The sequence below is a fragment of the Streptomyces sp. NPDC046727 genome, from assembly GCF_040645635.1.
Lineage (GTDB): Bacteria > Actinomycetota > Actinomycetes > Streptomycetales > Streptomycetaceae > Streptomyces.
Genome location: NZ_JBEYYR010000014.1, coordinates 56,734 through 114,404 on the forward strand (window position 1 = coordinate 56,734; position 57,671 = coordinate 114,404).

Genomic DNA, 57,671 nt, shown 5'->3' on the forward strand with positions numbered 1-57,671 from the left:
CGGGCCGCCGCGCTCGAAGTCGAAGACCTCGCCCTTGCCGTGCATGCCGTCCTTGTACGTGGCGACGACCTCGCGGCCCCAGCTGTTCGCCTGGTTGTAGTAGTACGCCAGGAAGTTGAGACGCTGTTGCTCGTCGACGGCGTTCAGGTTGAAGTCCTGCCACAGGATGTCGGGCTGGGCGCGGTCGACGACCTCCTTCAGCTTGTCGAACCAGAGCTGGTTCTCCGCGGCCGACCCCAGCTGCCCGTAGAGTTTCTTGAGGCTGGGGTCCGTCTGGGCCGGGGCGTACTGGTAGAAGCCGGTGAAGTTGTACGCGTGGTGCATGGCCACCAGCACCTTGAGGCCCTTGGCGCGGATGGCCGTGGAGAAGAGCCGCAGCAGGTCCAGGCCCGGTCCCTTGTTCACCGAGTTCCACTCGTTGACCTGGCTGTCCCACATGGAGAAGCCGTCATGGTGCTCGGCGACCGGCCCGGCGAACTTGGCGCCCGCGTCGACGAACAACTGCACCCACTCGTCAGGGTCGAACCTCCCACCGGCCGACTTCAGCTTCGGCGCGAACTTCACGGTGTTGCCCGCCTGGTCCTGAGCGCCGTTGATGAAGTTGTGGTACGGCCACGCCGAAGGCCGGCCGTAGGTCGTGATGTGGTGCTGGTTGGCCGCGCTGCCGGCTAAGTACATGTTGCGCGGGTACCACTCGTTGTCGTAGGCGGGAACGCTGAAGACGCCCCAGTGGAAGTAGATTCCGAACTTCGCGTCCCGGAACCACTCCGGGGCCGGCGGGTGTTGGTCCACGGAGTTCCAGTCCGGTGTGTACGCGCTGGGCACCGCCTGGGCGAAGCCGGCGCCGAGCACATCTCCGGCGACGGCCGCAGCGGCCACGCACGTGGCGCCGGCCAGGAAGTGGCGTCTGCTGATCGAATGTGACATGGAGACATCCCTGTGCAGAAGGGGACGGATGTAGGGCGCCGCCTGTTACGGATGAAGGTCCGTCATGTCTCCCCGGGATGTCAACCAGCGTGCAGGGATGAAAAGCGTTGTGCAGGCAGTCGACTTGCCTGACTCGTGGGGATTTGATGCGAAGTGCGATCAATCAAACATCGCATGTCTGGCGATGCTTCTTGGGGTCCACTCGGGCCATCGCCCGGTGGTACGCACTCCAGCCCACCGATCCGAAGGAGGGAACACCCCGTACCTGGGCTTCCCGTACGCGCATCCCAGTATCATCAACGTCACCCTCGGCATGCGCACCCCGGAACAGGTCGGACGAAACGTGGAACTCCATGGTCAGCGCGTCCTCGACTGCCTCTGGGACGATCTCCGCACTCAGGGGCTGATCAGGTCGGACGTGCTCGCGGGGCACGCTGCGGGGAGGGATGCGCGGTGTCTCTGACGGACAAGGCCATCGAGCGGATCCGCGAGCTGATCCGGACCGGTGCGCTGCCCCCCGGCTCGAAGCTCCCACCGGAGCCGGACCTGGCCGCCCAGCTGGGGCTGTCCCGCAACCTCGCCCGTGAAGCGGTCAAGGCGCTGGCCGTCGCACGGGTCCTGGAGGTCCGGCGCGGCGACGGCACGTATGTGACCAGCCTGCAGCCGAGCCTGCTCCTGGAAGGGCTCGGTGGTGCGGTGGAGCTGCTGCAGGGCGACTCGATCGCCCTGCGGGACCTCATGGAAGTACGGCGGCTCCTCGAACCGATGGCCATGGCACTGGCCGCCACGCGGATCTCCGATGAGCAGCTGGCCGAGGTGAAGCGGCACCTGGACGCCATGCGCGAGGCCCGCGACGACGTCGAACGGCTCAACGCCCACGACGCCGCCTTCCACCGCGCCGTCGTCTCGGCCACGGGCAACGAGACCCTCCTCACCCTCCTGGAAGGGATCTCCGGCCGCACCCTGCGCGCCCGCATCTGGCGCGGTCTGGTCGACGACAGGGCCGCGGGCCGCACCCTCGCCGAGCACGAGGCGATCTTCAACGCGCTGTCCACCCGCGACGCCGCCCTCAGCCACGCCGCGGCACTGCTGCACGTGAGCAACACCGAGCAGTGGCTGAGAGAACATCTGCGCTCAGGCGACCCCCTCCCCTTCGGGACGACAGGGGAGGAGTGACGGGCGGACCCCGCCCGCCGTGCTTCCATCGAAGCCACTCGCACCTGCCGCACCGGCGGCCCTCCGGCTGCCCCGGCTCATTGCGGTGGTCCGTCCCGGCCCGGGGCAAGCGGTGCTCCGGACTCCTCCCGCTGAGCGTCTCCGGCCGCCCGGACGGCTCCCTCGTCCTCGCCTGTGACCTGCCCCGCGAGATGACGTGAAAAAAGGTTCTGGCGCACGGCAACCTATGCGGTGCCTGTGACCACAAGGAGTCGGATCCGGTCACTGCGGTGCACGGATCCGTCGCCCTCTGGTGAACGGTACGCAAGGAGAACACCCCCCATGAACAACCCCACGAACGGCGGGCGCCGCGGACGTCACCGCCGTCGCTGGACCGCCACCGGTCTGCTGCTCGGTGGACCCGCCGCCGTCGTGCCGTATCTCCTGTTCGCCCAGGAGGACTCGCAGGCCGCGACGATCGACGGCCATGCCTACTACCGGCTGGTCTCCGTGCGCAGTGGCAAGGTGATGGACGTCAACGGCTTCTCCACCGTCGACGGCACCCGTATCCAGCAGTGGACCGACCAGAACACCGCCAACCAGCAGTGGAGGCTGAAGCCCACCGGGGACGGCTACTACGAGCTGGTGAACCGCAACAGCGGCAAAGTGCTGGGCACAGCAGGCAATTCGACCGCGAAGGGGGCCGGAGTCGAGCAGCAGACCGACAGCTCCTCCACTTCCCAGGAGTGGCGGATCGAGGAGGCGAGCGGTTCCGGCGCCGTCACCTTCACCTCCCGCAGGAGCAGCCAGCTGCTGGACGTCTCTGGGGGCTCCACGGCCGATGGCGCGGCAGTCGTCCAGTATCCGAGCAGCGGCAGCGCCAGTCAGCAGTGGAAGCTGGTGAAAACGGCCGAGACACAGGCGTCCGGGGCCGGCGGTGCGCCGACCACGGCGGCGGCCGGACCGTATGCGTGGAAGAACGCGCAGGTGGTGGGCGGCGGTTACGTCACCGGACTGGTCTTCAACCCGCGGGAGAAGGGCCTGCTGTACGCGCGCACCGACATGGGCGGCGCCTACCGCTGGGACACCGGGGCCGAGCAGTGGATCCCGCTGACCGACTGGATCGGCGAGAAGGACTGGAACCTGCTGGGCATCGACGCGCTGGCCACCGATCCCGTCGCCCCCGAGCGGCTCTACCTCGCGGCGGGCACCTACACCAACAGCTGGGCGGGCAGCGGTGCGATCCTGCGCTCCACCGACCGGGGCCGCACCTTCAAGCGCACCGATCTGCCCTTCAAGGTGGGCGGCAACGAGGACGGCCGCGGGGCGGGCGAACGGCTGGTGATCGACCCCGCGCACCACGGCACCCTGCTGCTGGGCACCCGCAAGAACGGCCTGTGGCGCAGCACCGACTACGGCGTGACATGGAGGCAGGTCTCCTCGTTCCCCGTCAAGGACGGGGCGGGCAGCGGCGCCGGCATCTCCTTCGTGACGTACGGCCCGGCCGGCAGCAAGACGGTCTACGTCGGCGTCAACGACAAGTCCACCTCCCTGTACCGCTCGACCGACGGCGGCGACACCTGGCAGGCCGTCTCCGGGCAGCCCACCGGCCAGTTGCCGCAGCACGGCGTGGTCTCCGGTGACGGCTCGCTGTACCTGACGTACACCGACAACCTCGGACCCAACGGCGTGACGGCGGGCGCGGTGTGGAAGTACACGCCGACGAGGGGAGCGTGGAAGAACATCTCCCCGTCCCAGGGCTCCTACGGGTTCTCCGGTCTGGCCGTCGACCCGCGCAAGCCGTCCACGGTGATGGTCACCACCCTCGACCGCTGGTACCCCGAGGACGAGATCTACCGCAGCACCGACGGCGGCACGACCTGGAAGGCACTGGCCGACAAGTCGGTCCGCAGCGCCTCCGCCGCGCCTTACGTCGGCACCCACACCGGGCACTGGATGACCGCCCTGGCCATCGACCCCTTCAACTCCGGGCACGTGCTGTACGGCACCGGCAACGGCATCATGCGCAGCAAGGACGCCAATGCCTCCGACAGCGGCGGCACCAGCCACTGGAGCAGCGGGGCCCGCGGGCTGGAGGAGACCGCACTGATGGACGCGATCGCCCCGCCCGGCGGCGCCACCGTCATCACCGCCATGGGCGACCAGGGCGGTTTCCGGCACGACTCCCTGACCAAGGTGCCCTCCGGGCGGCTGACGAACCCGCTGATGAGCAACAGCACTGACATCGACTTCGCCCAGTCCCACCCCTCGATGATGGTCCGCGTCGGCCGGGGCGGCGCGCAGGACGGCGCCTACTCCACCGACGGCGGACGCACCTGGAAGGGCTTCCCGGCGGAGCCGGTGGCCGCCGCCCAGGACGGCCATGTCGCGCTCTCCGCGGACGGCTCCACCATCGTGTGGACCGAGGCCGGCCAGGCCCCGTACCGCTCGACCGACAAGGGGGCGACCTGGTCGAAGGCCGGCGGCCTGGGCACCGACGCCGTGGTCGTCGCCGACCGCTCCTCGGCCGGCACCTTCTACTCACTGTCCGGCGGCACCCTCTACGCCAGCACCGACGGCGGCGCGACCTTCACCGCCCGCGCCGGCAACCTGCCCTCCGGCCGGCTCACGGCCGTCCCCGGCGTCGCAGGGGACCTGTGGATCGCCGGCAGTGACAAGGGACTGCTGCACTCCACCGACGGCGGCCGCACCTTCACCACGCTCCGGTCCGTGCAGTCCGCCTCGGCCCTCGGCTTCGGCAAGGCCAAGCCGGGCACCGGCTACCAGGCCCTGTACCTGATCGGCACCGTCAAGAACGTCACCGGAGTCTTCCGCTCCACCGACAAGGGCGCCACCTGGCTCCGCGTCAACGACAATGCCCACCAATGGGGCGCCATCGGCAGCGTCGGCGTCATCACCGGCGACCCCGACACCTACGGGCGCGTCTACGTCGGCACCAACGGACGCGGCCTCCAGTACGGCGACCCGTCCTGACCCCGACGCCGTAGCGGGGCCGCGGGCACGACGGCCTGCGGCCCCGCCATGACCGAGAGGCCTCACGAAGGCATGGGCCCGCGCTCTCCACCCGCCCCTGTTCTACCCGCCCATTCGATTCCGATGTGTTTCCGAGGGTGAGCGAGAGGTATTGACACCCGGACGGATCAGCTCCTAACTTCCCATCGAAGCGAACCGGTTCGACACCGGGTCGACGCGCTACTCCCATCCTCTGCATGCGACAGGCTTCTTCCCCTTCCGGAGGCAGCGAATCGGTTCGATGAAGGAGTCGCTGTGAACATCGGTGAGATCGCCAAGCGGGCTGGTGTCTCGCGGAGCACCGTGTCGTACGCCCTGAGCGGCAAGCGTCCGGTGTCGGAGGACACCCGCCGGAAGATCCGGCGCGTCATCGACGAGCTGGGTTACCGGCCCAACGCAAGTGCGCGGGCCCTGGCCAACGGCCGGACCAACACGATCGGTCTGGTCTTTCCGCCGGCCGGGAACCACTACACCAGCATGCAGCTGGACTTCATCGGCAGTGTGGTGGAGGCCGCCGCGGTGTACGACTACGACGTGCTGCTGTCCCCGAGCGGTGTGGACAGCGACCGCTCCTTCCAGCGATTGCTGGGGGAGCGGCGGGTCGACGGGGCGATCCTGATGGAGATCAGGCTGCGGGACGACCGGGTCGACCATCTGGCCGAACTGGGCTTCCCGGCCGTGGCCATAGGCCGTACCGCGCGTCCGGAGGGCGGCTGGTGGGTCGGCCTGGACCACACCGCGCTCGCGGCGGCCTGCGTGCACCATCTCGCGGATCTCGGTCACCGCCGGGTCGCGTTCGTCAACCGGCCCGAGCAGCTGCTGCGGGCCGGCTATGAGTCCGCGCACCGAGGGCTGGACGGGTTCGCGAAGGCCGCAGCCGAGCGCGGGCTGACGGTACGGACGTACTGCTGTGGGGACGATGCAGCCTCGGGCCAGGACTGCGTGGAGCGGATCCTGCACGACGACCCGGCCACCACGGCCCTGGTCACGCTGAACGAGGCCGCGCTCGGCGGCCTTTATCGGGGGCTCGCGCACGCGGGCCGTCATGTGCCGCGTGACTTCTCCGTCACCGGGGTCGTCGCGTCCCGGTGGGCAGAGACGGTGACCCCGCAGCTCACCGCGGCGGACGTACCTGCCGAGGAAATGGGCCGGCGGGCCGTGGACCTGCTCGTCGAGCGGATCGACCGTCCCGGTGCGCCGCCCCGGCACCACCTGCTCGTACCGCCGATCTCACTGCGGGTCAGCACCGGACCCGCCACCGGCCCATCATCCGACGAAGCCTGACTCCCTTACCCGTCCCCGCCCTTCTTCCGCACCTCCTCTCCTTCCCACTGTCACCCGGCACCCGATTGCTCACCGTCGCCGTTCGGCGTGCCGCTTTCGCCCGTCACCCTGCCACGGCACACGTGTGCCCAAAGCCAAGGACCCGCCATGCACAGCTTCTCCAGACGGCTGCTCGCCGCCGTGTCCCTGTCGACCGTCGTGGCCGTCGCCGGCACCGCTTGCTCCTCCGGCTCCGGCGGCACGGACACCAAGGGCGCCGGCAGCGGCACATACACCATCTGGGACCCGTACCCGCAGTTCGACAGGACCTCGGCCTGGGCGAAGCTGCTGGACGACTGCGGCACCAAGGCCGGCGTGAAGATCAAGCGGACCGCCTTCGACACCAGCGACCTGGCGAACAAGGTGCTGCTGGCGGCGCAGCAGGACAACTCCGCCGACGTCCTCATCGTCGACAACCCGGTGGTGTCGACGCTGGCTGAGGCGGGCGTGCTCACCACGACCGACGACACCGGGCTGGACACCTCGAAGGTGGACCCCAACCTGCTGGCCGCCGGTCAGTCGGGCGGCAAGACCTACGGCACGCCGATCGGCGCCAACACCCTGGCCCTCTACTACAACAAGGAGGTGCTGAAGGCGGCCGGGGTGGACATCGCCTCGGTCAGGGACTGGAAGTCGCTGACGGCGGCCCTCGCGAAGGTCAAGAAGGCAGGCAAGAAGGGCATCACCTTCTCGGCGATCGGCACGGAGGAAGGCAGCTTCCAGTTCCTGCCCTGGTTATGGGGTTCGGGCGCGAAGCTGACCGAACTCGACTCTCCCGAGGGTGCCTCGGCGTTGAAGCTGTGGACCGACTGGCTGAAGGAGGGGTACGCCCCGAACTCGGTGCTCAACAACACTCAGACGACCAGCTGGCAGGAGTTCGCCAGCGGCGACTACGCCTTCGCCGAGAACGGCACCTGGCAGCTCGCAGGCGCCAAGAAGGCCGGCTTCGACTACGGCGTCCTGCCCGTCCCCGGCGCCTCGGGCGGGAATGCCGCGGCCCCGACGGGTGGTGAGTTCGTCACCGTCCCGGTCCAGGGTGACACGGGCCGCTACGCCACCTCCCAGAAGCTGGTGTCCTGCCTGACCAGCGCCGATAACCTGTACGACACCGACACCACCCTGTCCTACGTGGCCCCCACTGGCGAGGTCCAGGACAAGCAGGCGGCGGCGAACGCCGAGCTGAAGCCCTGGATCGACGCGGTCAAGGCCGCCAAGGGGCGCACCAGTGACGACCTCGGTACCAAGTACCCGAAGATCTCCGAGCAGATGTGGAAGGCGGTCCAGGCCGCCCTCAGCGGCTCCAAGTCACCCAAGGACGCGCTCGCCGCGGCACAGGACGCCGTCAGGTGAACCGTCAGGCACCGCGACCCAGGGCTTTGCCGATGCATCGCATGACACACCCGCCGGACCGCCGGCCGGTGCGTGACCGAAACGAGGCGGCGGCCCCCGCCGCCCCGCCCCCGCCCACCGCCCACCGGCGCCCCGCCTCCCAGCAGTGGATCGCCTGGGCCTTCCTCGCGCCGGTCACCCTCTACCTCGCCCTCTTCTACGCCTATCCGCTCTACCGCAACCTCGACCTGAGCCTGCGCAACTACACCGTCCGCTCCTTCGTCCAGGGCAACGCGCCGTTCACCGGCCTCGCGAACTACCGGACGGTCTTCGACGACCCCACCTTCGGACCGGCCCTGACCCACACCGTCGTCTTCACCGCTGTGTGCCTGTTCTTCCAGTACGCCATCGGCCTGGCCCTCGCGGTCTTCTTCAACCAGCACTTCAAGCTCTCCGCGACCCTGCGGGCTCTGTTCCTGGTGCCGTGGCTGCTGCCGCTGATCGTGTCGGCCTCCACCTGGTCGTGGATGCTCAACAGCGACTCCGGTGTCGTCAACGCGGCTCTGCACGCCGTCGGCATCGGTCCGGTGAACTGGCTGACCTCCCCGGAGTGGTCACTGACGTCGGTGATCATCGCGAACGTCTGGATCGGCGTGCCGTTCAACCTGGTCGTGCTCTACAGCGGCCTCCAGTCCATCCCGCACAGCCTCTACGAAGCGGCTGCCCTGGACGGCGCGAGCGCCTGGCGACGCTTCTGGAGCATCACCTTCCCGCTGCTGCGCCCCGTGTCCGCGATCACCCTGCTGCTGGGGCTGGTCTACACGCTCAAGGTCTTCGACATCATCTGGATCATGACCAAGGGCGGCCCGGCGGACTCGGCCACGACCTTCGCCACCTGGTCCTACCAGCTCGGCTTCGGCAACCTCCTGCCCGCCTTCGGCCCTGGCGCGGCCGTCGGCAACCTCCTCGTCGTCGCCGCCGTCGTCTTCGGCCTGGTGTACCTGAGGGTCCAGAGGAAGCAGGCATTGGCATGAACCTGCCATACCGCCTCCGTGGTACGGGGTGGAAGACCGTCCTCGGCCTGACACTCACCGCCGTCATGCTCTTCCCGGTCTACTGGATGCTCAACGTGTCCTTCACCCGCGACCAGGACATGCGCAAGTCGCCGCCCGACCTGTTCCCCGTGCACGGCACGCTGGCCGGCTACCGCGCCGTGTTCGACCAGCAGTTGCCCTACCTGGGCACCAGCCTGGTCATCGGCCTGGGCACGGCCGTGCTGACCGTGGCGCTGGCAGCGCCCGCCGGGTACGCGCTGGCGAAACTCCGCCCGCGCGGCGGGGGAGCCCTCGGCTTCCTCTTCCTGGTGGCCCAGATGATCCCCGGCATCATCATGGCGATGGGCTTCTACGCCATCTACCTCCAGCTCGGCCTGCTCCGGTCCGTCCCCGGCCTGATCGTCGCCGACTCCACCCTCGCCGTCCCCTTCGCGGTACTCATCTTCACCGCGTTCATGTCCGGCATCCCCGGCGAACTGCTCCAGGCCGCGCAGATGGACGGAGCCGGGCCCTGGCGCGCCTTCCGGTCCGTGGTGCTGCCGATGAGCCGCAACTCGATCGTCACCGTGTCGCTGTTCGCGTTCCTGTGGTCGTGGTCCGACTTCGTCTTCGCCAGCACCCTGGCGGGCGGCGGCGCCCACGAGCCGATCACGCTCGGCATCTACCACTACATCGGCAACAACAACCAGGAGTGGAACGCCATCATGGCCACCGCCGTCGTGGCCTCGCTGCCCGCCACGCTCATCCTCGTCCTCGCCCAGCGTTACGTCGCCGCCGGTGTGACGGCCGGAGCCGTCAAGGACTGACCACCCCACGGCCACCGCCGGCCCCCCTGCGGAAGAAACGAGTCACGCCACATGACCGCCGCCCGATCCGGCCCCGCCTTCTCCATCCATGACATCCCGTTCAGTACGCACGGCTCCTGGTTCGGCATCTCTCCCGTGCTCGCGGAGAAGACCCGGGCCGAGGACCTCCACCTCGTCTCGCACCAGAACGGCATGCACGCGATCCTGCGCCTCACGACCATTGACGCGACGACGGGCGAGCGCGCGGAGACCCGGGTCGAGGCGACTCCGGGCCTGCTCAGCTGGACCGGTGAGCAAGGGCGCGTAGCCCTCGCCTACGCCACACCGGACAACCTCCGCCTGCGCGGCGAAGGACTCGGCCTGCGCATCACCGCGGCGGCGGACGCCCTGACCCCCTTCACGGGCACCTACTTCTACCGCGACCCGGTGGACGGGGCGTACGTGTTCACCTCGTACGAGACCGGGCGGCGTTACCGGATCACGGTGCTGTCGGGTTGTGTCACCGGGGTGTCCGGCAGCCAGGCCCTCGGTAGCGGCGAACGAGGCGTCACCGTCACCGCGGGCTCCGGCGGAGTCTGGGAGGCGACTGTCGAGGAACTGGACAGCGCACGCCTCCCCTGCACGCCCTCGGAGACGTTCGACGCCGTCGTGGCGACCGCGGAGAAGGCCTTCGCCGCGTTTGTCGACGCGGTGGCCCCCTGGCGTTCGTCCGCGACCCCGGCCGCCGAACTCGCCGCCTACGTGCTGTGGTCGGCGACGGTTCACCCGGTGTCCCTGGTCACCAGGCCCGCGGTGCTGATGTCCAAGCACTGGATGGACAAGGTCTGGAGCTGGGACCACTGCTTCAACGCCCTCGCCCTGGCACCCGGAGTCCCCGCCCTGGCCTGGGACCAGTTCTCCCTGCCCTTCGACCACCAGGACGAGACCGGTGCCCTGCCCGACTCGGTGACCCACTCCGAGGTCCTCTACAACTTCGTCAAACCGCCCATCCACGGCTGGACGCTGTCCCACCTGCGCAGACGGCTTCCCGAGCCCCTCAGCCGGGCGCAACTCGCCGAGATCTACGGCAGATTGGCACGGTGGACGGACTTCTGGCTCACCGTCCGCCGTGCCCCGGGCGCCGCCCTGCCCCACTACCAGCACGGCAATGACAGCGGCTGGGACAACGCCACCACTTTCGACCCCGAGCGCGTGGTCGTCACCGCCGACCTGGCCGCCTTCCTCGTACTCCAGCTCCGCGAACTCGCCCGACTGGCCACCGAACTGGACCGGCCCGACGAGGCCCAGCGCTGGTCCCGTACCGCCGAGGCGACCCAGGCCGCGATGCTCGACGAGCTGTGGACGGGAGAGCGGTTCGTGGCCCGTGGTGTCGACAGCGCCGCGACCTGGGACAGCTCCAGCCTGCTGGACCTGATGCCGATGGCACTGGGCGAGCACCTGCCCGAGCGCATCGGCAAGACCCTGGCCGCCCGGATCGAGGCCCACCTGACCTCCTACGGACTGGCCACCGAACTCCCCACCTCAGCCCACTACCTCTCCGACGGATACTGGCGCGGCCCGATCTGGGCCCCCGCCACCGTCCTCGTCGAGGACGGCCTGCGCCGCGCCGGTCACGATCGCCTCGCCGACGAGATCAGCGCTCGCTTCCGCGCCCTGTGCGAAACCCACGGCTTCGCCGAGAACTTCGACGCCCTCACCGGAACCGGCCTGCGCGACCGCGCCTACACCTGGACCGCCTCCGCCTACCTCCTCCTCGCCGAAGCCCACGCACACCGTGACGGCCGCTGATCGGCGGCCGCCTCGAAGCCCGGGACCCATCGGGCCCCGGTTCTCCTCCTCCCTCCACTCCAGGAGCCGCAGAATGAAGCCGCTCACCGCACCCTCAGGAGCCGCAACCCGCATCCGAAGCCGAGCTGTCGCGTCAGGGGCCGCCCTCCTGGCCACCCTGGCCGCGACGCTGGTGCCCGCCGGCTCGTCACAGGCCGCGGACACAACCGTCGCCGTCGACTTCTCCGCCGTCGGGGGCGCCCCCACGTACCACGCCTCGGGCACCCTCTACGGGCTGACCGAGGACGGCTCGCTGCCTCAGGACCACTTCTACAAGGACATCAAGTGGAAGCTGGAGCGGGCCGGCGGCGCCCAGCTGGACAGTCCGGGAGGCTGGGTCGCCGGCAAGTACGACCGCCGGTGGAACTCCACCCTCGCCCAGTACAAGCGCACCAAGGCGCTGGGCGGCACCTTCGTCATCCTGCCGCACGACCTGTGGGGCGCCGACGGCACCACCAGCCCCACCTTCCCCGGTGACAACGGCAACTGGTCCAGCTTCGACGCCTTCTACGACCGCCTTCTCAGCGACGTGAAGGCCGCGGGCATGACCGACATCGAGTGGGACATCTGGAACGAGCCCGACTGCCCCGGGTTCTGGAATTCCGGCATGCCCCAGTACCTGGAGATGTGGAAGCGCGCCTACCGGAAGATCCGGGCCGCCCTCCCCGGCGCCGTCGTCGTCGGCGCGAGCACCTGCGGCCACCCCGATGTGGACAACGGCTGGTGGACCACGTACCTCGACTACGTGAAGGCGAACAACGTCGAGCCGGACATCTACAGCTGGCACGACCTCCCCGGAGACCCGGTCGCCCACAGCAACTCCCTCAAGTCCCTGCTGTCGGCGCGGTCGATGACGACCGGCCGCCCCTTCCAGGTCAACGAGTACGCCGCCAACAACGAGCAGAACCCCGGCCGCGGCGGCTGGTACATCTCCCGTCTGGAGCGCGCCGGAGCGGACGGCCTGCGCGCCAACTGGGCGTGGGGCGCCAACCTGCACGACTTCGCGGCGAACCTGCTCACCAAGACCGGCGGTCAGTATCTGCCGCTGGGCGAGTGGTTCCTGTACCGGTACTACGGCTCCCAGACCGGCAACCTCGTGAAGCTCACGCCCGGTACGAACACCGACGGGGTGGCGACGAAGGACAACTCCGCGCGCAACGCGAAGATCCTGCTGGGCAACAACGGCAACACCGGGAACGTCACCGTCAGCCTCAACCGTCTCGACACCACGTCCGTGGTGGAGAACGGCCGGGTGCGCGCGCTGGTCCAGCGCATACCGAACAACGGCGGCGGCGCGGTGACGGGTCCGGTGACGGTCTCCGACCAGACCCTGACGGTGAGCAACAACGCGGCTTCGGTGAGCGTGCCGTGGACGGACGCCGCGGACGGCTACACCGTCACGCTGCTGCCGCCGTCCAACACGACCGTCTCCACGGTCGCGGTGGCCCAGCACAGCGGTCAGTGCCTGGACGACACCAACCTCTCCACCGCCGACGGAACGCAGTACCAGCAGTACCACTGCGAGGGCGGCTACCAGCAGATGCTGGACTTCAAGCCGGTGGCCGGCCGGGCGAACACGTACACCGTCGTGAACGAGCACAGCGGCAAGTGTCTGGACGTCTCGGGCGCTTCCACGGCCGACGGTGCCGCCGTCATCCAGTGGACCTGCAGCGGCACCACGAACCAGATGTTCACCCTCAACCCCGTCACCGCGCTCGGCAACAGCGAGGACCACCAACTGGTCGCGGTGCACAGCGGCAAGTGCGTGGACGTCAGCGGGGTCTCGACCGAACCCGGCGCGAAGATCCACCAGTGGACCTGCGACCCGGCGAGCGCCCTGAACAACAAGAGGAACCAGATCTGGCGCCTCCAGGGCATGGGCTGACCGGCGGTAGTTCCAGCGTTGCCGGCTTCCTCCCGTGAGGCCGAGGCCGAGGTCGGCCAGGTCTCCGGGCCCGGCCGCGCAGATCCGGACCAGGTTGCCCTTCTCGTCCGGTCGGCGCGAGAGACCGCTGCACTGCACACGACCAGTACAGGCCCGCACGAGAAAGGCAGGATCCTCCATGTCCCCTACGCCGCACCTCTCCCGCCGAGGACTGCTGGCCGCCGGCGTGGCCGCGGCCGCACTCCCTGTGCTCGCCCCCTCCGCTGCCTCCGCCACGTCCGCCCGTGCGGCCGGGAAGGTCCGACACGCGCCCTACACCTTCCGCAACGCCGAGATAGTCGGCGGTGGCTTCGTCACCGGCATCGTCTTCAACCAGAGCGAGCCCGGGCTGGTGTACGCCCGGACTGACATCGGTGGCGCCTACCGCCTCGACACGGCGTTCCGGCGGTGGATCCCCCTCACCGACTGGATCGGCTGGGACGAGTACGGACACACCGGCATCATCAGCATCGCCACCGACGAGGTCGACCCCGACCGCGTCTACCTGGCGGCGGGCACCTACACCCTCCCCGAATGGGACCCGAGCATGGCGGCGATCCTGCGCTCGACCGACCGCGGCCGCACCTGGAGGACCACCCCCCTGCCGTTCCGGCTGGGCGGCAACATGCCCGGCCGGGGCATCGGCGAGCGGCTGGTGATCGACCCCAACCGCAACAGGATCCTCTACCTGGGAGTGCGCGGGGGCCACGGGCTGTGGCGCAGCACCGACCACGGCAAGACCTTCGCGAAGGTGACCAGCTTCCCCAACGCGGGCAACTTCGTCATCGACCCCACCGACCCCGACGGCTACAACGGCGACAACCTGGGCGTCCTGCAAGTCGTCTTCGACAAGCGCACCGGCAGAGCGGGCAGTGCCACCCGGACCCTCTACGTCACCGTCGCCGACAAGGACAACATCCTCTACCGGTCGACCGACGCGGGAGCGACCTGGGAACGCGTACCCGGACAGCCCACCGGCTTCATCCCGCATCACGCGGTCTTCGACCACGTGGGCGGCCACCTGTACCTGGCGACCAGCGACACCGCCGGCCCCTACGACGGCTCCAAGGGCGACGTGTGGAAGCTGGACACCGCCACCGACACCTGGACCCGCATCAGCCCGGTCCCGTCCACCAGCGACGACAACCAGTACGGTTACAGCGGCCTGACCATCGACCGGCAGAACCCGGACACCCTGATGGTGTCCACCCAGGTCAAGTGGTCCCCCGACTGCATCCTCTTCCGCTCCACCGACGGCGGCGCGAGCTGGACCCGCGCATGGGACCAGGGCCCGAACTCCGAGCGCACCCTGCGCTACGACATCGACATCTCCGCCGCCCCCTGGCTGACCTGGAACGCCTCGCCGTCGCTGCCCGAGATCGCACCGAAGCTGGGCTGGATGATGGAGTCCGTCCAGATCGACCCCTTCGACTCCGACCACTTCATGTACGGGACCGGAGCGACGATCTACGGCGCCGACAACCTGACCGACTGGGACAGCGGCGGCACGGTACACCTGTCCGTGCGGGCCCAGGGCCTGGAGGAAACCTCTGTCCTCTGTGTGATCAGCCCGCCCGCCGGTGCAGCACACCTCTTCTCGGGCGTGGGCGATGTCGGCGGCTTCCGGCACACGGATTTCCACAAGGCACCGAAGATGTACGACAGCCCGACCTTCGGCGGCACCACGACCCTGGACTACGCGGAACTGGCACCCCACACCATCGTGCGGGTCGGCAACCCCACCAGCGGCTGGACCCAGCACTTCGCCGTCTCCACCGACAGCGGCGACACCTGGAAGCCGTCGGGCCGTGAGCCGTCCGGAGTCACCGGGCCCGGAGAAGCAGACCAGGCCGTCGCCATCAGCGCCGACGGCAGGCGGATCGTGTGGTCACCGGCCGGCGCGCCGGTCAGCTGGTCCGACGACCACGGAGCCACCTGGACGGCGTCGAAGGGGCTGCCGACCGGGGCCCTCGTGCGCTCCGACCGGGTCAACCCGGCGAAGTTCTACGCCTACAACTCCGGCGTCTTCTACCTCAGCACGGACGGCGGCAAGAGCTTCACGGCCACGGCGGCGACCGGTCTGCCCACGGCGGGCAACGTCCGGTTCAAGGCGGTGCCGGGCCACGCGGGCGACATCTGGCTGGCCGGCGGCACCACCAAGCCCACCACCCCCACACCGTACGGGCTGTGGCGGTCGACCGACTCCGGATCGTCCTTCACCAGGTTCGAGGCGGTGGACGAGGGTGACGTCGTCGGATTCGGCAAGGCCGCACCCGGCGCCACGTACCCCGCCGTCTACACCAGCTCCAAGATCCACGGCGTGCGCGGCATCTTCCGGTCCGACGACGCGGGCCGGACCTGGATCCGCATCAACGACGACCGCCACCAGTACGCCTGGACCGGGAACACCATCACCGGAGACCCACGGATCCACGGTCGCGTCTACTTCGGGACGAACGGACGAGGAGTCATCTACGGCGACCAGAAGTGAGGCCGGCGCCGGTCATCCGCCCGCCTTCCTCTCCGTCGCGGGTGTGTCCAGGTCCCGGGAGTGGGGGTCAACCGGCGGTGAGAGTGGTCCACTTCTGGTTGGCGCCGCCGGTGCAGTCCCACAGCTGGACCTGTGTGCCGTCGGCCGTGGAGTACCCCGGAACGTCGAGGCAGCGGCCGGAGGCGGGGTTGCGGTAGCCGCCGTTGTAAGGCTGCCAGACCTGGTTGGCGCCGCCGTGGCAGGACCAGAGCTGCACCTTGGTGCCGTTGGCCGTACCCCAGCCGGCGGCGTCGAGGCACTTGCCCATGGAGCGCAGGGTGCCGTCGGTGTAGGCGGACCAGAGCTGGTTGGTGCTGCCGCCGCAGCCCCAGATCTGGACGGCGGTCCCGTCGGCGGTGCCCGCGCCGTTGACGTCCAGGCACTTGCCGGCGATGCCGGACTGCACGCTCGCAGCGGCGGGCACGGGGTTCCTCAGCCAGCCGGCGCTGTCCGCGGCCTGGATGCCGCGGTGGAAGGCGTCGGCCATCTTCCGGTAGCCCGCGTCGTTGGGATGCAGGGGGTCGGCCAGGTCGGCCGTGGTCAGGCTGCTCATGTCGACGTATGCGACGTGCTTGCCCGCGGACTGCGCGTCGCTCACGATGCGGGGGATGGCCTGGTTGTACGCGCCCCGGAACCGCTCCTCCGAGGCGCTGGTGGACACGACCAGGGAGGCGACCAGGACGGTTGCGTCGGGGACGTCCGCGGTGACCTGGTTGACCAGCGACCTCAGCCGGGCGATGGCGGTGTCGACCTCGGAGGCCCCTTGGAGGTCGTTGGTGCCTATGTGCAGCGTCACGACGTTGGGGCGGTAGCGGGTCAGGGAGGCGTCGGCGAGTGCGGCGATCTGGTCGATGCGGTATCCGGAGTGGCCCTCGTTGTCGGGGTCGGACATCGAACCGCCCCGCAACGTGCCCACGAAGTCCAGCGGATGGCCGTCCGCCGCGAGCTTGTCCCACAACGGCCCCCGGTAGCCGTTGCCCGTGCTGCTTCCTACTCCCCAGGTTATGGAGTCACCCAACGGCATGACCCGTAAGGGCGTATTGGAGGCGGCCGAGGCGGGAGCTGCCCCGGTCGCCGTCAACCCGAGCGCGGCGGCGACGAGCATGGTCAGGGTTGAGATCCAGGACTTTCTCATACAGGTGTCCTCTTCTGTCAGGGATGTCTTTCGGTGTGATGCGGAGGCGAGGTCGTCCGCCCCCTCGGCCGGCTGGACGCCACGGTGGTGCTGCCGAGGCCGGCTCCTGGGCGGAGAAGTCCCGCGCAGGGCAGGGCGAACGACGAACGGCTTCTCACTCAACGGCTCCAACCCTGCTGGGCGTCGCTCGGCCCCGCGTTCCGTCGTCGTATGCGTCCTGGCGTTGTCGCGTGACGCCCGCGGGCTCGGCCTTCCGCCGAGCCCGCCATGCCGGCTCCACGCCGGAGCCGGAGGCCGTGTCACGCCGTCAGCGCTGCAGTGTCAGCAGGCCCGGACGGTAGGGGAGGAGGCCGTAGTCGCCGCCGGAGTCGGGGCTGCGTCCCTGGTAGAGCAACTGCAGATTGCAGGGATCGACGGTCATGGTCTGATCAGGGCTGGTGCGGATCAGTTCGCCGTGGCTGATGTCGTTGGTCCAGGTGGCGCCGCTGTTGGCCTTGCCGGCGAAGGGACTGCTCTCGGTCGCGGCCTGGGGTGTCCATGAGCCGTTCAGGCTGGTGGCTGTGAACGAGCGGAAGTAGCGGCCCTGCGAGCCGATCGCCTCGACGAGCATGAGGTAGCGGTTCTGGCCCTGGAGCTTGTAGACCTGCGGGGCTTCGAACAGGTTGTTCGTCGTGTCGCTCATGACCACTGCCGAGTTCGTGCCGAAGCTGCCGGGGAAGTTCCCGATCGGCATACTGGCCCGGTAGATCTTGCCGTTGTCGCCGGCGAAGAACAGGTACATGTTCGTCCCGTCAGCGATGAGCGTCTGGTCGATGGGGCCGGTTCCGGAGCCGGAGATGCTTCCGGAGAAGAGCACATGCTCGGATGACCAGCCATTCGGGTTGGTGGGGTCGCTCGACGTCCGGTAGGAGAACGCGGTCCCACCCCATTGGTAGGCGAGCACCCAGATGTTCTTCGGTGCGAAGTAGAAGAGCGTGGGCGCGACGGTGGAAGCAGACATCGTGTTCTGGCCGGCCGAGGCCATCTCCGACCAGTTGGTGAACAGGCCGAAGTTCATCGAACCCCAGCGCGTCCCTGTGTCGTGTGTCGTCGCATAGACGAGTTGCCTGCCGTTGTAGGGGACGACGGTGAAGTCCTTGAGCGAGGCCCACCCCGGCTTGGGCTGCGCCAGCGCGCCCGTTGATGTCCAGCGGTATGACGAAGGAAGATCGCACGGGCCGGGGTTGCCGCCGCCGACCTTGACGAGCTGCCACTGCTGGTTGGTGCCGCCCCAGTCGTCGTACTGGACGACGTTCGCGTTGTCCGCGGTGGAGGCACCTTGCACTTCGAGGGCCTTGTTGCTGTGGCGCGAGATGAACCGCACGTAGCCGTCCGAGCTGTCGGCCAGCCGCCATTGCTGGTTGGTGCCATTCAGGTCGGCCCACTGGACGATCGAACCGCCGTTCGCGGTGGACCAGTTGTGGACGTCCAGGACCTTGCCGGAGTGGCGGGACTTGATGCGGTAGTAGCCGCCTCCGGAGTCGACGAACTGCCACTGCTGCTGATTCTGATCGTTCCTGGTCCACTGGGTGACGCGGGCGCCGTCATCGGTCGCCAGGTTGTAGACGTCCAAGGCCTTGCCGCTGTTGCGGTTGACCAGCACATACCAGGCGTTGGAGTCGACGGTCGCCGCGCCGGCGGGCTGGGCACCGAGGAAGGCAGCCACGAGCAGCAAGGGCGCAAGGACGGCGAGTAGGCGTCTCAGGCGGAGCGGGGACGGACGGCGAGACCACATCAGAGGGGCCTCCTTTTCTGGGGACTGGAGAGGTGCGAAGGCGACCGCATATGCCGAAGAGTCGGTGCTCTGGGCGCTCAAGCCGGAGCGCTTCGCCCTGGCGCGAGAGGAGAGGGTCTCCGGCCGTCAGCCGTCCCAGCTGACGGCCGGGTCTCCCGGCTGCCTGTCAGTTCTGTGGGTCGGCGAAACTTGCGGAAACAACTCCGACTCTTCGGCGCCACAAGTTAGGAATGTGAGGGCCTCCCGGTCAAGGCCTGTCACCGATCTGTCCATAAACAGCGCTTCTTCTTGGCGCGGCAGGTCGAGCCGTTCGCTCCAGGGGGCCCGGTGCGCTTCGAAAGTTTCGGGGATGGATCGGAAACTTCTCCTGTGAGGAGTATTGACGATCCACCGTCAATCCCTCAATCATCCCTGTCTGAGACACCGGTCACGATTCGAGATTGCGAACAATGGCCACCTGAGTGATCCGTGTCGCACGACAGATCCGCGCACCGCAGCACCCGCACCACCCCGTTTTCGTTCCGGTGAGGTTCGCGCCAGCGCATCCTGGCTCTTCGCGCAGTGGGAGATGCGCGCGACGCCGCGTGGCGGTCCCCCGGCTGAGCCGCGATGGAGTACCCCCATGCCTGTGTCGCATCACGGCCGCCGCCCGAATGGGAGCGGACTACGCAATCCCCTGCGCTTCTGTCCTCCCGTTCAGTCCTGCCGTTCAGTCCTTCCGTGATTTCTACCCTGGAGGCACAGTCATGGGCTCGTATGCCCTCCCCCCACCCGCCGTCCGTCAAAAGCTCCGCGGTCTGCTGCTGGCGCTGTTCGTCGGCGTCCTCTGTGTGGTCGGTGCACTGGTCGCGCCGCCGAGGGCCCATGCCGCCGAGAGCACGCTCGGCGCCGCGGCGGCGCAGAGCGGTCGTTACTTCGGCACCGCCATCGCCTCGGGCAGGCTGGGCGACTCGGCGTACACGACGATCGCGAACCGTGAGTTCAACATGGTGACGGCCGAGAACGAGATGAAGATCGACGCCACCGAGCCGCAGCGGGGCCAGTTCAACTTCAGCGCCGGCGACCGTGTCTACAACTGGGCGGTGCAGAACGGCAAGCGGGTGCGCGGTCACACCCTGGCCTGGCACTCCCAGCAGCCCGGCTGGATGCAGAGCCTCAGCGGCAGCTCGCTGCGCCAGGCGATGATCGACCACATCAACGGCGTGATGGGCCACTACAAAGGCAAGATCGCCCAGTGGGACGTGGTGAACGAGGCCTTCGCCGACGGCAGTTCGGGAGCCCGGCGCGACTCCAACCTGCAGCGCACCGGCAACGACTGGATCGAGGTCGCCTTCCGCACCGCGCGCGCCGCCGACCCGGCCGCCAAGCTCTGCTACAACGACTACAACATCGAGAACTGGACCTGGGCCAAGACCCAGGCCGTGTACGCCATGGTCCGTGACTTCAAGCAGCGCGGCGTGCCGATCGACTGCGTCGGCTTCCAGTCGCACTTCAACAGCGGCAGCCCCTACGACAGCAACTTCCGTACCACTCTGCAGAGTTTCGCGGCCCTCGGCGTCGACGTGGCCATCACCGAACTGGACATCCAGGGCGCCTCGGCCTCGACCTACGCCAACGTGACCAACGACTGTCTGGCCGTCTCGCGCTGCCTTGGCATCACCGTCTGGGGTGTACGCGACACCGACTCCTGGCGATCGGGGGACACGCCGCTGCTGTTCAACGGCGACGGCAGCAAGAAGCCTGCCTACACCGCCGTCCTCAACGCACTCAACGGCGGCGGCTCCACGACGCCCCCTGCGGATGGCGGACAGATCAAGGGCGTCGGTTCGGGCCGCTGCCTGGACGTGCCCGGTGCCGGCACCGCCGACGGCACCCAGCTCCAGCTGTGGGACTGCAACAGCGGCACCAACCAGCAGTGGACGTACACCGCCGCCGGCGAGCTCAGGGTCTACGGCGACAAGTGCCTGGACGCCGCCGGCACCGGCAATGGCGCCAAGGCCCAGATCTACAGCTGCTGGGGCGGCGACAACCAGAAGTGGCGCCTGAACTCCGACGGTTCCATCGTCGGCGTCCAGTCCGGCCTCTGCCTCGACGCCGTCGGAGCCGGCACCGCCAACGGCACCCTGATCCAGCTCTACTCCTGCTCCGGCGGCAGCAACCAGCGCTGGAGCCGCGCCTGATGAGGCCTGCCACACATGAAAGGGTGAATCGATGACGGCCTACGGTGCCGCTTCCCTCGTCCTTCCAGGAAGGCATCGCTGGTGGTCCCGGGTCGCCGCCGTGGTGGCGGCGGCCCTCGCGATCGGCATGCTCGCCGCGGCGATGACCGGGCCCGCCCGGGCGACGACGGCGCCCGCCGAGGCCGCGACGGTGGACACCCATGCCTGGTACGTCCTGGTCAATCGCAACAGCGGCAAGGCGCTGGACGTCTCTGGCGCGTCCACCGCCGACGGCGCGCGGGTCGGCCAGTGGACGCGTAACGACGGACCCAACCAGCAGTGGCAGTTCGTGGACTCCGGCGGCGGCTTCTACCGCCTCAAGGCCCGGCATTCGGACAAGGTTCTCGACGTGGCCGGCGCCTCGACCGCAGACGGTGCCGCGATCCAGCAGTGGGCCGACCACAACGGGGCCAACCAGCAGTTCCGCCTGGCCGACTCCGACGCGGGCCACGTCCGGCTGATCAACCGCACCAGCGGCAAGGCGGTGGAGGTGCAGGGCGCCTCCACCGCCGACGGCGGCAGCGTCGTCCAGTACACCGACTGGGGCGGCGCCAACCAGCAGTGGCAGATGATCAAGCTGTCGTCCGGTGGCGGCGGATGCGGCAGCGCCCCGACTCTGGCGAGCGGTACGCACACGATCCAGAGCGGCGGCAAGAGCCGCAGCTTCATCCTCAGGGTTCCCGCCAACTACGACAACGGCCACCCCTACCGTCTGATCTTCGCATTCCACTGGCGGGGCGGAACCGCCGCCGACGTCGCCTCGGGCGGCACGAGCGGGACCGCCTGGTCCTACTACGGCCAGCAGGAACAGTCGAACAACAGCGCGATCCTCGTCGCCCCCCAGGGCCTCGGCAACGGCTGGGCCAATACGGACGGTGAGGACGTCACCTTCGTCGACGACATGATCCGGCGCATCGAGGGCGGCCTCTGTGTCAACCCGGCACAGCGTTTCGCCACGGGATTCAGCTGGGGCGGCGGCATGAGCTACGCACTCGCATGCTCCCGGGCCAACGTCTTCAGGGCCGTCGCGGTCATGTCCGGCGCCCAGATCAGCGGGTGCAGCGGCGGCGCCCAGCCCATCGCCTACTTCGGAATCCACGGCATCAGCGACTCCGTCCTCAACATCGCGCAAGGACGGTCCCTGCGCGACAAGTTCGTCAGCAACAACGGCTGCACCCCCCAGAGCCCGCGCGAGCCCACGCCGGGCAGCCGAACGCACATCACCACCACCTACGCGGGCTGCCGTGCCGGATACCCGGTCCAGTGGGCCGCGTTCGACGGAGACCACATACCCGGTCCGGTCGACGGCTCCCCCAACGAGAGCGGCGTCGCCACGTGGACCAAGGCAGAGATCTGGAGGTTCTTCGCACAGTTCCAGTGACACGCCCGCACCATGGAGTGGAGCCAGGACGATCCTGGCTCCACTCCGGCACGCCTGCGGCAGGCTGAAGGACGGAGCCGTCCAGGCGTGGGGCCTGCGCGGCAAGCAGGGTGCCCAGCTCGTCGCGCAGCGGCGGACGGTGGTCTCGGACACGTTGTCGCCGCCGGCCACGTCGGTCTGGCAGCGGTCTTCCCCGTCTCGACTGGCTCACACCCCTTCGGCGAGCTGGGTGAAGCTCGTCTCACCCACCACCGGAGCGCCTGGCCGGTGACTGCGGCGATGCGGATGCAGCTTGCGGAATTCACGGCACGCCGCGGCCGGCAAGCGGATCTCCGGTGGCGTCATAGCGCTTCGGTCCGGACCCCCGATGAAAGGCCACGAAGAGAGGAGCCCCAGCCGACGCGCGGCTGGGGTTCCTCAAGGTGGTGAGTGTCGGTCAGCAGATGGAGTCGCCCACGCCGTGAACCGCTCGTCTACGCGTCGGCGGACCGCGCCACGTCGCGATCACTGCCGACCGGGCGGGTCAGCGCTGCAGGGTCAGCACGCCCGGCCGCCAGGGCAACTCGTTGTAGGGCATGCCCGGGGTGACGGCGGCGGGGTTCAGGCCCTGGTAGAGGAACTGCAGGTTGCAGGGGTCGATGGTCTTGGTCTGGTCGGGGTTGTTGCGGACCAGGTCGCCGTGGCTGATGTCGTTGGTCCAGGTGGCGCCGCTGTTGGCCTTGCCCGCGAAGGGGTTGGACTCGGTGGCGGCCTGCGGGGTCCACGGACCGTTCAGGCTGGTGGCGGTGAAGGAGCGGAAGTAGCGCTGCTCGCTCGCACCGCGAGCCTCGACGATCATGAGGTACTGGTTCTGGCCCTGGACCTTGTAGACCTCCGGCGCCTCGAACAGGTTCTTCACCGTGTCACTCATGACCGTCGTGTACGACGAGCCGAAGCTGCCCGGGAAGTTCCCGATCGGCATGCTCGACATGTAGATGTTGCCGTTGTCGCCGGCGAAGAACATGTACATGTTCTTGTCGTCGGCGATCAGCGTCTGGTCGAGCGGGCCGTTGCCCGGGATGCTGCCGGTGAACAGCGTCTGCGGGGAGGACCAGCCGTTGGGGTTGGTGGGGTCACTGGAGGTGCGGTAGATGAAGGGCGAGGCACCCCACTGGGAGGCCAGCACCCAGATGTTCTTGGGCGCGAAGTAGATCAGCGTGGGCGCCACCGCGGACTGGCTCATGCCGGTCTGGCCGGCCGACGCCATGTCCGACCAGTTCGTGAAGGGACTGAACGCCATCGAGCCGTACGACGTCCCCCCGGACACGTTCGAGCCGTAGACCAGGTGCTTGCCGTTGTAGACCACGTTGGTGAAGTCCTTCAGCGAGTTCCACCCGTTGGCCGGCTGCGCCAGCGCACCCGTCGACGTCCACCGGTACGTCGACGGAAGGGAACACGTGCTGCCCCCTCCGGACAGGCCGGTCCACTTCTGGTTGCTGTTGCCGGTGCAGTTCCAGAGCTGCACCGCCGTGCCGTTGGCCGTGGCGCCGCCCGACACGTCCAGGCACAGCCCGGACTCCACGCCGACGACCGTGCCGTCGGAGTTCACCCGCCACTGCTGGTTCGCCCCGCCGTGGCAGGACCAGATCTCCACCTTGGTCCCGGCCGTGGTGGCGTGGCCCGGGACATCCAGGCACTTGTTGCCGTACACGGTCAGCTGGTTGCTGTCCGTCAACGTCCACTGCTGGTTGGTCCCGCCCGTGCAGTCCCAGATCTGCAGGAACGTGCCGTCGGCCTGGCCGGCGCCCGGCACATCGAGACACCGGCCGGAACCAACACCGCGTAAAGCACCGCTGGTGGCAGCCTGAGCCGGACTGGCGACGAGCATCGCCGCCAACGAGACCAGGGCCGCGACCGCGGCGGCGAGCACCACAGGCAGACGCCTGCGGCTGAACCTTCTTCTGCGCATGGGGACCTCGTCATCCTTGAGCAAGCGGTTCTGAGTGTTCGCTATATCGAACAAGGGTCGAAGTGTCGAGCAAAGTGGATAATGAGAGAACCGGTGAACGGCGTCAATGCCTCTCACACAATTCGTGAGCCAAACCAACCGGGTTCCGTGGGTGCAGGGCTTGGCCAACATCTAAGCGACTGCTTAGTATCCAGTGTGCGGCGGGGACAGCCTGCCCGGCCGCCCTCCCACCTCAGGAGTCCACCGTGAGCTCACTGTTCTCCCTCTCCGGGAAAACCGCCCTCGTGACCGGCGGTTCCCGTGGCATCGGTCTGATGATCGCCCGGGGCCTGGTCGAAGCGGGGGCCAAGGTCTACGTCAGCTCCCGCAAGGCGGAAGCCTGCGAGGAGGCCGTGCGCGGGCTCTCCGGTTCCGGCCAGGCGGTCGCCCTGCCCGCCGACCTGTCGCGCGAGGAGGAGTGCCACCGACTCGCCGCGGACATCGGCGAGCGGGAGGAGCGGCTGCACATCCTGGTGAACAACGCCGGCGCCACCTGGGGCGCGCCCCTGGACGAATTCCCGGTCAGCGGCTGGGACAAGGTGATGGACCTCAATCTGCGCAGCCCCTTCCTGCTCACCCAGGCCCTCCTGCCGCAGCTGCGCGCCGGCGGGTCGGCGGAGGACCCTGTGCGGATCATCAACGTCGGGTCCATCGACGGCCTGCACGTCAGCCCGGTTTCGGCCTACTCCTACGCGGCAAGCAAGGCGGGCCTGCACCACCTGACCCGCGTCCTGGCCAAGGAGCTCGGGCCCCAGGGCATCACGGTGAACGCCATCGCGCCCGGCCCCTTCGAGTCGAAGATGATGGCCGCGACCCTGGACGCCATGGGCGAGGCGATCGCCGAGGCGGCTCCGCTGCGCCGGATCGGGCGGCCGGACGACATGGCGGGCGTCGCCGTCTATCTGGCCAGCCGTGCGGGCGCCTACGTCACCGGCGCCGTCATCCCCGTCGACGGCGGCCTCGGCACCACGGTCTGACCGGCCGGCGACAACTCCCCCTCCCCTCGCACAAGCAACCCGAACACGAGAAGAAGAACACCATGGCCTCCCTCCTGCTCTCCCGCCGAGACCTCGACTTCCTGCTGCACGAGTGGCTCGACGTCGAATCCCTGGCCGCGCGCCCCCGCTTCGCCGACCACTCGCGCGAAACCTTCGACGCGGTACTGGACCTCAGCGAGACGATCGCCACCCGGCACTTCGCCCCGCACAACAAGAAGAACGACACCCAGGAGCCGCGCTTCGACGGCGAACGGGTGCACATCATCCCCGAAGTCGAAGAGGCCCTGAAGGTCTTCGCCGATGCCGGGCTGATCGGCGGGGGCATGGACCACGAGGTGGGCGGCATGCAGTTGCCCGGCGTGGTGGCCAACGCCTGCTTCGCCTGGTTCCAGGCAGCCAACGTGGGAACGGCCGCCTACCCCTTCCTCACCATCGGCAACGCGAACCTGCTGCTGGCCCACGGCACCCCCGGCCAGATCGACACCTATGTCCGGCCGATGGTCGAGGGCCGCTTCTCCGGGACCATGTGCCTGTCGGAACCGCAGGCGGGCTCCTCGCTGGCTGATGTGCGCACCCGCGCGGAACCGGCCGACGACGGCACCTACCGCCTGTTCGGCAACAAGATGTGGATCTCGGGTGGCGACCACGAACTGACGGAGAACATCGTCCACCTGGTCCTGGCCAGGATCCCCGGCGGACCGCCCGGGGTGAAGGGACTCTCGCTCTTCATCGTCCCCAAGGTCCTGGTGGAGGCCGACGGGACGCTCGGCGAGCGCAACGACGTCGCCCTGGCCGGCCTCAATCACAAGATGGGGTACCGAGGGACGACCAACACGCTGCTGAACTTCGGTGAGGGGGCCTTCCGGCCCGGCGGGGCCCCCGGTGCCGTCGGCTTCCTGGTCGGGGAGCCCCACCGCGGACTGTCCTACATGTTCCACATGATGAACGAGGCCCGCATCGGCGTCGGACTCGGCGCCACAGCGCTCGGTTACACCGGCTACCTGCACGCCCTGGACTACGCGCGCACCCGGCCCCAGGGGCGCCCGCTCACGGCCAAGGACGCCACCACCCCCCAGATCCCGATCGTCGGGCATCCCGATGTCCGGCGCATGCTCCTCGCCCAGAAGTCGTATGTCGAAGGCGCGCTGGCTCTCATCCTGTACTGCGGGCGGCTGCTGGACGACGAGCGCACCGCCCCGACGGCCGACGAGCGGGCCAGGGCCGGGCTCCTGCTGGACATGCTCACCCCGATCGCCAAGAGCTGGCCCTCCCAGTGGTGCCTGGAGGCGAACCACCTGGCCATCCAGGTCCACGGCGGCTACGGCTACACCCGCGAGTACAACGTCGAGCAGTTCTACCGGGACAACCGCCTGAACCCCATCCACGAGGGGACGCACGGCGTCCACGGCCTCGACCTGCTGGGCCGAAAGGTCGTCATGGACGGCGGTGCGGGGCTCCGCCTGCTCATCGAGACCGTCTCCACGACGACCGCCCGCGCGGCGACCGCGGACGACGAGATCGCCGGCTTCGGACGGCGGCTGGACGCCTCCGTCGCCCGCGTCGCCGCCGTGACGCGGCGCCTGTGGGAGGCCGGGGACGCCGAGACCGCCCTCGCCAACGCCTCGATCTATCTGGAGGCCGTCGGACACGTCGTGGTGGCCTGGATGTGGCTGGAGCAGATGCTGGCCGCCGCCGGACGCAGCGGCGCCTTCTACGAGGGCAAGCGCCGGGCGGCTCAGTACTTCTTCCGGTACGAACTGCCCAGGACCGAGGCTCAGTTCGCGCTGCTGGAGAGCCTCGATCGCACCACCCTCGACATGCCCGCGGACTGCTTCTGAGCAGTGCCCCGCTTCCAGCGCGAGGGGGCGCAGAGGCCCGTTACGACCTGGCGCTCGGCCTCGGTGAGGTGCAGGTCGCGCCCGTTGAGGAGATGACCACGCGGCTGTAGTCGAGGCGGCGGAGCAGTCCGTCGTGCCAGCGATGGGGAGTCCGGCCTGTCCGGCGGCGAGAACGAACGCCAGAGGCCGACAGCGGGCATCGGCCGCGAGGTGGATCTTCGTGGGCAATCCGCCACGGGCCAGGCCAGGTCCTCGTCGGCATCGGCCTGGGCCATCATTCCTGGTGTTCGGCGGGGACGACGCGCACTACCAGGAGTGCTCCGGCGGGTCAGATGCTCCACCCGCCGCAGCGACGTCGTCCAGGCCGTCCCCGCCCTCCTGACTTGCACGTGTTCAGGGCGGAAGAGGTTTCAGTGCTCGCAGAGGGAGAATTCTCGTTCGTAGAGCTGCTCGTTGTGTTCGTCGACGAAGAACTTGCGTTCTTGCATGAGTTGTTCGCGGTAGTTCTTGGCTTGTTCGAGCGTCATGGTCGAGGTGTCGGACCACGGTTGTTGCGGTGGCACGTCGGACGTCGAGACGATGTTTTCCGAAGGGTCGACCAGAAAGAACGCGAGAATTTTGCGATGTCCCGCACGGGTGGGATCCATGAGGCGGAACGATCCGACGCGGTGTTGCAGGATGTTCGGGAACGCCAGGCAGCGGCCCGCTGGGGTCGACGCCGATCCCAGTACCTGGTTCAGTGCGTCTTCGTTCTCCAGGCCGTAGACATCGCGCACACCGTTGTCGTCGTTCTGCTCATAGTGCGGGTCGTCGAGTGCCGCCCGGAAACTCAGTCGGCTTTCGGTGATGTTCTCGCTGTCCCAGTAGTAGATGCCGGTCGAGACGATCCGCTCGTTCAACATCCCCTCGACATGCCAGGAACCGCCGGGATACTCGGGCTTGTCCGGGGTGAGATGAATGGTGGCGAGCTTGACGATGACCTGGAGACGGCGGCCGCGCAGGTCGACTCGGGCGGATTCATCGGGCAGCTCGGGCGGGGTGAAGGCCGGGGCGTCCGGGATGACCGGGCGGCGGTTTTCCCACCAGTCGTCCTGGGCCTCTTCCCATGCGCGGACGGCTTCTGCGTAGGCCTCATCATCACTGTAGGAGGATTTGTCCGGATACTCCGGCTCCGAGTCGTACCACCCGTAAGGATCGGCCTCGATCCGCAGGGGACGCGGATGGCGCAGATCGGTGAGCACGTTCTCCAGCAGCGGGCGAAAGCGTGCGAACAAGTCCGGCAGGACAGAGGCGAGTTCGCGGTGAGTCTCGGGGTGGACGTTGTTGACGTACGAACGGAAGGCGACATCGCCGTCCTCGCTGACGTCGACGTCCGTGGGCAGCCACTGGAACTTCTCCGAGAATTCGTACTTCGAGTAGCGGTCCGTCGGGTTCTGCCAAGCCCGCTCGGGCGCGCCGCTCACCTCTCTCACGAGGCAGAACAGTGAGGGATGAACCAAATCCAGCACCTGGCCGTCGGACCCGGGATGCCAGTCCTTTTCTGCTTCGGGGACCTCTTCCAGAACCCGAACCGCCTCGCACAGCCGGGATCTGAGCTTTTCGTCGACCAGCGTGTCCGACTGCCACACCCCATCGACGGCGGACACCTCGATGCCGGTTCGTCCGTCCCGCAGTGCGGCGTAATGTGCGAGTTCCGCAAGCACGTAACGAACCTGCGCTTCGGTGAGACCCTGAGCGACCGCTTCTTGTGTCCACCTGGCGACGATGTCGGCATCGTTCATCTTGTCGAACCATCCCGGTTTCGCCCGGATGTGTGAGCTGCACTGCATCATCTGAAGTTCCCGCAGCGTTCGGGGTGTCGCGAACGATATGGAACGGGAGGCGTGAAAGGGCAGCGGGAAAGCAGACAGGTCAGTCAATTCTCTTGGTCCTCCCAGGCGGTGTGCGGTGGCGGGAAGGATACTTCAGGGGACTGACACCGCAGCAGCGGTCCCCCCGACGCGACCGTCGTCATGTCCCCGCGCTTACCGACCGAGATCAGTAGCAGGTCGGCCCATTAGGGTCGGTGACATGACGACATCCCTTGCCGGCAGTGCCTTCGACTCGCTCCGCCTCGACGCCGTGCCCGACCAGGACGCGTTGCGCCGGGTCTACGAACTGCCCAAGGAGACGGCCATACGCAAGCAGATGACCGAACTCACCGAGGAGACCCGGCGGTTGATCGGCTGCTCATCGCTGGTCCTGGTCGCCAGTGCGGACGCCGAGGGCAGCTGTGACGTTTCCCCGCGCGGCGGCCCCGCCGGGTTCGTTGCCGTCCTGGACGCACGGACGGTGGCGATACCGGACGCGACCGGCAACAAGCGTCTGGACACCCTGCAGAACGTCATCGCCACCGGACGGGCCGGGCTGCTGTTCGTCATCCCGGGGCGCACCACGACGCTCAGGGTGAACGGCCGGGCCTGCGTCTCCACCCGCCCGGAGCTGCTGTCGCAGCTGACCGCCGTGGGCAAGCCGCCGGCCAGTGCGCTGGTGGTGGGGATCGAGGAGGTCTACCCGCACTGCCCCAAGTCGCTTCTGCGCAGCGGGGCCTGGAAGCCGGAGCAGTGGCTGTCGGCGGACGCCCAGCCGACCTCGGCGGAGGTGACGCTGGCCCAGTTGCGTATGCCGGAGCTGACGATCGCTGACATCGAGCGGGCGGAGGCGGATTCGCTGAAGTACCGGTACGAGTAACGGGCCGGTCGGCGCCTGCTGAAGGCAAGGTGGCGCGGTGGGCGAGCAGGCTGGGGGAGAGGCGGAGCCTGGCCTCGCCGCACAGCTTCTGCGGCACAGGCAAAAGCACAGGCGCAGGCACAGACACAGGCGAGGGCGCTGCGGCTGGGCGCGGTTCGCGCGAGCTTTCCTTCGGCTCATGGGCTGCGCAGCAGCGCCGTGCCGAGGTCGCTCGCCGTGTAGTGCACCTCGCGCCGGTAGCGGTGGCTCGTCACGAGTCCGGCGTCGCGCAGGACGGCGAGGTGCTGGGAGACCGCGCCCGGGCTCAGCCCGGTTCGGGCGGCCAGCTGGGTCGTCGTGCTGGGCGAGCTGGTGTGCGCGAGGAGGCGGGCACGGCTGCGGCCCATCAGCCGGGCGAGACCGTCACCGGCGGGGTCGCGCCGCTCCCACAGCGTGCCGAGCGCCCGCGCGGGATAGACGAGGGCGGGCGGCGTCACCCCGTCTCCGGCCAGCAGACGGCACTCGGCCCCGAACACGGTGGGCGCCAGCGTGACCCCGGTGCCGCCGAGCTCGACGCCCTCGAAGTCACTGCGGTGGTGCCGGAGTTGGGGTGAAGTCAAGCGGTCACCCTCCCAGCTCAGAGTCGGGTGGAGGTGGGCGAACACCTCCTGGATGCCGTCCTCGGCGAGCTGACGCGTCCGGTGCGCGATGTCCGCCTCCTGGAGGGCCCGCATGCGCGGCCAGTGCGGTGCGACGGCCGCCCGCCACCAGGCGCGTACGGCCTCGGCGAGCTCCGCGTCGACCGGTGCTCTGGCGAGCTCCTCCTCGAACTCGGACAGCGGGCAGCGCGGAGGGGGCGTCAGCGCGTCCGGTAGGGGTCCGCGGCGGGCCAAGTCGGCCAGCGGCGCCGTGCGCCGGGCGAGGTCGCGGTCCCCGAGCAGAGCCACGGCCGGCCGCAGCCAGGGCAGGTGGACGGCGTGCCGCCCGGGGTCGAGGGCGGCACGGAAGGCGGCGACGGCCTCGCCCAGTGGTGATATCGCGAACCTGATGTTGACCACGTCGTGCACGCCGAACCGCACCGTCCCCATGCCCATCCCCCCGCCGGTCCGCCCGTCCCCGATGTCCCGAGGATTTCGCCCAGACTAAAACAATGGTGGCGTCGGCCTCCCATTGGTGATGTTGGCAGCCATGTCCCTCCTCTCCTCCGGCCTGGGCCGATACGCCTCCTCCGGACTGTTCCTGCACGCCGACTTCCGCAGGTTCTGGGCGGCCGACGCGGCGAGCCAGACCGGCGCCGCCGTCACGCTCGTGGCACTTCCGCTCATCGCCATCGGCCCGCTGCACGCCACCCCCTTCGAGGCCGGTCTGCTCGTGGTGTTCGAGTACCTGGCCTTCCTTGTGATCGGGCTGCCCGCAGGGGCCTGGGTGGACCGGATGCGCCGCCGCCGTGTGATGGTGGTGGGCTCTGTGTGCCGTGCGGCCCTGCTGGGCTCGGTCCCGGTGGCGTACGGACTCGACGTCCTGACGCTTCCTCAGCTGTACGGGGTGGCCTTCGGCGTGTCCGTGTGCACGGTCTTCTTCGACGTGGCTCACCAGAGCTATCTGCCCCAACTCGTGGACGACGCAGAGCTGATGGAGGCCAACGTCAAGCTGGAGGCCAGCCGCAGCATCGTCCAGGTGGGCGGACCCGGCGCGGGCGGTGCGCTGGTCGGAGCCCTGTCAGCGCCCGTCGCGGTCGTCGTCGACGCCGTCGGGTTCGTGGGCTCGGCGCTCTTCCTGTCCCGCATCCGCCGGGCCGAGGCGAAGCCTCCGGTCCGTGCGGACGCGAGCCTGCGGGCCGAGATCGGCGAGGGGCTGCGCTTCGTCTTCGGCCACCCGCTGCTGCGGGCGCTCACGCTCACCGGGGCAATCTCCAACATGTGCGGCACGATCGGCGCGTCCATGCTGCTGGTGCTGCTCAACGGCCAGTTGGGGCTGTCCCCCTTCCTCTGCGGCCTGGTGTTCACCGCGGAGGCCGCGGGCGGTCTGCTCGGCAGTCTGCTCACGGTGCGGATCGCCGACCGGGTGGGTCGGGGTCGGGCGATGTGCGCGTCGGTGATCACGAGCGGGGTGCTGTGGATGCTGGCGCTGCCGATGTACCGGGCCGACTGGCGGTTCGCCGTCGCCGTCGTCCTCCAAGGTCTTGGGTGGATCTGCTTCATGACATTCAAGATCAACTCGGTGTCGATCAGGCAACAGGTGTGCCCGAAGCCGCTGCTCGGCCGCATGACGGCCACGAACCGTTTCGTGGTGTGGGGTTCGATGCCGGTCGGCGCGCTCATCGGGAGCGTGCTCGGGCAGAGCATCGGCGTCCGACAGGCCATGTGGGTCGGCGTACTGGGCGAACTCCTCGCCGTCCTGCCGGTGTTCCTCTCACCGCTGCGTACGCTGCGCGAGCTTCCCGGTTCGCCTGATCTTCCCAGTTCCGATGTGGAACCGGGAACAGGCCGTAACGGCGTCCTGGATGCCGCTCCGTGATCTACGCGACCGGCGGCGGCGCACGTCGCCTCGGCGACTCCTTCGGCATCAGGCGCGCGGTGAACCGCGGCGCGCGCCGGCGCGGACGATAGCGTTCCGTTCGGCCTGCCCGGAGTCGAGCTTCGGAGCCACCCGGGCTCGGTGCCTCCCCGAGGTGCCCAAGTCTGGCTCGATGCCTGCCCTTTTGTGCACCCGGACTTGCCGACGCCTTGACGATCCGTTCCCTGGACGTTCAACCGTCCGTCTGTGCCCGCGTCGTGTGCCGTCCCTAGGGTCCCTGAAGGTTTCGGAAGAAGGGACCCATGGACGCACTCCTCGCAGTCCGGGCTCGCGGGATCACCAAGTGTTTCGGGGACGTCGTCGCGCTCGACGGTGTCGATCTGGATGTGGCGCAGGGACAGATCCACGGTCTGGTCGGGCCGAACGGCGCCGGCAAGACGACACTGCTCGGGCTGCTGCTGGGCCTGGCCGTCGCCGACAGTGGCCGCCTCGAAATCCTGGGTACGCCGGTCCAGCGGGCGCTCACCGCTCCTGACGGCGTCGCCGGCTTCGTGGACGGGCCCGGTCTCTACCCCTCGCTCACCGCCCGGCAGAACCTCGCCGCGCTGGCCGCCCTCCGTGGCCGCGACGCGCGGACGGCGGGGGTCGACGAGGTGCTCGAACAGGTCGGGCTCACCGATGTCGCCGACGACCAGGCCCGTGGCTTCTCCCTCGGCATGCGTCAGCGGCTCGGGCTCGCCGCGGCCCTGCTCACCAAGCCCCGGCTGCTCGTACTGGACGAGCCGTCCAACGGCCTCGACGTGGCGGGCAAGAAGCACGTGCACGGTGTCCTCACCCGGCTCGCGGCGGACGGAACCAGCGTCGTGCTCTCCAGCCACCGCATGGACGACCTCCAGGCACTGTGCTCCGACGTCACCGTCGTCGCCACCGGACGGGTCGTCTTCTCCGGCCCGCTGAGCAAGCTGGCCGCCGAGAACCGTGAACTCGACTACCGGCTGCTCACCTCCGACCCGCAGGCCGCCCGCCGGCTGGCTGCCGACGCCGCCGGGATCCGGATCACCGACGGCACCGGGGCACGGCAGGACACGGAAGCGCTCGTCGTGCGCGCGCTGGTGCCCGCCCTGGACGAACTGGTGGTGCGCCTCGTGCACGCGGGCATCGCGCTGCGCGAGCTCGCCCCCGTGGTCTCGCCGCTCGAAGCCGCGTTCCTCGCCCTCACCGAGCCGCAGGAGACCGGCCGATGACCGCGACCGCCGCCGGCGACATCGTGGCCACCGCCCGCCCCGTCTCGGTTCCGCGCGCCTACCGCTTCGAGCTGGTCAAGCTGGTCTCGCAGTGGCGGATCCGCCTGCTGGTCCTCGCCTGCTGGATCGCGCCGGGGCTCTTCGTCGCCGCGGTGAGCCGGCAGAGCACACTGCCCGTCGACACCCTCTTCGGCCGCTGGATGCACGCCACCGGATGGGCCGGACCGCTGGTCATGCTCGGCTTCACGGGCACCTGGGCACTCCCGCTGCTGACCTCGCTGGTCGCCGGCGACGTGTTCGCCTCCGAGGACCGGCTCGGCACCTGGCGCCACCTGCTCGTCGTGGTCCGGTCGGCCAGACGGATCTTCGTGGCGAAGGCGCTGGCCAGCCTCACCGTCCTCCTGCTGCTCGTGGCCGGGCTGGCCTGCTCCAGTGTGGTCGGCGGTCTCCTGGCCGTAGGCAACCAGCCACTGGTCGGCCTCGACGGCCATCTGCTGACGCCGGGGGACGCGGCGGGCAAGGTCGTGCTCGCCTGGGTCTGCGTACTCGCACCGACGCTGGCCCTCGCCGCGATCGGACTGCTCGGCTCCGTCACACTGGGGCGTTCCCCGACGGGACTGCTGCTGCCCGCCGTCGTCGGGCTCGGCATGCAGCTCGCCCAGATGCTGCCGCTCCCCGCCGTCGTACGACTCTCCCTGCCCGGCTACGCCTTCATCGCCTGGAACGGCCTGTTCACCAGCCCGGCACAGCTCCGCCCGCTCCTCATCGGCATCGTGGTCAGCCTGGTGTGGACGGTGACGGCGACGGTGCCGGCCTACGCGCTCTTCGTGCGGCGCGACTTCACCGACGCCGGCTACGACGGATCCGGGCGCCGCGCGGTCACCGCCGGGGTCCTGCCGCTGGCGGGGGTGGTCGCGGTGACCGTCGCGATCGTCGCCGCGACGACCGGGGCCACGGGCTCCGGCATCGAACAGGACAAGGTGCAGCGCTCGCTCGCCACCGCGTTCGCCCACCTCTATCGCAGGCAGACGGAGCAGCTCCACCGCCCCGCCGTCACCGAAGCGCAGCTGAAGGCCACGGCGGCGTGCGACAAGGGCAGCATCAGGGTCGCCGCCGAGGGACCGGGCAACGACTGGCGCTGCGTCGTCTCCTGGCATCTCCCCGGCGTCGAGGCCGCCGGCACGGCCGTCTACCAGCTCGACGTCACCCCGGACGGGCGGTTCATGGCCGACGGCGACGGACCGAAGGAAGTGAACGGCTACTTCCTGGTCCGGACCTCGACCGGCGATGCACCGAACCCGCTCTGGCAGTTCGACGGCAACGTCGAGCTTCTCCGCACCTCGAAGGAGTGACTCCATGCAGGTAACCCGCCACCGCCGGAGTGCCGAGGGGGACGTCCTCGGCAGACGGACCGGTCGCCGAAGCACCCTCACGGCAGCCGCCACCGCGGTCGTCCTCGCCGTCACCGCCGGCATCGGGTACGCCCAGACACACCAGTTCGGCACCGATCAGGTGGGCGAGACCACCGACCAGGGCCAGGTCATCTCCAGCGACCAGTACATCGCCCCGTACGGCGACCGCCTCGTCATCGACAACGGCAAGATCATGTCGTCCTCCGTCAGCCCGGACGGCACCCACCTCGCGGCCTCGGTCACCGACGGCGGCAGCGCGCTGGCCATCGTCGACGTGCAGAACTGGAAGGTGCAGCAGGTCGTCGGCACCGCCGCGTCGTCGGTCCCGCGCATCGGCAGCAACAGCGTGGGACAGGAAGGCCCCACGTACTCGCCCGACGGAAAGCAGCTGTGGCTCGGCCAGACCGACGGCTACACCAGGTTCACGGTGAACCCGGACGGCACGGTCACCGATCCGGTGGCGGTCAAGATCCCGGCGGACGGGGCCAAGCACGCCCTGGTCGGCGAGGCGGTCTTCTCGTCCGACGGCTTCACCGTGTACTCCGCGGTCAACGGCCAGAACCGGGTGGTCGCCATCGACGCGGCGACCGGCGCCGTCAAGCAGAGCTGGGCCGTGGGCAACGCCCCGCGCGACATGGTCCAGGTCGGTGACAAGCTCTACGTCAGCAACGAGGGCGGCCGCCCGGCAAGGCCCGGCGACACCACCATGAACTCGTACGGCACCCAGGTGCCGGCCGACCCGAGGACCGGTGCCACCACCACCGGCACGGTCAGCGTCATCGACCTGGCGAACCCCGAGGCCGCCCCGTCCGGCATCGACGTCGGTCTGCACCCCACCGCCCTGTACGCCAAGGGCAAGGCGCTGTTCGTCACCAACACCGCCACCAACGACGTGTCGGTCATCGACACCGGCAAGGACGAGGTCGTACAGACCATCGACACCCGGCCGTGGCCGGAGGCGTCGGTGGGCTACGAGCCGAACGCGGTGACGCTCACCGACGACGGCCGCCTGCTGGTGACGCTCGGCCGCGCCAACGCGGTCGCCGTCTACCGGTACAAGAGCCCGCAGGAGCCGGTCGGTTACGTCGGCCTGCTCCCGACGGACTACTTCCCCGCCGAGATCACCACCGTCGGCAAGCAGGTGCTGGTCTCCAACACCCGTGGTATCGACGCCCGCCGGCCCACCACCAGCGCCGGGCACGGCACCCACGACACCACGTCCAGCGTGCAGCGCTTCACGCTCCCGGACGACAGCGTCATCAGGTCCCGGACGGCCAAGGTCTTCCAGCAGAACGGCTGGACCCCCGGCTCGGTCAAGCCGGCCAAGGGCGAGAGCCACGCCAAGCCGGTCCCGGTCCCGCGCCGGCTCGGCGACCCCTCGACGATCAAGCACGTCTTCCTGATCGTCAAGGAGAACCGGACCTACGACCAGGTCTTCGGCGACATCGCGAAGGGCGACGGCGACCCCTCGGTGACGCAGTTCGGCGAGAACGTGACGCCGAACCAGCACGCGCTGGCCGACCAGTTCGGGCTGTACGACAACACCTACGACATCGGCACCAACTCCGCCGAGGGTCACAACTGGCTGATGCAGGCCGACGACCCGGAGTACACCGAGTCCTCGGCCGGTGAGTACGCGCGCAGCTACGACACCGAGAACGACGCTCTCGGCCACCAGAGGTCCGGCTTCCTCTGGACCGGTGCGCAGGCGGCGGGCAAGACCGTGCGGGACTTCGGCGAGTTCCAGTCGATCGAGAGCAAGCCGGCCGGCGCGTCCTGGCAGAACCTGTACTGCGACGCCAAGAACATGGACGCGACCGGGCAGAGCACCGCCTACCCCATACAGACGGGCTCGGCGATCCCGTCGCTCAACGACGTGTCGGTGCCGGGCTTCCCGATGTTCGACACCAGTGTCCCGGACATCTACAAGTACGAGATCTGGAAGCAGGACTTCGAGAAGAACGGGCCGGCGAACCTGAACATGTTCTGGCTCTCCAACGACCACACCGGTGGTCCGGCGAGCCCGGCGGCCCAGGTCGCGGACAACGACCTCGCGGTCGGCAGGATGGTCGACGAGATCTCGCACAGCAGGTACTGGAAGGACTCGGCGATCTTCGTCGTCGAGGACGACTCCCAGGCCGGACTCGACCACGTCGACGGTCACCGTGCCCCGATCCAGATCATCAGCCCCTGGGCCCGGCACGGCACCGTCGACAGCCACTACTACTCGCAGATCACGATGATCCGCACCGTCGAGCAGATCCTCGGGATCCACCCGATGAACCAGAAGGACAGCGCGGCCAGCCCGATGGCCGGGGCGTTCACCAGGAAGCCGGACCACACGCCGTTCACGGCGCTGCCCAACCGGACCTCGCTGACCGATGGTCTGAAGACCCCGCCCTCCTGCGGTGTGGACACCCCCGCGCCGCAGGACCCCCAGGCGGCGGCAGTGCCGCCCTCGAAGGTGCCGTCGGCCATGCGGCAGCTCGCGGCCCGGTGGGAGGACTGGAAGTCCAGGCAGCGGCTGACCGGGCCCCACGCCGTGCCCGACTACGCGAACCCCGCGCAGCTGAACCACCTCACCTGGTACCAGACGCACAACTGGGCCGAGCCGTACCCCGGCGAGAACAGGATCTACGCGCCGGACGACGTACCGGGCGCCTACATCCCGTCGTCGGAGTCCGACGGCTGACGCGGGCTGATCTCCGCACGGGCCCCTGGCCGGCGTTTCCACTGGCTAGGGGCCCCTTTTGCCCACCGTGCGGATCCCCCTTACGGGTGTCTTCCGGCGTGCCGGACGGTGGCTTGACGAGGGCGGTCGCAGGTGCCTCCTAGCCTCGGCGGCATGCTGGGGCTTCCTGCTCATGTCCGTGCCTGTCTGTTCGACCTCGACGGCGTCCTGACCCAGACGGCGAAGGTGCACGCGGTCGCCTGGAAGGAGATGTTCGACGGCTATCTCCGCGAGCGCGCGACACGCGAAGGGACGGAGTTCGTGCCCTTCGACGCGGTGGACGACTACGACGAGTACGTGGACGGGCGGCCCCGTGAGGACGGCGTGCGCACCTTCCTCGCCGCACGCGGGGTGCACCTGCCCGAGGGAACGCCGGACGACCCGCCGGAGGCGGAGACGGTGAACGGACTGGGCAACCGCAAGAACAACCTGGTGCTGCGGCGGATCCGCGAGGACGGGGTGGAACCCTACGAGGGCTCGGTCCGCTTCGTCCACGCGGCGCGGGAGGCCGGCCTGCGCTGCGCGGTGGTGTCGTCCAGCGCGAACTGCCGGGACGTCCTGGCAGCGGCCGGCATCGAGGACCTGTTCGAGGAACGGATCGACGGAGTGGTGGCGCACGAGCGCCGACTGCGCGGCAAGCCCGCCCCGGACACCTACCTGGAGGCGGCGCGCGGGCTCGGAACGGAGCCGGACGAGGCCGCGGTGTTCGAAGACGCCCTGGCCGGCGTCGAGGCCGGGCGAGCGGGACGGTTCGGCGTGGTCGTGGGCGTCGACAGGGTGGGCCAGGCGGATCAGCTCCGGGCGCACGGGGCGGACATCGTCGTCCGTGACCTGGCCGAACTCCTGGAGTCACGGTGATCACCCATCCCAGCTTCACGGTCGAGCCGTGGTGCCTGCGCGAGACCGAGCTGAACCTGGACGTGCTCGCCCAGAGCGAATCGGTGTTCGCGCTGTCCAACGGGCACATCGGATGGCGCGGCAACCTCGACGAGGGCGAGCCCCACGGGCTGCCCGGCGCCTACCTCAACGGCGTCTACGAGCGGCATCCGCTGCCCTACGCGGAAGCGGGCTACGGATATCCCGAGTCCGGCCAGACGATGATCAACATCACCGACGGCAAGGTCATCCGGCTGCTGGTCGACGACCACCCGTGCGACCTGCGCTACGGCCACCTGGTGGCGCACGAGCGGGTGCTGGACTTCCAGTCCGGTGTGCTGAGCCGCACGGTGCGGTGGACGTCGCCCGGCGGTCGCACGGTCCGGATCGCCGCACAGCGGCTCGTGTCCTTCACCCAACGCGCGGTGGCCGCGATCGTGTACGAGGTGGAGGCGGTCGACGGACCGACCACGGTGGCCGTGCAGTCCGAACTGGTCGCCAACGAACAACTGCCCCGCCTCGGGGGTGACCCGCGGGTGGCGGCGGCGATCGAGTCCCCGCTGACCGCCGAGGAGCACTTCGCTCAGGACACCCGCCTGCGGCTCGTGCATCGCACCGCCCGCAGCGCACTGCGGGTGGCGGCAGCGGCCGACCACCTCGTCGAGGGGCCCGAGAGCACGCGTTGGACGGCGCAGAGCGAGCCCGACGTCAGCCGTCTGACGGTGACCGCGGACCTGGTGCCCGGGCAGCCGCTGCGGCTGGTCAAGTTCGTGGCCTACGGCTGGTCGGGGGAGCGCTCGCTGCCGGCCGTGCACGATCAGGTGGACGGCGCGGTGGCGGCGGCGGTCAGCACGGGCTGGGACGGGCTGGTCGCCGCGCAACGGGCGTACCTGGACCGCTTCTGGTCCGGTGCGGACGTCGAGGTCGAGGGGGACGCGCAGATCCAGCAGGCGGTGCGGTTCGCTCTCTTCCACGTGCTGCAGGCCGCGGCCCGTGGGGAGAACCGGGCCATCCCCGCGAAGGGCCTGACGGGTACCGGGTACGACGGGCACTCCTTCTGGGACACCGAGTCCTACGTGCTGCCGGTCCTGACGTTCACCTCGCCGGAGGCCGTCGCGTCGGCACTGAGATGGCGGCACGGGATGCTGCCGGCGGCCCGGGAACGCGCGGGTCAGCTCGGCCTGTCGGGAGCGGCGTTCCCCTGGCGGACGATCGACGGGACCGAGAGTTCCGCCTACTGGCCGGCCGGCACGGCCGCCTTCCACATCAACGCCGACATCGCCCAGGCCGTCGTCCGGTACGTCATGGTGACCGGGGACGACGACTTCGAGCGCCGTGAGGGACTCGACCTCCTCGTGGACACCGCCCGGCTGTGGCGCTCCCTCGGACACCACGACGCGGAAGGCGTCTTCCACATCGACGGGGTCACCGGACCCGACGAGTACAGCGCCATCGCCCGCGACAACCTGTACACCAACCTGCTGGCCCGGCAGAACCTGCTGGCCGCGGCGGCGGTGGCCGCACGTCATCCGGACCGGGCCGCCGAACTCGGGGTCGACGACGAGGAGACCGCGGTGTGGCGGGACGCCGCGGCCCGCATGGCGGTGCCGTACAACGAGTCCCTCGGCGTGCACGAGCAGTCGGCCGGGTTCACGAGTCTCCAGCGCTGGGACTTCGAGGCGACCCCGCCCGAGAACTACCCCCTGCTGCTGCACCACCCCTACTTCGACCTGTACCGCAAGCAGGTGGTGAAGCAGGCCGATCTGGTGCTGGCGATGATGGAGTGCCCGCACCTCTTCTCCGACGAGGAGAAGGCGCGCAATTTCGCCTACTACGACGCGCTCACGGTCCGCGACTCCTCCCTGTCGGCGTGCTGCCAGGCGGTGCTCGCCGCCGAGACCGGGCATCTGCGGCTGGCCTACGCCTACCTCGGCGAGGCCGCACTGATGGACCTGGACGATCTGGAGCACAACACCCGTGACGGGCTGCACATCGCCTCTCTCGCCGGTACGTGGATCGCCCTGGTCGCGGGATTCGGCGGGCTGCGCCGGTACACCGGCGAGGACGGACAGCCCGACCTGCTGGCGTTCGCACCGCGCCTGCCCGAAGCGCTGTCCCGGGTGGCGTTCACCGTGCTGGTACGCGGACGCAGGCTCAAGGTGGACATCGGCCCCTCCCACGCGCGTTACCGGCTCGTGGAAGGCGAACCGCTGGTCGTGCTGCACCACGGGGAACCGATGACCGTGACCACCGACGCCCCGGTGGACCGGCCGATGCCCCCCGCGCCCGCGCGCCCCGAGCCGCAGCAGCCGCCGGGCCGCCGTCCGGAGGGCCTGCCCGCCGGGGAGGAGCAGGCGGAGACGCAGGACCAGGTGCGCTGACCGGACACGACGACGGGCCGACCGGTACCCATCCGCACCGGTCGGCCCGCCTGCTCCCGATCTGCCGTCAGAAGGTCAGCGCCCAGCTGTTGAGCGTGCCTGTGTCCTGCGCGTACAGGTCCTGCACCCGCAGCTTCCAGGTGCCGTTCGCGGTCTCGCCGGAGGCGTCCACCGTGTACGTGGTCCTGACGTCGTCGGCGGAGTCCGAGCTGCTGGACGACTTCAGCCGGTAGACCGAACCGTCCGGCGCGACCAGGTCGATGACCAGGTCACCGCGGTAGGTGTGCGTGATGTCGACCGCCACCTTCAGGGTCGAGGGGGCGTTGCCCGTCAGCCCGCTGACGCCGATGGGGGACTCGATCGCCGAGCCCGCGTCGGGGATGGCGACGGACGGGGTGCTGGTGAAGGTGGTGCCCCCCGTCGAGCCGCCGGAGCCGCTCACCGCCTGCACCGTCTTGGCCGCGTCGGCCAGGCCCGCACCGCAGCCGCCCGAGCAACTGCCCGGCAGCGGACGGGCGTTGGCCTTGATGGCCGACTCGACCTGGGCCGGGGTCAGTGCGGGGTTGGCCGACTTCATCAGCGCGACGAGGCCCGCGATGTGCGGGGTGGCCATGCTGGTGCCCTGGTAGTAGGCGTACGACTCGGTCGACGGCGTCTTGGTGCCGGAGTTGAGCGTGGACAGGATGCCGTTCGCGGTGCCGGTGCTGGTCTGGCCGCCGGGCGCCGAGATGTCCACGAGGGAGCCGTAGTTGGAGTAGGAGGCCTTGGCGCCGGAGCGGTTGGTCGCGGCGACCGAGACGACGTTGTTGCAGTTGCCCGGGGAGTGGTTCGCCACGTTGTCGTTCTCGTTGCCCGCGGCCACGACGACCGTCGTGCCCCGGTTCACGGCCGCGTTGATGGCGGTCTGGGTGGCCGAGGTGCAGGCGCCGTCACCGCCGAGGCTCATGTTGATGACCTTGGCGACGTTGGCGTTGGCGGGCACACCGGAGACGGTGCCGCCGGACGCCCAGGTGATGGCGTCGATGATGTCGGAGTCGTAGCCGCCGCACTTGCCCAGCACGCGGAGCGGGGAGACCTTCGCGCCGTATGCGATACCGGCGACGCCCTTGCCGTTGTTGGTGACGGCGGCGATGGTGCCGGCGACGTGCGTGCCGTGCCACGAGGAGTTGCCGGCCGGGACGCCGGTGCCACAGTCGCCCGCGGCGTACCAGTCGCCCGGGTCGGCCGGGTTGCTGTCGCGGCCGTCGCCGTCGACGGAGACGGCGGTGTCGGAGATGAAGTCGTAGCCACCGACGATGTTCGCCGCCAGGTCGGAGTGCGCCACGTACCCGGTGTCGATGACGGCGACGGTGACGCCGGACCCGGTGGACACGTCCCAGGCGCCCGGCACGCGCATACCGGCGGTGTCCTCGGACAGGTCCCACTGCTTGCCGTACTCGGTGTCGTTCGGCGTGGCCATCGGCTTGTTGAGCCGGTCCGGTACGACGTAGGCGACCTGCGGGTCGGCCCGGTACTCGGCGACGACGTCCGCGACGTCGGCCGTGGTGGCGTTGTCGCCGAGGTCGACGAGGGCGGCGCCGGTGCCGAGGCGGCGCTGGAAGTCGACGTCCTCGCCGGCCTCCTTGCCCTTGGCGACGGCGTCGGCCTCGGCGGCCTTGTTGGAAGTGGCCTCGGTGGCGCCCGACTTGTAACCGACGATGAGGCGCTCGGCCGGGGTGCCGGGGGCGGCCTCGGCCTGGGCGGCGGGGACCGCGGCCTCGCCGGTGGCGCCGTCCTGAGCGGCGGCGACCGTGGTCGTGGCGGCCGTGAGCAGGGCCGCGGAGACCGCGGCGACGGATATCAGCTTCCGTCCGGTGGCGGGAACTGTACGCAAGGGTATGCCTTTCGCGACCGACTCCGGGCAGGCCGGAGCGGCGGTGGGGAGGCGCTTCGACGTCGAAGCGGAGGGGTGTGAAACCGAAAGCGGTGCAGATGGCCGACCGTGCGCGGGTGCGGACCCAGCCGGGGTTACCTGTGGGTCAGCTGTGCAGGAACGATAAGCAAAGCGACAGTCAAAGGGGTACAGGGAAAACCCTCGATCTGGCCGGAAGTCCACCCTTGATGCCTGGCGGTCGGAGCGGCCGGCTCGCTGGATCCGACGATGCGGGTCGGCAGGCAGCCGGCCGAGGTCCTGCGCGGGAGCGGCTTGGCACGCGCCGAGACGGCCGAGCGCGTCGTCGAAGTCCGGGAACCGGTCCTACGGTTCGGACCGACCGTCGCCGTCGACCACGTCGATCTGACGACCGCGAGAGCGAAGCCCTCGGCCTCGTGGGGGAGTCGGGCAGCGGAAAGACCACCCTCGCCCGAACCGTCGCGGGGTTCGCCCCCCGAGGGCGAGGGTGAGCTGCGCCTGCGGGCGAACCGCTCCCCGCGCGTGAGTCGACGCGACACCCGGGAGCCCTCATGCCCGCGACCACGAGCACCGCCGCCGAGGAGTTCGCCGACCTGGCGAACGTCCCCGTCATCCAGCGCCGTTGGGTGACCGTCGCCACCGGCGGCCACGTCGGCGGCGTCTTCTGGCACACGCGGAAGCCCAGGCGCCTGCGAGTTCCAGGCTCGGCTCAAGGCCCTGGCGCTCCGCAACCCCGGGAGGCCGGGCCCCGCCGTCGCCATCTCCCCCGACGGCGGGGAGAAGTACCTCGACACCATCTACAACGACGACTGGGTACGCGAGGCATTCGGGGAGCCGGTGCTCGCCTTGTGCGCGGAGATCGCCGTCGGCGGAACGCTCCCGCCGCAACTCGCCGAGGTGTCCGTCCAGGGGGAGTACGTCAACCCGTACGCGGTCGGCCGGGGCCGTGCGTCACCCGCGCGGCGGCTCACCCGCCGGGAGCTCGAAGACGAGTTCGAGGCCGTCCTCCTCGTCCCACTGCTCCCCGACCCGGGTGAAGCCGAACCCGCGAAGCGTCGCGAGCGACGCCTCGTTGTCGGGGCTGATCGTCGCCCGGACGGTACGCACCGCCGGTTCGGCGGCGGCCCGACGCAGCAGTTCGGTCAGCATGGCGCGGGCATAGCCCTGCCGCCGGAACTCGGGGGCCACGGAACAGCCGACCTCGACCATGCCCGCCTCGTCCGGCGAGCCGTGAAATCCCGCATGCCCGACGACGGTGAAGCTGGAGCTGTCATGGCGTCAACTATCCCACCAGGGAGTTCTTCAGCGGCTGCCACCAGGACGGGTTGTCCGCGTACCAGGCGACCGTCGCCGCCAGGCCCTCCTCGAAGGGGACCTCGGGGGCGTAGCCGAGCTCGGTGCGGATCTTGGAGTCGTCCAGGGCGTAGCGCAGGTCGTGGCCCTTGCGATCGGGCGCGCGGTCGACGAGGGACGGGTCGGCCTCGCACAGGCGGAGGAGCAGGTCGGTGATCTCCCGGTTGGTGCGCTCGGTGCCGCCGCCGATGTTGTAGACCTCGCCGGGACGGCCGCCCGTCAGCACCAGCTGTACGGCACGGCAGTGGTCGGAGACGTGCAGCCACTCGCGGACGTTGGAGCCGTCGCCGTAGAGCGGAACGGGGACGCCGTCGAGCAGGTTGGTGGTGAACAGGGGGATGAGTTTCTCGACGTGCTGGTGCGGGCCGTAGTTGTTGGAGCAGCGGGTGAGGGACACGTCGAGGCCGTGGGTGCGGGCGTAGGAGAGGGCGATCAGGTCGCTTGCCGCCTTCGACGCCGCGTAGGGCGAGTTGGGTGCGAGCGGCCACTCCTCCGTCCATCGGCCTTCCGCGATGGAGCCGTACACCTCGTCCGTGGACACGTGGACCACGCGGGACACACCGGCGGCGAGGCTCGCCTCCATGACGTTGTGTGTGCCGACGCAGTTGGTGCTCACGAAGTCGGCCGCGCGCACCAGGGAGCGGTCGACGTGCGATTCCGCGGCGAAGTGGACGACGGCGTCGTGCCCGGGGACGAGTTCGAGCAGCAGCTCCCGGTCGCAGATGTCGCCGTGGACGAAGTCCAGGCGCGGGTGCTCGGCGGGGAGGTTCGCCCGGTTGCCGGCGTAGGTGAGTTTGTCGAGGACGGTGATCTCAGTACGTTCGTGTCCGGCGTACTCACCGTTCAGCATCGCCCGCACATAGTGGGAACCGATGAAGCCGGCCGCGCCGGTGACCAGGATACGCATGCGGCCCACGGTCGCCCCGGCCCCTCGAGAACCCCTATACCCCCGATCGACACGAGGACGGTCCCCGGTCCGCCCGAGCCGGCCGTCGCGTTCGATCCGTGTTCAGTCCAGGTTCAAGACGTGTCGCCCAGTGTGGGGACATGATCCCAACGCCCAAGGAGCATCCATGACCGAGGCGCAGAAGGTCCCCGATGTGCGCAAGACGGTGACGGTGGACGTGCCCGCGGACCGGGCCTTCGCCATCTTCGCCGAGCGTCCGCTCGAATGGTTCCCCGAGAAGCACGTCTTCGTCGAGAACCGGGTGTCGCTCACCATCGAACCCTTCGAGGGCGGCCGCTACTACGAGGTCGGAGCCGACGGAACCGAGATCGCCTGGGGCACGGTGGTGGAGTGGAACCCCCCCAAGCGGATCGTGCTGACCTGGCGTGTCGGCCCCCACTGGCAGCCGATCTTCGACGACGAGAAGGCGAGCTTCATCGAGGTCGACTTCGAGGCGCTGGGCCCCGGGAGGACAACCGTGGCCCTCACGCACAGCGGTCTGCACCGGCACGGCGAGATCGCGCCCCTCATCCACGCGGCGCTCGACGGCCCGAGCCCCGGGGAGACGCTGGCCCGCTACGAGCAGGTCGTGGCCCGGGTCAGTGCGGCGGCGAGCGCGGCCCCCGCGGCCCCCGTGACGCTCGTGAACAAGTTCCAGGTGACAGGATCGACCGAGGAGTTCGAGGCGATCTTCGCCGCGACCTCGGCCTTCTTCGCGGCACAGCCGGGCTTCATCGAGCACACGCTGCACCGCCGGCTCGACGAGCCGACGGCGTACGTGAACATCGCACGCTGGACGGACAACGCCAGCCTGCGGGCGGCGGTCGCACAGCCGGAGTTCCAGCCGCACAGCGCGGCGCTGCGGGCGCTCGCCGTGTCGAGCCCGGAGCTGTTCGAGGCACGTCTGAGCGTGCGGGCCGCCGACGCCGAATGAGCAGCCGCGTGCGGGAACGGCGTGGTCGCCGTTCCCGCACCCGGTCATGTCGGCTGTGTGAACAGGACGGTCGGGGCGACGAAGTCGAGCGCGGGATCCGCGGACAGGATCGCGTGCTGCAACTGCTGCAGTCGCGCCGACGGCTCCAGCCCGAGTTCGTCGGCGAGCTCGGTCCGCACGCGCTGGTAGACCTCCAGTGCGCGCCAGCGCTGCCCCGAGCGGTAGAGGGCCACCATCAGCTTGGCGCAGAAGTTCTCGTGCAGCGGATTGCGGGCGACCAGCACCGCCAGCTCGCCGAGCAGCATGTGGTGCCTGCCCAGATGCAGTTCGGCGTCGATACGGGTCTCGAGCAGGCCCAGCCGGCTCTGCTCCAGACGCGTGGCCTCGATGCTGAGATGGACCCCCCGCAGTACGTCGACCAGGGCGTCCCCGGACCACAGGTCGAGCGCCTGCCGGGCCAGCCGGTACGCCTCCACGTGGTCGCCGTTCTCCGACGCCTGGTTGGCCTCGTCGACGAGCCCGTCGTAGAGCTGGGCGTCCACCATCACATCCTCGGGGCTGAACAGGTAGCCGTTGTAGCGGGTCAGCAGGACGTCCTTCGCCGAGCCCGACAGCACGACGTGGCCGATCAGTCTGCGCAGTTGCAGGATGTAGGTCTGCAAGGTCGTCAGTGCGCTCCGCGGTGGTTTCTCACCCCAGATCTCCTCGACCAGGGTGGACACCGACACGACCTCACCGGCCCGCAGCGCCAGCAGTGCGAGGACCTGGCGTGGTTTCGCCGCCGTCGGCGCGATGCACCGGCCCGCCCCCGTGGCCTCCATGGGCCCGAGCACGTTTATTTCCAGCAACTTATCCCCCTCTGTGTGACGCTTCTTTTCAGCCTCTGCGGTTCCCTTTGAAGAATGCACAAGCTCTTTGTGGCTCGGAACTGCCGCGATCACCAATAAGCGTGAGGTTCACAGGACCCGGGTATGGGATTTTCATACCCGGGACGAGAGCGGATCAGACGATCAGTACCTTGGTGCCCTCGGGGAGGGCGGGAGAGCCCACCATCCTGGCGGTGTGCCGCCAGCGGCGGCGGCCCAGTACGAGCCAGCCGGGCCGGCTCCTGCGGATCAGGCCGGCGACGGATCTGCCGGTGTCACTGTAGGCCGTGTGCAGGGTCCACCGCACAGCCGTGCCCTCCAGGCACGCCCCGATCTTGAGCAGGGACTCCAGTTCGAGATCCGTGGAGTCGAACGCGGCGGCCAGGGAGCAGTCGAGCAGCAGGGTCCAGGGCCGTCGTACGACCAGGACGACGACGAGATCGCCTCCGTGTTCCTCGGCCAGGCCGGCGGCGCAGCGCACGAGGCTGCCGTCCACCGTCCACATGACCGCGACGACGGGACGAGGGCGCCGCAGTGCCATCTTCCGCTCCTTTCCCCCGTGCCCTGCCTAGCCGAGGGAGTTCAGGCAGGCCACGAGGGTGCGTGCCTGCACATCGACGTATTGGCTGTGCCGGAGCAGAGCGGTGAGCTGGCCCACGGTCACCCAGGCGTGGTCCGGTGGCAGCGCGCCGGGTTCCGGTCCGTCCGCTTCCGCGATGACGTACCGGCTGACCGCGTTCAGGAACCGGCCGCCCTCCTCGGCATGGACCGCCTCGTAGCGGATCCGCGGGGAGCCCGGGGCGGGGATCAGGCCGAGGAACGGCGAGGTCTCCTCCTCCAGTTCGGAGGCGGACATGCACTGGACCGTCGGGCCCAGTTCGACGCCGTCCAGGAAGCCGCCCTCGGCCCTGGCGCGCACGAGCACATGGAGCACCCCGTCGAACTCCCGGACCAGGAAGGCCGACAGACCCGTGCCGACGGGCTCGATGAGGGGCTGGGACCAGCTGGCGACCTCCCGGTTGTCGGCCCGCACGTCGACGGCGACCACCCGGAAGCGACGGCCGTCGTCCCGGCTGATCTCCTTGTCGTCGCGGTGCCAGCCCGGCAGTGCGCCCAGCGGCAGCCGGCCGGCGTCGAGCCGGCATTCGGTGCGCTGCCCGGTGAACCAGCTCAACAGCTCGGTCATGGTCGACACCGCGCCGGCGCCGGGGTCGCGCGAGGCGGTCAGCGACCGGCCGAACCGGTCGTCGGCCCCGGCGCCGGGTCCCGCCAGGGGCAGGCACGACAGCACCGTGCGCGAGTCCATGTTGATCACGTTGTCCCTGGCCAGCAAGGCGTTGATCTGCCCGAGGGTCAGCCAGCAGAAGTCGTCGGTCAGCGGTACGACGTCGTCGGCGTCCGCTTCGACGAGCATGTTCCGGTTCCGTTTGCGGTAGAACCAGTCGCCGTGCTCGGACTGCAGCACGTCGGCCATCACCCGCGCCGGACGCTGCCCCGTGAAGTACTCCAGGTACTTGACCCGGGAACCCCGGTGGACCTGGGTGTAGTTGCTCCGGGTCGCCTGGACGGTCGGCGAGAGCATCAGCGGCACCGGGTTGCCCGGCTCCATCTTGGCCTGCATCAGGAAATGCAGGATCCCGTCGAACTCCTTGACGAGAATCCCGAGTATGCCGACCTCCGGTTGGTTGATGATCGGCTGGAACTGGTCGGCGGATCCGGGGGTGCTCAGACAGAGGCCCTCCACGGAGAAGAAGCGGCCGCTGTCGTGCACCAGGTTTCCGATGTCGTTCTCGAAGTGCCAGCCGCGCAGCCCGGCGAAAGGAATACGATCGACCGTGAAATCATGCGCAGCCGCCCGTTCGGCCAGCCACGCGTCGAACTCGTCCATGCGCATCTGAACGCCCACCGTCCGCTTGGCGGAATCGGCAAGTCGGCTGGGAAGATCGATGTCCTCCCGTGGCTTCAGACTTATCACACCCGACACACCCTCGCTGGCTGGGATTCGTTGGTCCGCTCACGCTGGACGGGGCCGCTTGAATTCCGCGGCAGTGCTACTGGAGCATTGCTCGGGAAGTCGGTTTTCCAGGCGTCCACGAGCGCGATCCGAGTCGTCCGGAAGAGATTCCCTGGGCACGGACAACCCTCCGACACGGGAGATGGACATGGCGGAACTGACGATCGACCGGCTCAAGGACATTCTGCGGATCAGCGCGGGCGAGGACGAGTCCGAGCAGCTCGCCGGCGAAATCGGCGAGACCACGTTCAGCGAACTCGGCTACGACTCGCTGGCCCTGCTGGAGACCGCGGCCCTGATCAAGCGGGAGTACGGGGTCGACATCACCGACGACATCGAGCACCTGAGCACGCCGCAAGCGCTGACGGACTTCGTGAACGCCAAGTTCGCCGCGTGAGGGGCCCGGACGGGAAGGGAGGGGACAACCCGGATGAGTGACAGGCGGGTGGCTTTCGTCACCGGAGCCAGCAGTGGCATCGGACTCGCGGTGACCCGGACCCTCGCGGAGCAGGGGATAGCGGTGTACGGGTGCGCCCGGGACGCCGACAAGCTGGCCGAGACGGTGGCGAAGCTCGTTTCGGAGGGGCTGGAGGTGGCCGGCGGGCCGTGCGACGTGACCTCCACCGACGATGTGCACACCGCCGTCGCGGCGGCCGTGGAGCGCTTCGGCCGGATCGACATTCTGGTCAACAACGCCGGCCGGGGCGGCGGCGGGGAGATCGCGAAGCTCGAGGAGCCGCTCTGGCTCGACGTGATCGACACCAACCTCAACGGTGTCTTCCGCGTGACCAGAGAGGTGCTGGCGTCCGGCCGGATGGGCGAGAACGGCTACGGGCGGATCGTCAGCATCGCCTCCACCGGAGGCAAGCAGGGGGTCATCTACGCGTCGCCCTACTCGGCGTCCAAGCACGGGGTGGTCGGCTTCACCAAGGCCGTCGGTCTCGAACTGGCGAAGACGGGCATCACCGTCAACGCGGTGTGTCCCGGATACGTCGAGACACCGATGGCCGAGCGGGTCCGGTCCGGGTACGCGGACTTCTGGGGCGTCTCCGAACAGGACGTCCTGGAGAAGTTCAACGCGAAGATACCGCTGGGCCGTTACTCGACCCCGGAGGAGGTCGCCGGCCTGGTCTCCTACCTGGTGACCGACACGGCGGCGTCCATCACGGCGCAGGCGATCAACGTCTGCGGCGGCCTGGGCAACTACTGAGCGCGCGCGCCGGCTCCGGCCGCCGCGCGCACTCGACAACCGAACAGCGCACAACAGAGGGAGGGAGTGCGGGGCACCCCCTCCCTCAAGCTGTGTTCACCACTTGACCGGCAGCGACCACACACCGTAGACGACGGAGCCCTCCTTGGTGCGGATGTCCTCGAAGGGCACCGCCAGCTGGAGGTTCGGGAAGCGCGCGAAGATCTTGGTGAGGGCGATCTCCAGCTCCACCCGGGCCAGGTCCGCGCCGATGCAGTAGTGCGCGCCGTGCCCGAAACCGAGGTGGCGCCGGTTGCCGCGGGACAGGATCAGTTCGTCCGGCCGCTCGAAGACGGTGGCGTCGCGGTTGGCGGGCAGGGACAGGCACAGGATGCCGTCGCCCTTCTTGATGGTCACGCCGTCGAGCTCGATGTCGTCCAGGGCGACCCGGGGGATGGCCAGGTCGCCGATGGTGATGTAGCGGACGAGTTCCTCGATGGCCGGGCCGATCAGCGCCGGGTCGGCCTTGAGCTGCTCCAGCTGGTCCGGGTTGCGCAGCAGGGCCATGGTGCACAGGGAGATCATGTTGGCGGTGGTCTCGTGCCCGCCGTTCATCAGCAGCCGGCACAGGTTGACCAGGTCACGCGTCGTGTACTCCTCGCCGGACTCCCGGTAGGCGACGATCGCCCGGCTGAGCAGGTCGTCGCCGGGCTCGCGCTCCTTGAGACCGACCAGCTTCTCCAGGTACCTGCCCACCTCCACCATCGCGGCCTGGCGCTGTTCGGGGCTGCTGTGGCCGCCGAGCAGGTTGGTGCCGTGCGCGGCGAAGAACTCGTGGTCCTCGTACGGCACTCCGAGCAGCTCGCAGATCATCGACATCGGTACCGGGAGCGAGACCAGCTCGTGCAGGTCGGCCGGCGAGCCCGCGGCCTCCAGGGCGTCGAGGCGGAGGTCCACGTTCTCGGCGATCTTCTCGCGCAGCTGCTGCACCCGGCGGTTGGTGAAGGTGACGGCGGCCTTGCGGCGGGTGGTGGTGTGCTCGGGAGCGTCGTACCCGATGAAGGAGGTCTCGGTGCGGAACTCCGGCGGGGCCTCGAAGTAGAAGGGAAAGTTCTCGTGCTTGCGCGAGGAACTGATCCGAGGGTCGGTCAGCAACTGGCGGATCAGGTGGTAGTCGGTGACCGCCCAGACCTCCAGGCCGGTGATGAGGCTGACTTTGGTCACCGACCCCTTCTCCATCATGGGCCCGTACTCCTGGGGCATGGAGAAGGGGCACTTGCGCTTGTAGGGAAAGGTCGATCGCTCGCTCGTGGATTCCGCGGCGTTCACCGACATGACTACTCCTTTTCTCCGGCGAATTCCGAGACGAATTCAGAGGGCAAAGCAGTGCGCTGCCGCGCGCTGTGCGCCAGGCAGTCCTCGTAGCGGGGCAGGATGCCGAGTTCGGCGGCCCGGGACAGGCCCGGTGCCCGGAGGTCCTTCTCCGCCACCACCGGTTCCTCCGTCAAGGGCCAGGGCAGTCCCAGATCCGGGTCGAACGGGTTGATCTCGAAGGGCGTGCCCGGGACGTACGGGGTGTCGAACACGTAGCTCACACAGGAATCGTCGGTCAGTGAGATGAAGCCGTGCGCCATTCCGTCGGGCAGGAACACGGCTGTACCCTTGCCGGGCTCCAGCAGATTGACGTCGTGCGAGCCGAAGGTCGGCGAGCCGACGCGCACGTCCAGCACGACGTCCAGCACGGCGCCGCGGACACAGGTGACGTACTTGGCCTGGCCCGGCGGCAGACTCACCCCGTGCATCCCGCGCAGCACGGCGCGGTGGTTGACGGAGAAGTTGGTCTGCACCGGCCGGAACACATGGCCGGTGACCCGGGTGAACTCCCCGTCCCGGAAGGACTCGAAGAACGCACCCCGCTCGTCGCTGTGGATTCGCGGCCGGATGCGGTAGGCGTCCCGCACGGCCATCTCCTCGATCTCCATGGCCCGCGAAGCTACGAGAGGCGGCTAGAGCGGCGCTGGTGGCGGCGGCTCAAGTGGGGCTCAAGTGGAGGCGGGTTGGGTGTTCACCATGAGGATTCTTGTGAGCACCGGCCCGAGCTACGGGCTCTACTGTCCCGTCGTACCGCTGGCCTGGGCACTGCGCGCGGCAGGTCACGAGGTGCTGGTCGCCGCACCGGAGACCCTTGCCCCCATGGCCAACGGATCCGGGCTGCCCTTCATCCCGACGTACGGGCCGATGCACATGCGCGAGGTCATGGCCCACGACCGGGAGGGAAACCCCATCGCCTTCGCGCGTGAAGAGCCCCAGATGCTGGAGCAGGCCGGCCGCGGCTTCGGCAGGCTCGCGGCGCGCACCCTGCCCGGCCTCCTCGATGTCACCGAGAAGTGGAAGCCCGACGTCATCCTCGCCGAGCCGCACACCTACGCGGCCGGCGTCGTCGCGCAGGTGAAGGGCATCCCCTGGATCGAGCACGGCGTCGGCCTCGGCTACTTCCGCGAGATGGACAAGTCGGGGGCCGACGAGCTGACGCCGGAGCTGGCCGAGCTGGGCCTGGGCGCCCTGCCCGAGCCTGACCTGGCGCTGGAGCCCTGCCCGGCCTCGCTGCTGCCCAGCGGCGGCGCCCGCGGCGTCCCGATGCGCTACGTCCAGTACGACCCCCCGGCCACCGTGCCGTCCTGGGTCTTCGACGAGCGCACGCGCCCCCGGCTGCTGCTCACGCTGGGCACGGTGGCCCCGGCGGCCGGCGGCGCCCGCGTGCTCAGGGACCTGGTCAACGCGCTGCCCGCACTCGGGGTGGAGCTGCTCGTCGCGGTCGCCGACGACGTCGTACCCGAGCTGGGCCCGCTGCCCGACGCGGTGCTGGCCGCCGGGTTCCTGCCGCTGGCCTCGGTGCTGCCCTCCTGTGACCTGGTGGTTCATCACTGCGGCGGCGGCTCCACCATGGCGGCGATCCTGGCGGGGCTGCCGCAGCTCCTGGTCCCGCAGCCGATCGTCGCCGAACAGTACGACAGCGCCCGCCGCGTCACCGCGTACGGCTCCGCCCGCCAGCTGGTGGAACAGCCGATCGATCCGGACGCCGTCGTGGAGAACTGCCGGGCCCTGCTCGAGGACGACTCGTACCGGGTCAAGGCCCAGGCGCTGCGCGCGGAGGTGGCCGCCATGCCGTCCCCGGCGGCCGTGGTGCCCCTCATCGAAGACCTCGCCGGCGCCAGGCCGGGACGGTAGGGAAGGAAGCCCGTTGAGCAACACGAACAGCCGCGCAGACCTGCTGCCGGAGACACTTCAGGTACGCGGCGCCCGCGAGCACAATCTGCGCGGGGTCGACGTGGACCTGCCGCACCGCAACCTCACGGTGTTCACCGGCGTCTCCGGATCGGGCAAGTCCTCCCTGGCCTTCGCGACCATCTATGCCGAGGGCCAGCGACGCCAGCTGCAGAGCATGTCGACCTTCGCCCGGCAGTTCATGCATCAGATGGACAAGCCGGACGTGGACCACATCGGCGGCCTGTGCTCGGCGGTCGCGGTCGACCAGCGCTCCTCGGCGTCCCGCAGCCCGCGCTCCACGGTGGGCACGGTCACCGAGGTGTACGACCTGCTGCGGGTGGTGTTCGCGCGGATCGGACACCCGCACTGCACCGTGTGCGGGACCGAGCTGAGCGAGGACGCCTGTCCGCAGGGCCACGACACCGCGCTGCCCGAGATGACCAACGGGGCCTTCTCCTTCAACCTCCCCTTCGGCCAGTGCACCGCCTGCCAGGGCGTCGGCACCCGTCTCGAGGTGGACCCCACGACCCTGGTCGCCGATCCGAGCCGCTCCCTGGTGGAGGGCGCGATCACGCCCTGGCGGCCCACGTTCACCGAACCGGAGCGGATGAAGGCCCGGGCGGTGGCGCAGCTGGAGGGCGAGGACGAGAACACGCCCTGGGAGGAACTCTCCGAGGAGCTGCGGCACAAGCTGCTGCACGGCACCGACATCAAGGTCCGGGCCAGGAAGTTCGACAAGCCCAATGACCCGGTCAAGGACGTGGTGTTCACCGGGGTGGTGCCCTGGCTCTACGAGCGGTACCGCAAGTCCGGCGGTGAGAACTTCGGCCAGCTGGAGAACTACATGCGGCCGGCCCCCTGCGGCGAGTGCGGCGGCGGCAGGCTCAACCCGGCGCAGCTCGCGGTCCGGGTGGCCGGGCGCGGCATCGCGGAGGTGACGGCGCTGCCGGTCTCCGTGTCGCTGCGCTTCTTCCAGGAGCTGGACGTGTCCGGGCGGGAGCGCGCCGCCGTGGGCCAGGCGCTGGAGGAGATCGTCCAGCGGCTCGGCCATCTGACGCGGATGGGGCTGGAGTACCTCACTCTGGACCGTCCGGCACGCACCCTGTCCGGTGGCGAGTCGCAGCGCATCCGGCTGGCCGGCCTGCTCGGCACCGACATGTTCGGCCTGCTGTACGTCCTGGACGAGCCGACCACCGGTCTGCACCCCAGGGACATCGAGAAGCTGGTGGCCACCCTGCAGGACCTGCGCGACCAGGGCAACACGGTGCTGATCGTCGAGCACGACCACCAGATGATCAAGGCCGCGGACTGGGTGGTGGAGCTCGGTCCCGCCGCCGGCGAGCACGGCGGCGAACTGCTGTTCAGCGGCCCGGTCGAGCAGTTGCTCGGCGACGTGAACTCGCCGACGGGCGGCTACACGAGCGGGACGCGCGGCATCGCGGTGCCCGAGAGCCGAAGGCCTCCGGCGCCCGATCGCCGGATCACCGTCTACGGCGCGAAGGAGAACAACCTCGCCGGGTTCGACGTCTCCTTCCCGCTCGGCACCTTCATCGCGGTCACCGGGGTGTCAGGGGCCGGCAAGTCCACGCTGGTGGACGACATCCTCTACCCGGCGGTGGAGGGCGCGCTGGGCGGGGACGCACCGGCGCCGGGCGCCCACACCCGGATCGAGGGCCTGCGCCTCATCGACCGTGTGATCAAGGTGGACCAGGCGCCGATCGGGCGTTCGGGCCGGTCGACCCCGGCGACGTACACCGGCGTCTTCGACAGCATCCGCAAGGTGTTCTGCCAGACCCCGGAGGCGAAGAAGCGCCGCTACAAGCCGGGCCGGTTCTCCTTCAACTCGGCGGGCGGGCGCTGCGAGACCTGCACCGGCGACGGCTCCATCAAGATCGAGATGCAGCTGCTGCCCGATGTCTTCCTGCACTGCGAGACCTGCAACGGCACCCGCTACAACGCGGAGACGCTGGAGATCCGTTACCGCGGCAAGAACATCGCCGAGGTGCTGGAGATGCCCATCGAGGAGGCGCTGGAGTTCTTCGCCGGGGAATCCGTGATCGAGGCCCCGCTGCGCGTGCTCGACGAGGTCGGCCTGGGCTACCTGCGCCTCGGTCAGTCCGCGACCACACTCTCCGGCGGCGAGGCCCAGCGCGTCAAGCTCGCCAACGAGCTGCAGCGCAGGGCGGGCGCGCACACCCTCTACCTGCTGGACGAGCCGACGACCGGCCTGCACTCCAGCGACATCGACCGGCTGCTGGCGGTGCTGCACAGCCTGGTGGACAAGGGTCACACCGTGCTCGCGGTCTCGCACAACCTCGACCTGATCAAGACGGCGGACTGGGTGGTGGACATCGGTCCGGAAGGCGGAGACGGCGGCGGCGCGCTGGTCGCCGCGGGCACCCCCGAGCAGGTGGCCGGGCAGCCGCACGGCCACACCGGGCGCTTCCTGCGCGACGTACTGGGGATGAGCGAGCGCCCGTGATGAAGGAGTCCCCCTTGGCGGGCTCGGAGCAGGTCCGAATCGGTGTCCTCGGGTGTGCGGACATCGCCCGCCGCCGGGTGCTGCCCGCTTTCGCGGCGGACCCCGGCAGCCGGGTGGTGGCCGTGGCCAGCCGGGACGGCACCCGAGCCCGCGAGGTGGCCGACCAGTACGGCTGTGCGGCCGTGACGGGCTACGAACGCCTGCTCGCCGACCCGGAGGTGGAGGCCGTCTATGTGCCGCTGCCGGTGGCCCTGCACGCCCAGTGGATCGAACGAGCGCTGCTGGCGGGCAAGCACGTCCTCGGCGAGAAGCCGCTGACCGGCGACGTCGACTCCACCCACCGGCTGTTCGAGCTGGCCGCCGCGCGCGGCCTGGTGCTCGCCGAGAACTTCATGTTTCCCCACCACCGCCTGCACCGGCGGATCCGGGACCTGCTCGCGGACGGCGCCATCGGTGCATTACGCAGCTTCACAGGGGAGTTCGCCATTCCCGCGCCGCCGCCGGGGGACATCCGCTACGACGCGGACCTGGGCGGCGGCGCCCTGCTGGACATCGCCGTCAATCCGCTGCTCGCCGCCCGCTCCTTCCTCGGCCCCGCACTCACCGTCTGCGGGGCGCGGCTGCGCCGGCACCCCGAGCACGGCGTGGACACCGGCGGCGCGGTCCTGCTGGCCACACCGGACGGGGTGACCGCGCAGGTGGTGTTCGGCATGGAGCACGCCTACCGGTCGGGGTACGAGCTGTGGGGGAGCGCGGGCCGGATCCGGGTCGAGCGCGCCTACGCGCCGCCCGCCGACCACCGCCCGGTGATCCGCCTGGAGCGGCCGGACGGCACCGAGGAACTGGTCCTGCACCCCGACGACCAGTACCTCGGGGCCGTACGCGCGTTCTCGCACGCCGTCCGGCACAGTCCGCGTGCCGAGCACGGTCTTCGCGAGCGGCACCAGGAGCGGGCCCTGGCTGTGGCCCGTCTGGTGGCCGAGGTTCGAGCGGCGGACGAGGCCGCTTCCAGCGCTGCACAGCACCCTGTTCCGAGCTGGGAGATCCGAGAGGGGCCTTATGAACTCCGCTGTCACCGACAAACTCCGCTGCGAGCGCGTCGCGAAATTCCGTGACGTCATACCGGGCGACGGCCCGGGCAGGCTCTCCTCTCCCGCCGGAGATCTCGTGAGGTTCGCCAACGGCGACACCTACCGGTTCGCCGCCTACTGGGACTGCCTTCCGGGCGGACCCTGCCGCGGCAACCACTATCACCTCGACAAGACCGAGGTGATGTTCGTGATCTCCGGTGAACTGAGGGCCGCATATTACGACCTCGACACCGGCCAGCGCGTCGACACCGTGCTGGTCGCCGGGGACCTGGTCACCGTTCACCCGCGCCTTGTGCACAGCTACATGGCGCTCAGCCCCACCCAGGTGGTGGAGGTGGCCTCACATCCCTATTCGCCGAGCGACACGCATCCCTACGTGCTGCTCTGACACCGCCGACCCCCGCCGTACACACACCCCCCATAGAAGGAGAAGCTCGTGACCGCTCTGGAAGCAACTTCGTCGGGAGAGCAGAAGGGAGAGCTCAATCCCAAGCGCTGGATCGCGCTGACGGTGATCCTCGTAGCCG

Annotated in this window: 41 protein-coding genes and 3 pseudogenes (2 of these 44 only partly in view); 29 read left to right on the plus strand and 15 right to left on the minus strand. The window is 69.4% G+C overall.

Going from position 1 to position 57,671, the window contains the following annotated elements:
- Positions 1-927: the start of an alpha-L-fucosidase gene (locus ABZ937_RS19360; RefSeq protein WP_361693316.1), read on the minus strand. It extends 1,305 nt beyond the left edge of the window; only the first 927 of its 2,232 coding nucleotides appear in the window; the start codon lies at positions 925-927; the stop codon falls past the left edge of the window.
- Between the two features lie 265 nt (positions 928-1,192).
- On the opposite strand from ABZ937_RS19360, the pseudogene ABZ937_RS19365 reads away from it, so the two are divergent.
- From ABZ937_RS19365 to ABZ937_RS19410, 10 genes and pseudogenes are all read left to right on the plus strand, one after another.
- A pseudogene (locus ABZ937_RS19365) lies at positions 1,193-1,390 on the plus strand (aldo/keto reductase); the annotation flags it as partial.
- On the plus strand, positions 1,381-2,103 hold the full coding sequence (locus ABZ937_RS19370) for a FadR/GntR family transcriptional regulator (RefSeq protein WP_361693318.1): 723 nt from the start codon (positions 1,381-1,383) through the stop codon (positions 2,101-2,103). The pseudogene ABZ937_RS19365 and the gene ABZ937_RS19370, both read left to right, overlap by 10 nt.
- A gap of 321 nt (positions 2,104-2,424) precedes the next feature.
- Entirely contained in the window at positions 2,425-5,076 is a 2,652-nt protein-coding gene (locus tag ABZ937_RS19375) for an RICIN domain-containing protein (protein ID WP_361693320.1), read from the plus strand.
- A gap of 294 nt (positions 5,077-5,370) precedes the next feature.
- On the plus strand, positions 5,371-6,399 hold the full coding sequence (locus tag ABZ937_RS19380) for a LacI family DNA-binding transcriptional regulator (protein WP_361693322.1): 1,029 nt from the start codon (positions 5,371-5,373) through the stop codon (positions 6,397-6,399).
- A 147-nt stretch (positions 6,400-6,546) separates the two neighbouring features.
- The gene (locus ABZ937_RS19385; RefSeq protein ID WP_361693324.1) at positions 6,547-7,788 is read left to right on the plus strand and encodes an extracellular solute-binding protein; all 1,242 of its coding nucleotides are present in this window, start codon (positions 6,547-6,549) and stop codon (positions 7,786-7,788) included.
- A 32-nt stretch (positions 7,789-7,820) separates the two neighbouring features.
- Positions 7,821-8,801 (plus strand): sugar ABC transporter permease, encoded by a 981-nt coding sequence (locus ABZ937_RS19390; RefSeq protein ID WP_361693326.1) that lies wholly within the window; start codon positions 7,821-7,823, stop codon positions 8,799-8,801.
- Positions 8,798-9,628: a carbohydrate ABC transporter permease gene (locus ABZ937_RS19395; protein ID WP_361693328.1), complete on the plus strand. Its 831-nt coding sequence runs from the start codon at positions 8,798-8,800 to the stop codon at positions 9,626-9,628. The genes ABZ937_RS19390 and ABZ937_RS19395 overlap by 4 nt, the downstream gene beginning before the upstream one ends.
- 51 nt (positions 9,629-9,679) lie before the next feature.
- Positions 9,680-11,416, plus strand: coding sequence for a trehalase family glycosidase (locus ABZ937_RS19400; protein ID WP_361693330.1), 1,737 nt, complete (start codon positions 9,680-9,682; stop codon positions 11,414-11,416).
- Between the two features lie 73 nt (positions 11,417-11,489).
- The gene (locus ABZ937_RS19405) at positions 11,490-13,340 is read left to right on the plus strand and encodes an RICIN domain-containing protein (RefSeq protein WP_361693332.1); all 1,851 of its coding nucleotides are present in this window, start codon (positions 11,490-11,492) and stop codon (positions 13,338-13,340) included.
- A 178-nt stretch (positions 13,341-13,518) separates the two neighbouring features.
- Positions 13,519-15,870 (plus strand): xyloglucanase, encoded by a 2,352-nt coding sequence (locus ABZ937_RS19410; RefSeq protein WP_361693334.1) that lies wholly within the window; start codon positions 13,519-13,521, stop codon positions 15,868-15,870.
- Between the two features lie 67 nt (positions 15,871-15,937).
- On the opposite strand, the gene ABZ937_RS19415 is transcribed toward ABZ937_RS19410, so the two are convergent.
- Entirely contained in the window at positions 15,938-17,044 is a 1,107-nt protein-coding gene (locus tag ABZ937_RS19415) for a ricin-type beta-trefoil lectin domain protein (protein WP_361693336.1), read from the minus strand.
- Positions 17,045-17,351: 307 nt separating this feature from the next.
- Positions 17,352-18,818: a non-reducing end alpha-L-arabinofuranosidase family hydrolase gene (locus tag ABZ937_RS19420; RefSeq protein WP_361693338.1), complete on the minus strand. Its 1,467-nt coding sequence runs from the start codon at positions 18,816-18,818 to the stop codon at positions 17,352-17,354.
- Between the two features lie 746 nt (positions 18,819-19,564).
- On the opposite strand from ABZ937_RS19420, the gene ABZ937_RS19425 reads away from it, so the two are divergent.
- The gene (locus ABZ937_RS19425; protein ID WP_361693340.1) at positions 19,565-20,998 is read left to right on the plus strand and encodes an endo-1,4-beta-xylanase; all 1,434 of its coding nucleotides are present in this window, start codon (positions 19,565-19,567) and stop codon (positions 20,996-20,998) included.
- Between the two features lie 100 nt (positions 20,999-21,098).
- Complete coding sequence (locus ABZ937_RS19430; RefSeq protein WP_361693535.1) at positions 21,099-22,418, plus strand: RICIN domain-containing protein; 1,320 nt, start codon at positions 21,099-21,101, stop codon at positions 22,416-22,418.
- Positions 22,419-22,941: 523 nt separating this feature from the next.
- Here ABZ937_RS19430 and ABZ937_RS19435 read toward each other — a convergent pair.
- A complete protein-coding gene (locus ABZ937_RS19435; protein ID WP_361693342.1) occupies positions 22,942-24,366 on the minus strand; it encodes a non-reducing end alpha-L-arabinofuranosidase family hydrolase in 1,425 nt (474 codons plus the stop codon).
- A 245-nt stretch (positions 24,367-24,611) separates the two neighbouring features.
- On the opposite strand from ABZ937_RS19435, the gene ABZ937_RS19440 reads away from it, so the two are divergent.
- Entirely contained in the window at positions 24,612-25,382 is a 771-nt protein-coding gene (locus ABZ937_RS19440) for an SDR family oxidoreductase (RefSeq protein ID WP_361693344.1), read from the plus strand.
- A gap of 62 nt (positions 25,383-25,444) precedes the next feature.
- On the plus strand, positions 25,445-27,241 hold the full coding sequence (locus tag ABZ937_RS19445; protein WP_361693346.1) for an acyl-CoA dehydrogenase: 1,797 nt from the start codon (positions 25,445-25,447) through the stop codon (positions 27,239-27,241).
- 150 nt (positions 27,242-27,391) lie between these two features.
- On the opposite strand, the pseudogene ABZ937_RS19450 reads toward ABZ937_RS19445, so the two are convergent.
- Positions 27,392-27,487 (minus strand): annotated as a pseudogene (locus ABZ937_RS19450) (IS5/IS1182 family transposase); the annotation flags it as partial.
- 164 nt (positions 27,488-27,651) lie between these two features.
- The gene (locus ABZ937_RS19455; protein ID WP_361693348.1) at positions 27,652-29,160 is read right to left on the minus strand and encodes a DUF4246 domain-containing protein; all 1,509 of its coding nucleotides are present in this window, start codon (positions 29,158-29,160) and stop codon (positions 27,652-27,654) included.
- A 151-nt stretch (positions 29,161-29,311) separates the two neighbouring features.
- Here ABZ937_RS19455 and ABZ937_RS19460 point away from each other — a divergent pair, with 151 nt between their 5' ends.
- Positions 29,312-29,971: an MSMEG_1061 family FMN-dependent PPOX-type flavoprotein gene (locus ABZ937_RS19460; RefSeq protein WP_361693350.1), complete on the plus strand. Its 660-nt coding sequence runs from the start codon at positions 29,312-29,314 to the stop codon at positions 29,969-29,971.
- Positions 29,972-30,147: 176 nt separating this feature from the next.
- On the opposite strand, the gene ABZ937_RS19465 is transcribed toward ABZ937_RS19460, so the two are convergent.
- Positions 30,148-31,038, minus strand: a complete 891-nt coding sequence (locus ABZ937_RS19465) for an ArsR family transcriptional regulator (protein WP_361693352.1) — start codon at positions 31,036-31,038, stop codon at positions 30,148-30,150.
- A gap of 100 nt (positions 31,039-31,138) precedes the next feature.
- Between ABZ937_RS19465 and ABZ937_RS19470 the strand changes: the two genes are divergently transcribed.
- The 6 genes from ABZ937_RS19470 to ABZ937_RS19495 all read left to right on the plus strand — a co-directional run bounded on the left by ABZ937_RS19470 (position 31,139) and on the right by ABZ937_RS19495 (position 41,111).
- Positions 31,139-32,467, plus strand: a complete 1,329-nt coding sequence (locus ABZ937_RS19470; protein WP_361693354.1) for an MFS transporter — start codon at positions 31,139-31,141, stop codon at positions 32,465-32,467.
- Positions 32,468-32,769: 302 nt separating this feature from the next.
- A complete protein-coding gene (locus tag ABZ937_RS19475; RefSeq protein WP_361693356.1) occupies positions 32,770-33,711 on the plus strand; it encodes an ABC transporter ATP-binding protein in 942 nt (313 codons plus the stop codon).
- Positions 33,708-35,063: an ABC transporter permease gene (locus ABZ937_RS19480; protein ID WP_361693358.1), complete on the plus strand. Its 1,356-nt coding sequence runs from the start codon at positions 33,708-33,710 to the stop codon at positions 35,061-35,063. The genes ABZ937_RS19475 and ABZ937_RS19480 overlap by 4 nt, the downstream gene beginning before the upstream one ends.
- Before the next feature lie 4 nt (positions 35,064-35,067).
- A complete protein-coding gene (locus tag ABZ937_RS19485; RefSeq protein ID WP_361693360.1) occupies positions 35,068-37,815 on the plus strand; it encodes an alkaline phosphatase family protein in 2,748 nt (915 codons plus the stop codon).
- 153 nt (positions 37,816-37,968) lie between these two features.
- Positions 37,969-38,712, plus strand: coding sequence for a beta-phosphoglucomutase family hydrolase (locus tag ABZ937_RS19490; protein WP_361693361.1), 744 nt, complete (start codon positions 37,969-37,971; stop codon positions 38,710-38,712).
- Positions 38,709-41,111, plus strand: coding sequence for a glycosyl hydrolase family 65 protein (locus ABZ937_RS19495; RefSeq protein ID WP_361693363.1), 2,403 nt, complete (start codon positions 38,709-38,711; stop codon positions 41,109-41,111). Before ABZ937_RS19490 ends, ABZ937_RS19495 begins: the two co-directional genes overlap by 4 nt.
- Positions 41,112-41,178: 67 nt before the next feature.
- On the opposite strand, the gene ABZ937_RS19500 is transcribed toward ABZ937_RS19495, so the two are convergent.
- The 3 genes and pseudogenes from ABZ937_RS19500 to rfbB all read right to left on the minus strand — a co-directional run bounded on the left by ABZ937_RS19500 (position 41,179) and on the right by rfbB (position 45,262).
- Positions 41,179-42,984: a S8 family serine peptidase gene (locus ABZ937_RS19500; RefSeq protein ID WP_361693365.1), complete on the minus strand. Its 1,806-nt coding sequence runs from the start codon at positions 42,982-42,984 to the stop codon at positions 41,179-41,181.
- A 969-nt stretch (positions 42,985-43,953) separates the two neighbouring features.
- Positions 43,954-44,256, minus strand: a pseudogene (locus ABZ937_RS19505) (GNAT family protein); the annotation flags it as partial.
- 28 nt (positions 44,257-44,284) lie between these two features.
- A complete protein-coding gene (gene rfbB, locus ABZ937_RS19510; RefSeq protein WP_361693367.1) occupies positions 44,285-45,262 on the minus strand; it encodes a dTDP-glucose 4,6-dehydratase in 978 nt (325 codons plus the stop codon).
- 166 nt (positions 45,263-45,428) lie between these two features.
- Here rfbB and ABZ937_RS19515 point away from each other — a divergent pair, with 166 nt between their 5' ends.
- Positions 45,429-46,235 (plus strand): antibiotic biosynthesis monooxygenase, encoded by an 807-nt coding sequence (locus tag ABZ937_RS19515; protein ID WP_361693369.1) that lies wholly within the window; start codon positions 45,429-45,431, stop codon positions 46,233-46,235.
- A gap of 44 nt (positions 46,236-46,279) precedes the next feature.
- On the opposite strand, the gene ABZ937_RS19520 is transcribed toward ABZ937_RS19515, so the two are convergent.
- The 3 genes from ABZ937_RS19520 to ABZ937_RS19530 form a co-directional block, all read right to left on the minus strand.
- Complete coding sequence (locus ABZ937_RS19520) at positions 46,280-47,083, minus strand: AfsR/SARP family transcriptional regulator (RefSeq protein ID WP_361693371.1); 804 nt, start codon at positions 47,081-47,083, stop codon at positions 46,280-46,282.
- A 154-nt stretch (positions 47,084-47,237) separates the two neighbouring features.
- On the minus strand, positions 47,238-47,642 hold the full coding sequence (locus tag ABZ937_RS19525; RefSeq protein ID WP_361693373.1) for a hypothetical protein: 405 nt from the start codon (positions 47,640-47,642) through the stop codon (positions 47,238-47,240).
- Positions 47,643-47,669: 27 nt separating this feature from the next.
- A complete protein-coding gene (locus ABZ937_RS19530) occupies positions 47,670-48,995 on the minus strand; it encodes an NDP-hexose 2,3-dehydratase family protein (RefSeq protein WP_361693375.1) in 1,326 nt (441 codons plus the stop codon).
- A 268-nt stretch (positions 48,996-49,263) separates the two neighbouring features.
- On the opposite strand from ABZ937_RS19530, the gene ABZ937_RS19535 reads away from it, so the two are divergent.
- Both ABZ937_RS19535 and ABZ937_RS19540 read left to right on the plus strand, forming a co-directional pair.
- Entirely contained in the window at positions 49,264-49,512 is a 249-nt protein-coding gene (locus tag ABZ937_RS19535; protein WP_361693377.1) for an acyl carrier protein, read from the plus strand.
- 33 nt (positions 49,513-49,545) lie between these two features.
- Positions 49,546-50,325 carry an SDR family NAD(P)-dependent oxidoreductase gene (locus ABZ937_RS19540; protein ID WP_361693379.1) on the plus strand — a complete coding sequence of 260 codons (780 nt, stop codon included), beginning with the start codon at positions 49,546-49,548 and terminating at the stop codon, positions 50,323-50,325.
- A gap of 96 nt (positions 50,326-50,421) precedes the next feature.
- Here ABZ937_RS19540 and ABZ937_RS19545 read toward each other — a convergent pair whose 3' ends face one another.
- The gene (locus ABZ937_RS19545) at positions 50,422-51,639 is read right to left on the minus strand and encodes a cytochrome P450 (protein WP_361693381.1); all 1,218 of its coding nucleotides are present in this window, start codon (positions 51,637-51,639) and stop codon (positions 50,422-50,424) included.
- Between the two features lie 2 nt (positions 51,640-51,641).
- Complete coding sequence (gene rfbC / locus ABZ937_RS19550; RefSeq protein WP_361693383.1) at positions 51,642-52,286, minus strand: dTDP-4-dehydrorhamnose 3,5-epimerase; 645 nt, start codon at positions 52,284-52,286, stop codon at positions 51,642-51,644.
- A gap of 88 nt (positions 52,287-52,374) precedes the next feature.
- Here rfbC and ABZ937_RS19555 point away from each other — a divergent pair, with 88 nt between their 5' ends.
- The 5 genes in view from ABZ937_RS19555 to ABZ937_RS19575 are tightly spaced (at most 52 nt apart) and all read left to right on the plus strand, a layout consistent with a single transcriptional unit that may run on beyond the window.
- On the plus strand, positions 52,375-53,532 hold the full coding sequence (locus tag ABZ937_RS19555) for a nucleotide disphospho-sugar-binding domain-containing protein (RefSeq protein ID WP_361693385.1): 1,158 nt from the start codon (positions 52,375-52,377) through the stop codon (positions 53,530-53,532).
- Between the two features lie 13 nt (positions 53,533-53,545).
- Entirely contained in the window at positions 53,546-56,053 is a 2,508-nt protein-coding gene (uvrA, locus tag ABZ937_RS19560; RefSeq protein ID WP_361693387.1) for an excinuclease ABC subunit UvrA, read from the plus strand.
- 14 nt (positions 56,054-56,067) lie between these two features.
- On the plus strand, positions 56,068-57,168 hold the full coding sequence (locus ABZ937_RS19565; RefSeq protein ID WP_361693389.1) for a Gfo/Idh/MocA family oxidoreductase: 1,101 nt from the start codon (positions 56,068-56,070) through the stop codon (positions 57,166-57,168).
- A 52-nt stretch (positions 57,169-57,220) separates the two neighbouring features.
- Entirely contained in the window at positions 57,221-57,532 is a 312-nt protein-coding gene (locus ABZ937_RS19570; protein WP_361693391.1) for a cupin domain-containing protein, read from the plus strand.
- A gap of 48 nt (positions 57,533-57,580) precedes the next feature.
- On the plus strand, positions 57,581-57,671 hold the 5' portion of the coding sequence (locus tag ABZ937_RS19575; RefSeq protein ID WP_361693393.1) for an MFS transporter. Its footprint extends 1,634 nt past the window's final position; 91 of the gene's 1,725 nt are visible here — the first part of the coding sequence; the start codon lies at positions 57,581-57,583; the stop codon falls past the right edge of the window.

Bases quoted from the DNA above. Each gene is read 5' to 3' on its own strand.
- ABZ937_RS19375 (WP_361693320.1), top strand. From the start codon at position 2,425: ATGAACAACCCCACGAACGGCGGGCGCCGCGGACGTCACCGCCGTCGC.
- ABZ937_RS19385 (WP_361693324.1), top strand. From the start codon at position 6,547: ATGCACAGCTTCTCCAGACGGCTGCTCGCCGCCGTGTCCCTGTCGACC.
- ABZ937_RS19390 (WP_361693326.1), top strand. From the start codon at position 7,821: ATGCATCGCATGACACACCCGCCGGACCGCCGGCCGGTGCGTGACCGA.
- ABZ937_RS19395 (WP_361693328.1), top strand. From the start codon at position 8,798: ATGAACCTGCCATACCGCCTCCGTGGTACGGGGTGGAAGACCGTCCTC.
- ABZ937_RS19400 (WP_361693330.1), top strand. From the start codon at position 9,680: ATGACCGCCGCCCGATCCGGCCCCGCCTTCTCCATCCATGACATCCCG.
- ABZ937_RS19405 (WP_361693332.1), top strand. From the start codon at position 11,490: ATGAAGCCGCTCACCGCACCCTCAGGAGCCGCAACCCGCATCCGAAGC.
- ABZ937_RS19410 (WP_361693334.1), top strand. From the start codon at position 13,519: ATGTCCCCTACGCCGCACCTCTCCCGCCGAGGACTGCTGGCCGCCGGC.
- ABZ937_RS19415 (WP_361693336.1), bottom strand. From the start codon at position 17,044: ATGAGAAAGTCCTGGATCTCAACCCTGACCATGCTCGTCGCCGCCGCG.
- ABZ937_RS19420 (WP_361693338.1), bottom strand. From the start codon at position 18,818: ATGTGGTCTCGCCGTCCGTCCCCGCTCCGCCTGAGACGCCTACTCGCC.
- ABZ937_RS19425 (WP_361693340.1), top strand. From the start codon at position 19,565: ATGGGCTCGTATGCCCTCCCCCCACCCGCCGTCCGTCAAAAGCTCCGC.
- ABZ937_RS19435 (WP_361693342.1), bottom strand. From the start codon at position 24,366: ATGCGCAGAAGAAGGTTCAGCCGCAGGCGTCTGCCTGTGGTGCTCGCC.
- ABZ937_RS19445 (WP_361693346.1), top strand. From the start codon at position 25,445: ATGGCCTCCCTCCTGCTCTCCCGCCGAGACCTCGACTTCCTGCTGCAC.
- ABZ937_RS19460 (WP_361693350.1), top strand. From the start codon at position 29,312: ATGACGACATCCCTTGCCGGCAGTGCCTTCGACTCGCTCCGCCTCGAC.
- ABZ937_RS19465 (WP_361693352.1), bottom strand. From the start codon at position 31,038: ATGGGGACGGTGCGGTTCGGCGTGCACGACGTGGTCAACATCAGGTTC.
- ABZ937_RS19470 (WP_361693354.1), top strand. From the start codon at position 31,139: ATGTCCCTCCTCTCCTCCGGCCTGGGCCGATACGCCTCCTCCGGACTG.
- ABZ937_RS19475 (WP_361693356.1), top strand. From the start codon at position 32,770: ATGGACGCACTCCTCGCAGTCCGGGCTCGCGGGATCACCAAGTGTTTC.
- ABZ937_RS19480 (WP_361693358.1), top strand. From the start codon at position 33,708: ATGACCGCGACCGCCGCCGGCGACATCGTGGCCACCGCCCGCCCCGTC.
- ABZ937_RS19485 (WP_361693360.1), top strand. From the start codon at position 35,068: ATGCAGGTAACCCGCCACCGCCGGAGTGCCGAGGGGGACGTCCTCGGC.
- ABZ937_RS19490 (WP_361693361.1), top strand. From the start codon at position 37,969: ATGCTGGGGCTTCCTGCTCATGTCCGTGCCTGTCTGTTCGACCTCGAC.
- rfbB (WP_361693367.1), bottom strand. From the start codon at position 45,262: ATGCGTATCCTGGTCACCGGCGCGGCCGGCTTCATCGGTTCCCACTAT.
- ABZ937_RS19515 (WP_361693369.1), top strand. From the start codon at position 45,429: ATGACCGAGGCGCAGAAGGTCCCCGATGTGCGCAAGACGGTGACGGTG.
- ABZ937_RS19525 (WP_361693373.1), bottom strand. From the start codon at position 47,642: ATGGCACTGCGGCGCCCTCGTCCCGTCGTCGCGGTCATGTGGACGGTG.
- ABZ937_RS19530 (WP_361693375.1), bottom strand. From the start codon at position 48,995: ATGCGCATGGACGAGTTCGACGCGTGGCTGGCCGAACGGGCGGCTGCG.
- ABZ937_RS19535 (WP_361693377.1), top strand. From the start codon at position 49,264: ATGGCGGAACTGACGATCGACCGGCTCAAGGACATTCTGCGGATCAGC.
- ABZ937_RS19540 (WP_361693379.1), top strand. From the start codon at position 49,546: ATGAGTGACAGGCGGGTGGCTTTCGTCACCGGAGCCAGCAGTGGCATC.
- ABZ937_RS19545 (WP_361693381.1), bottom strand. From the start codon at position 51,639: ATGTCGGTGAACGCCGCGGAATCCACGAGCGAGCGATCGACCTTTCCC.
- rfbC (WP_361693383.1), bottom strand. From the start codon at position 52,286: ATGGAGATCGAGGAGATGGCCGTGCGGGACGCCTACCGCATCCGGCCG.
- ABZ937_RS19555 (WP_361693385.1), top strand. From the start codon at position 52,375: ATGAGGATTCTTGTGAGCACCGGCCCGAGCTACGGGCTCTACTGTCCC.